Below are 54,316 nucleotides of genomic sequence, written 5' to 3' on the forward strand. Positions count from 1 at the left end.
TACCGCACGAAAGCCGCGGATGCGCTGCGGGGTCTGATCGGTTCGCAGCAAACCTAGGGATGGCTGCTACGAGCGTGCCGTCCAGATGCCGACGAGCGCGGCCAGTGACACGAGCATGAGAAACCCGTTCATCACTAGGAGCAACGTCGCTGGCAGGCGCTTGATGTCCGGTCGTGGCGGCGGGGCGCCTGCGCCCATCTCTCGCCACACCGCAGCGGCGAAGCAAAAGGCGCTGAACAAGATCAGCATGGTCCCGGTCGCCGTCGCCAGCCACGGGAACACGACGTCCTTGAGCAGCGCGCGCGCGCCGATACCGGAAGCGAGCGCCGCCAGTCCGGTACGCACCCAGGCAGCATAGGTGCGTTCGCCGGCGAGGATTGTGCGGTCCGCGGCAAGCTCTGTGCGACGGTCGGCGCTGTCCACCTGCTGGACTGCGCTGTCCTTCAGCTTGCTCGCGCTCTCCGCCAGCTTCGCATGGGCCCGATCGGCGTCGTGCGGCGCGTCCATCAGCCAGCGGTAACGGCGATGCGATGCCAGGCAGTCGAGAGATAGCCGGCGAAGTTCCAGATCGGCTCGGGCCGTTCGGGCTGCATCTGCCCGGCACCGTCAACGGCGCGCACGATCAGGACGTGGAGTCCGGGAGACAGATCGACCGTGACGTGCCACTGCGTCCAGCTCCAAGGCGCATCGGGTTTTGCAGTCAGTTCCGCCTGCAGCCAGTCGGTGCCGCCATTGACGGAGACCTCGACGCGGGTGACCGCTCGGCCGAAGGCGACCGCATAACCCGCGATTTCGCACGCGCCGGCGCTGACATGCGCGCCGTCCACCGGCGCGCAGATCGCAGCATTGAGCGGCATCTCCTCGATAGTCAGACCCCGATCCCAGTCTGCGTCCTCCTTCGCTACCGACGCCGGAAAGAGCTTGTAGTCCTTAGCCTGGATCGGCGCATCGGACGGGCGATCGCGCACCTCGATGCGCGTCAGCCACTTGGCGCTACGAACGCCCGCATAACCCGGCACGACGAGCCGCAGCGGTGCGCCATGTTCGGGGGCCAGCGCCTCGCCATTCATGGCCCAGACGATCAGCACGTCGGGCTCTAGCGCCTTGGCGATCGAGATCGAGGCACCGAACGGTGCCGTCTCACCATCGACATCCACGTTGTCGGCCCCCGTAGTGCCGACGAACGACGCGCCGTCCTGGATGCCGGCTGCGGCGAGCACGTCGCACAGTGCGACGCCGGTCCACGCCGCATTGCCAATCGCGCCCACGTCCCAGGGATCGCCCGAAGTCTTTTCCACGTCTTGAAGATGTGCCCGACGATTGCCGGCGCACTGCATGGTCGCGGTCACTGTCCGGGTCGCAAATGCCGTTTGAAGTTCGGCAACCGTGTAGGAGCGCGGGCGGTCGACTAAGCCGTCCAGCGCTATACGATGATCGTCGGCCAGTTCCGGCGTTGGTCCGTGACTGCGGATGTAGAAGTTCGCCTGCGGCGTCAGGAAGGACGTGATCAGTTTATCCGGGGGCGTTTCCGCATTGAGCGGCTCCGGACAGCGGAGGATCAGATTCTGTTCGGCGCGATCGGATGCGGTCATGCAAGCGGCCTACCATGATGAAATCAGTAGCGAAATCGATCGTTTTGCTGGGCGATGTCACCCAGACTCTTTCGATAGCCTATCCCTTTCTAGACGGCGGTGGAGCGATCACCATGCCGTCGCGCGAAAGGCGCCGAGCGCCAGACAGCCTTTCCCGTAGATCGTCGCGATGTGGCTGGACTTGCTACGACGGCTTTGTCCCAAAAGTCGTCGCTAGGTACTAGGGATGACGGAAAACCCTGTCGCCATCGCAGATGCGCGACAAACGGGTTTTTTCGGACGGCAGCCTCTCAATCGTCGCAAAACGCCGTCGCCAACCCGATTAGCGACTGCCGTGTGTTTTACGTCGGGCATCAACGCGGCACTTCGGTTATTCCTGCCGGCAGGATGAGTCCCGAAAAATAGTCAATTTAATCGTTTGCCACCGTCGCTACGGCAAAAGATTTAGGTACGTGATTTACCCGTTCTGACGGCTATGCGATATACGGCAGGATAAACATCTAGCGGGGCAGACAATGCACCTTGAATCTATACGAGTAGAAAAGTTCAAACGCATTGACGCCATTGACTTGCCGCTTGCAGACCTAAACATACTTGTTGGGTCAAATGGGAGCGGAAAATCCTCGATACTTCAAGCACTGCACCTTGCCTCCTGCCTAATGCGCCAGGCAGATCGCATACGAACGGACGGAACGGCGATGGTGAGGGTAAGTGACCTCGACTATCTTCCTTCCGACGAATATTGGCGACTTGGTCATGGCGCAGATTGGGGAAACCGCTCGAACAGCCCATCTTCCAAGGTGATCTTCAAATTTCGTGCCAATGACGGCGTAGAAGTTATAGCCCATCTAGAAATGCGTTCGGCACGAAACGCTGGTATCTCAGTGCAAGGAGAGCTTCCAGAAATAGTGAGAACTCAATTTCGCGGTGCTGAGACCTTTTTCAGTGGTTTTATTCCCGGAATATCGGGCATTCCAAACGTGGAACAGAAAAATTCCAAACGCGTCGTTTTGAAGGCTTGTTCATTCGGTGATTCGAATGTCTACCTTCGCAATGCGCTCAACCTACTATCTCTAGAAAACATTGTTCAAATTGAGACATGGCTGATGCCACTCTTAGGGCAGATTAAGCTGAGTATAAAGTTTGACGACGCGGCGGACTTTGACATTCACGCCGAAGCTGAGATAAATGGTATTACTATGCCACTGGAGCTTCTGGGCACCGGATATCTTCAGTTAATACAGATATTCTGCTACATTTTGCTATTTAAACCAAAGATTCTTCTGGTTGATGAGCCGGATATCCACCTCCACCCAAGTGTCCAAGAGCAGCTGGCGCAAATTCTGTTAGAGATTGCCCGCGCGCAAGGCATCAAAATCATTATGACTACGCATTCTCCCTTTATTGTGCGCGGCGCACCCGCAGACACGAATGTTGTATGGCTGGCAGACGGTGAGAAAAAGTCTGATGACCGTGCGTCGGTTGAGTTAGCTCTAGGCTGGGGTGCCTTTGGAAAAAAAGTCATCGTTGTGAGCGAAGATGCAAAGAATGACCTTTTAAAGAAGCTTATCCGTCAATGGCCGGAAATCGAGCGAGCGGTCACCGTTCTTCCGGGACGAGGTTACCAACACCTCTTGACCAAAGACGAGGCTCGGGAACTTAAGGCGTCTCTCGGCGATAAGTTCAAGATACTGGTGCACCGCGATCGTGACTCGCTTACGGATGACGAGGTCATTGCGCTCAAGGATTCATACGCCAGCGAAGGAATTCGTCTCTGGTTGACTGACCAATCCGACCTCGAAGCGGAATTCTGTGATCCAGGATTTCTCTCAGCGTTAACCGGGGAGCCTATACACACGTGCGAAAATTGGCTGACCGACATTTCGAACCAGAACCAAGCGCCCATTAAAGATCAGTTCGCTAAACAGCGCGCAGCGCACAACGATGAGCTGCATAAGGCGGGGGGGAGCCCCACCAATGATGATGTGTGGGCAGTATTCCAAGGGCGTACGCTCAAGGGCGCAAAAGGTAAATTTATCTTCAATCAGCTGAAAAACAAAGTTCCGGCTAATGGCTTCTCGGCCGCAGCGGTAGGCTTGCTCGCTGTTTACCCAGAACGCGCAGCCAGCCTCAAAGCTAACCTAGAGGATCTGCTTGCATAACTACCGTTCAATGGATCAATCAAGGTCGCCTTCTGTTCTGTCGTAGATTGATTTCGGCAACGTACAGAACGACACTGCTAGTCACGTCCCCAGCAATCGGAGTCCCGTGACGAGCTAAAGCTGACGCCGCCGACCGCTTTAGAATGCCGACTCTCGTAGCTTCGTAACGATGCCGGTGGGAAATTGGCCGGCGTGTACGGCTGTCCACACGGTCATTAGTTCGTGGCGATGCTCATCGATCCATGATTTGATTGTCTGATCGTAGGGCGTTGGTTTGCCGACAAGGCGCTCGCCGGTATCGATTGCGTAGGTCGCGCAGTGCCGATCGTCTTTGTAGTCGATGTGAAGGTGGGCGCGGCCGTGGTTGGCCATTGTGTCCATGCGAATGACGAGGTTCGACACTCGCATGACCATAAAATCTTGGTCGAAAACGCCTGACGCATCATCGTCGATGAGCATATCCAATGACGCGAACCGCCCCTGGAGCGTTTCCCCGACCGAAAACAAACGCTTCTTTAGCTCGTCTACGCTTTGCATGTTTAATCTACCATCCATCGGGACCGACGCGGGCTAGACACTTCGCATTAACAAAACATCTGCGGCTTTCCCGTTTCTTCGTCGTTGTGGTTCCGTTTCGGGAAAGTGCAACTGGGAACAGGCTTTGGGGAATGGCGTCACCCAAGAGGTGAAGCGCCCTTTCCTCACCTCAGACGGTGCCGATCGACGTTTCCAATCGATGACGGCATATGGTCGCCTTGGGGAAGATCGACGTCGTGCTTCACCGTTTCCACGGTGAGCAGTCCACGATGCGTTTCGACACGCTGTCCCGCTGCCAAAATCTCCGCATAGAAGCTACCGAACCCAACCCACTCGGGAGGATATTGCCTGACCTGTTCGAAGTCCTTCTTTCTCACTGGACTCGGGCCACGGTTCGCAATGCGGACCGACGATTTTGGTTGATAGGCGATCGCGCTACCGTCCGTGAAGCCAACGAGGATGTTTTTTAGGCTCATGGTAAGGCTCCCGGGGATCTTCATGTCGCGCTGAAAAAGTTGCTGCCCGACTGACAGGAAGCTAAGCGACTAAGCGACTAAGCGACTAAGCGACTAAGCGATCAAGCATTGTCGGCGACATCCGTTGATGGATGCCGCCGACTTCGACTTTTATCGCTGACGCATGGTGGGATCGAGCATGAGGTCCATCAGGATGGCCGCAACCTCAGGGCCATGTTCCTCGTAGATCGTGCCGGTACGCATGTTCGTTCCGCGATCAGTGAGCTGCGGCAATAGCCAGAATACAGAGCCGTCATGCACATCAGGCCAAGTCCAGCGCACCTTTACGCCCGTGCCCAATCGTGTCTCCGATGGCCAGATTTTATCGATTGGATATAAGGCTGTAGTGTCAATCTCGTGCGGACGGGCATCGGTGACTAAGCCAACGCCCTTGATGCGCAGTCCTGCGCCTGGCGAGAACGATTTTATAAACGCGATGTCGCCAATCCGAATGGACCGGAGCGTTGCTTCGATAAACGGAGCCTCGCCATCATGCAGCGACGCGGTTGCATTTGGAGGTGTGCTAGGCTCCCAGCCGCTGCACGCGACACCTAGCTGAAGGAAGTAGGACGTAACGTCCGTGACGCCGCCGTAGCTGGCGCCGAAACCAAATATGCTCATTCTGTGCTCCTTGGCTCATGGCCTATGAAGTGAAACACGGCTTTAAGCCGTGCCATGTATATTGGCATTCCGTAAGCCACGGACAAGTCAGGGCCGAATGTTGGCGAATCTACGCGGGGTCCCCACCCTAGCGGTTTCTCTTGCAGCTAAGCGACTAAGCGATATAAGTCGCTTATCAGCTTAGTAGGAGCGACAGCTATGCAGGTATGGGCCGTGATCGCTCAGAAGGGCGGGCAATCCAAAACTACCCTTTCGACTGGGTTCGCCGTCGAGGCAGCGCGGGAAGGGGCATCAGTCGTCATCCTTGATGCCGACGACCGGCAAGGGTCGGCACTCTATTGGTCCGAACGCCGCGACGACGACGACGTGATAGTGAAGGACAGCAGCGTCGCCGGCCTACCTCTCCACGTTTCGCGTGGACGCGCCAGCGGCAAGATTGATCTTATCATCATCGATACGCCCGCGAACTCCAAGGACATTGCCATGCTCGCGGCCGAGCAAGCAGACTTCGTCATTGTCCCCGTCGCACCGCGTGGGCTAGACGTTCATTCGGTGTTGCAGACCGTCAAGCAGGTGCAGCAGGCCGGCACCCCATTTGCGGTCATTTTGACACAGGTTCCGCATCAGGGCGGGGAAGGGCAGGAGGCCCATGCGGGCTTCGCCGCCAAGGGCGTAACGCTGTTCGACAGCCGGCTCCATTTCCGCAAGGATTTTTACAAAGCTACGCCACTCGGCCGGACGGCGGCAGAGACAGAACCGGATAGCAAGGCTGCGGCCGAACTGCGCGCAGCCTATAATGAGGCTAAGCGACTAAGCGGCTTTACGACTAAGCCAGTAAGCGAGGTAGCATAATGGCAAAGAGACCGTCTGCACTTGCTAGCATCTTCGATGACGAGCCGGACGAGGCGGCAGCGGCTTCCATCGTCGAGGCTGTCCCCGAGCCGCAACAGGCGGCCGCGCCGCGCCGATCACGGCGCGCGGCCGAGACGCCCACGCCGGTAGCGCCGGCGCGTCGCAGCAGTCATCCAGGCAAGAAGCCGGTGCTGATCCACATTCCCGAGGACATGCACCGCGCACTGCGCCAACTCAGTGTGGAGGAGGGCGGTGAGCCGCTCACCGTCGTCACCGAGCGCCTACTTCGGCAGTATCTCGTCAAGCGGGGCCACACCAGGTTCGCCCCGTGAGCAAGCGGCGTGATCCCAATCCCGAGTTTGACCTGTTCATCCCTGCGCTCGGTGACCTCCCGCTCAAGGACCAGCGGGAAGTTATGGAGCGTCCGTTCTTCTCGTTGCAGAAGCGCAAGCGCCTCAAGCCCATCGAGTATCGCAGCCCGGATGGCGAGGCGTGGGTGCGCGTGCAGGCGATTCCCGACTACGGAATGGCGACGATTTGGGATGCCGACATTCTAATATGGGCGGCATCTACCCTCAATCGCATGAAGCAGCAGGGCCTGAACGACCTGCCGCGCACGCTGACGACGACGCCTTATGACCTGTTGCGAGCTATCAAGCGCGGCACTGGCGGCAGAGATTATCAAGAGTTGCAGGCGGCGCTGCTTAGGCTCCAGACGACCTCCATCACCACCTCAATCCGCGCGACCAAGCGCCGGCAGAAGGCCGGCTTCAACTGGCTCGATAGCTGGACCTTTGACACCGACGCCGAGACCGAGCAGCCACGGGGCATGACGCTGACCCTTTCGGATTGGGTTTATGAGGGGATCGTCAACGAGAAGTCGTTGCTTACCATGCACCCTGACTATTTCCTCCTGTCCGGAGGCCTGGAGCGGGCGCTGTATCGCATCGCGCGCAAACATGCCGGCACGCAGCGCGGGGGGTGGTTGTGCCGGGTCGAGGTGCTTCGCGACAAGACAGGCAGCGATGCCCAGCCCAAAGAGTTCAATCGGATGCTTCGGCGCGTGATCGAGGCTGACCAGCTCCCTGATTATACAATGGAAGCAGCCGAAACGACCGACAAAAGCCCGGCTGTGCTGTTCAGGCTCCGCGGTGAGGCCGAAGCATTAGCATTGGCCGAGAAGATGCGCGTGGAGGAGGAGCGGCGAGCCCGCCTTGACGCCGATCGTCGGCGTACGGAAGAGGTGGACGCCCGAATGGACCGGCTGGCCGGCCGTCGCTAACTATCGGGGTTTCACCCACCGCAGCCCCCAACTATCGGGGTTTCACACACCTGCTGGCTTGCCGGGCAGAGTCGGGCAAGCTCCGGCCGGCGTAATGCAGCGTTCGCGCTGTGGATAACTGGCACGGAAGAGCCGTTCAAGCCATGCCAGAGTCGGGGTTTCACACACCTTTTCGTCGGGGGATCACCCACCGCACTATCGGGGTTTCACACACCCAATCACGGGGTTTCACCCACCGGCTATATCGGTAAGGCACTGAAAACAGGGTAGGAATTAGGGTCTTTTTGACCCTTAACCTTTTTAAGATTCCTATTTAACAGAATCACTTAATGTCACTGCGCCGTTCGACAGACCAAAAGACGAACAATGGAATCGGCCTAATGGCCGATACGCTATTTGTTTCGTGCCGCCTGCGGCGTCACAGAGGCGGCGCAAGCGCCGCTAGCTAGGCGAGAAAGAAGTTGGGGCGGGTGGACGGAATCGTTCGCTAAAGCCGCTCAGGCGTGCGGTGAGGGCAGGAGAGGAGCTTTCGGGGGCCTTGGGATGCCTATCACGGTGAATGTCCTCAGCGGGGCTCAATCACGCCGGATCGAACAGCCCGGCGAACTCGCGCTGATCGTAGTAGCGGATTTTTTCGACCGCGAGCGGGTGTTCTCCCTGGCGGAGCAACAGGAGCTGGTCGGGCCGCATCCGCATGATTTCGTCGGGGGTGGCGAGACGGCGGGCAGAGACGTGACCGCTGACGCTTTCCGAAGGGCCGGCGCGATTTTCGCTCCAGCCAGTGCCGCGTGACGTGCTGACGGTATCATATTCGATCGTGGTGTCGCCGATCGTGCGCGAGAGCATGTCGGCGGTGGCATGGTCGTTGACCCCGAACGTCTGGATCACGCCCGCGTTGGACATGAACGTGCCGGCGCGCTCGCCATAGGTGGCCTTGAGTTGATGCATGTCCTGAAGGATCGGCCAGAGCTGAAGGCCATAGCCCGCCATCAGCCCCATCGCGCGCTCGACCGGTTCGAGGCGGCCGAGCGCGGCGAACTCGTCGAGCAAGAACAGCACGGGCCGGGCAGGGCGGACGGTGGAGCGCGCCATGTCGGTGACGGCCTGGCTCACCAGCAGCCGCAGCCAGCGGGCATAGGTATCGAGCCGATCGGGCGGCAGGCATAGGAACACGGTGACGGTCGCATCCTTCAATTCCGCGAAGGTGAAATCGGATGCGGCCGTGCTGGCGACGATGCGCGGGCTATCCAAGAAATGCGTGTGACGTTGTGCCGAGGACAGCACGCCTGCGGCTTCGCGGTCGGACTTGCCGAGCTGGCGGTTGGCGGCGCGGGCGATCAGACCACCGGCGCCGGCGCTGTCCTGCATATCGGCCAGCAGCGCGGCGAAGGCGGCAGGGGCGAACGTCAGCTTGTCGCGTACGGTCGCCAGTACGCGGCGATCGGCGGGTTCGTGGACGACGGTGTGTAGGATCAGCCCGGCGATCAGCGCCTTGGCTTCCTCGTTCCAATGCGCTTCGCCCGATTGCCCCGGCGCGTCATGCACCAGCGCGTCCGCGAGGGTGTTGGCGTCTTCAGCGAGATCGAGGCTGGCGGGGTCGAGCCGATCGAGCGGATTGTAGCGGGCAGGGGACTGCCCTGACACGCCGAACGGATCGAGGCACCAGACCTTGCCCTTGGCGGCACGCGCGCGGGCGGTGACGCGGGCATTCTCGCCTTTGGGGTCGATGCAGATCACCGAGCGGTCGAGCAGCAACAGGTTGGGGATGATCGTGCCCACGCCTTTACCCGAGCGGGTGGGTGCCATCGTCAGCAGATGCGCCGCGCCGTCGTAATGCAGCAGCTTGCCCGACTTCGCCGACCGGCCGATCAGGAGATCCCCGTTCGCTTCCAGCTTTCGCACGTCGGCACGGTCGCCGAAGCGGGCGGAGCCGAGCAGATCGCTGCGCTGGTTGGCGGCACGCCGGTTGAAGCGCCAGGCCAGGAACAGGACCGCGCCGGCCAGCAGGAACGGAATGTCGGTCGCTATCTCGCCATAGCCGAAGATGCCTTTGAGCCAGGCGTTGCTCGCCATCAGCACCATGAAGGCGACGAAGACCGCGAACAGCGGGCCGATCCGTCGCCTGGGCATCAGTGCGCTTCCATCGGCGTGACCGGCAGTGACCGGTCGGCATCGGGATGATCGAGCAGCCGGAGCAGGATTTGCGAGACGAGGGGAGGGGGCACTCCCTCGTCCAGCATCATCGCGAAGAACGCGTCGTCGTTGGGCGTCGGGATCATGTCCTCGATGACTAGGTTGGCGCGCGAGTCCGCCATATCTTCGTGCCACATGGCGATTTCCGTCGGCGTGCCGCGCACGAAATCCATCGCGCGGACCTGACGACGGATCGTCTCGATATCGAAATCGCTCATGGCGCTTCGCTCCTTTCCACGATCATGGCACACTCCCGCAACGTGTCGCGCAGTCCGTTCCATGTTTCCCGGAGCCGCTGGACCTTCGTCAAGGCATCGAGAATTATAGTTTCCTGCCCCGCGACGGGGCGCATGTTGTCCAGGCGCTGCGTGTCTAGAACAAGCGCCAGGCTACGGCCGGCAGCTCGCACATAGACTCCCGACCCACGCAATGAGGTGGCAAGGATCGGCGCGGCCAAGGGCAGGTGACGCGCCCACCCGTCGAGCATGGCCTTGACGCTCGGGTTGGGCGCAGCGGAGTCCCAGCATTGATGAGAGACCCGAAGGCTCGCGGGCCGACCTTCCTTCAGTAGAAAGCCGTAGCTGGCGAACCCGCTTCGCTTCGCATCAAAATAGATCGTGCGGGAAGACTCAGGGCGGGCATCGGCACTGTTGGGATTGCGCTTGAGCACCAGGTCAGGCGTTGCCTGCCTCGCCAACTCGGCATAGCCGGTGAAGAAGTCCATGACTGCCCGGACCGGTACCGGCTCGTAAGGGCTGGCGGCGCGCTCGATTGCGGTCTCGACCAGCTCGCGATCATTGCCCGTCACGTTAGGGAGCAGGCTTTCGTAAGGTAGCACCGCATCAAACCCGGCGGCGAGCTTGGAGCCGGTCAGGTAGATGGAAGGTGCAACCAGCAGCGTCGCGACGATCGGCGCGGCTCCCGAAGCCAAATGTGCGTCGCGGCTTGCGGCGTAACGGGCCGGTTGATCGGGGGTGAAGCCTGCGTCGATTTTGTTTTCGACCAGCAGCACCGCAACGCAGGATGTTCCTGACCAGTAACGCACCACAAGATCGGCCGTCCCGCTCGCGTTTGCGTGCCGGACCTGTCGCGCTACCGTCACCCGATCGACAGCAACTCCGGCAGCGTGACGTGCGGCAGTTTCGAGGAATAGGGCCGCAGCGTTGCGGTGGGAAAGGAGCAGTCGTTCCAGCACAGCATCGAGGGAGGATTCGGTGACGGACGGCTTCATAGATCGATCCCGATTGGAGCGGGGGAGCCCTCATATGCTTCCGCATCGAACGCCCGTTTGCCGCGTCGCTTCCACAGCGTCAGCACGTCGCCGGCATCATCGCCGCGCGCGCGTCCGGCGAGATCGAGCAGCGCGCCGTACAGTGTAGCGCGATCGTCGTCGGTCAGCTCGACGAGCCCGGCTTTCTGAACCAGCCCGCCCAGCTCAATCAGGTGACGTGTTCGTTCGCGACGCTGCACGACCCAGCCCCTGCTATCCGTTCGCCGTTCCGCCGCTTCCGCCCGCAGCGTCGTCGCCCGGTTCAGCCGCAGCGCCCGATCCGTCGATTGGAGCAGCGCCAGCACCTTTGCGCCCACGCCGTTGAAAGAAGGCAGCGCCGTTCGCGCGCCATGCCTCCTTTGCGCTGGCATCCTTCGACCCGATTGCATCGAGCAGCACGCCGGCGAGGGTTTCAGCATCGAGCGCATCGGCCCCCGTGGCGGCGACGAGCTGACCGAGCTGTTCGACACGCTTTGCCTTGAGCGCGCGGGCTTTGTCACCCAGCGCCTTTAGCTCAGCATCGTAATCGCGAACCTTCCGCATAGCCTACACCCTTCCGCGTATCGGTCGGTAATATCTTAGCGTGTCCAGCATACGGGTAAAGGCAGAACGAGCAGAAAGCGGCATCAAGTCAGTCAGGAGATGCGAAGCAGATCGTGAGTGCGCGCTTATACGTCGTTGCCGACGTGCGCTAAGTAGGGCAGTGTGCGGAGCGTCATGGCGATCTATCATTTCTCCGCCAAAGTTGTGAGCCGCGCAAACGGATCGAGCGCCGTCGCGAGCGCCGCCTATCGTTCCGCATCTGAGCTGCACGACGATCGGTTGAACCGCGATCACGACTTCAGCAACAAGGCGGGCGTGATTCACTCCGAGGTGATGTTGCCGGAGGGCGCACCAGAGCGTTTAAACGATCGCACGACGCTGTGGAACGAGGTTGAGGCAGGCGAGAAGCGCAAGGACGCGCAGCTTGCCCGTGAGGTGGAGTTCTCGATTCCGCGTGAGATGAACGAGAAGCAGGGCGTCCAGCTCGCACGCGATTTCGTGAAGAAGCAGTTTGTCGATCGCGGGATGGTCGCTGATCTGAACGTGCATTGGGACAAGGCGAAGGACGGCACGCCCAAGCCGCACGCGCATGTCATGCTTGCGATGCGCGACGTGGGGCTGGAGGGGTTCGGGAAGAAGAACCGCGACTGGAACTCGACCGAGCTTTTGAAGGACTGGCGCGAGGCGTGGAGCGCTCACGTTAACGAGCGCATGGCCGAGCTGGGGATTGAGGGTCGCATCGACCACCGCAGTTACGAGGCGCAGGGGATCGGGCTGGAGCCGCAGCACAAGATCGGCCCGGCCGCATCGCGTCGTCCGGAGCAGGGGCTTGAGGCGGAGCGGATCGAGGATCACACGCGCATCGCTCGTGAGAACGGCGAGAAGATCATCGCCGATCCCAATGTCGCGCTGGACGCCCTCACGCGGCAGCAGGCCACGTTCACCGTCCGTGACCTTGCGACGTTCGCGTTCCGGCACAGCGACGGCAAGGAGCAGTTCGACCAGGTGATGGGGGCGGTGCGCGCCAGCCCTGAGCTGGTCGCATTGGGGAAGGATGGACGCGACCAGGAGCGGTTCACGTCGCGCGACATGATTGCGGTGGAGAACCGGCTTGAGCGTGCCGGCGACGATCTGGCGGGCCGGGGCGAGCATGGCGTCGCCGATCGGCATCGTGACGTCGCGATCGGCGCGGCCGAGGGGCGTGGCCTTGTCCTGTCGGGCGAGCAGCGCGACGCCTTCGATCATGTGACCGGCGACGCGGGGCTGGCGTCCGTCGTCGGCTATGCCGGCAGCGGCAAGTCGGCGATGCTTGGCGTGGCGCGCGAGGCATGGGAGGGGCAGGGTTACACGGTTCGCGGCGCGGCGTTGTCGGGCATTGCGGCCGAGAACCTTGAGGGCGGATCGGGCATCCAGTCCCGCACCATCGCTAGCCTGGAACACGCATGGGGGCAGGGCCGCGAGCAGCTAGGCCCCAAGGACGTGCTGGTAGTGGACGAGGCTGGCATGATCGGCTCGCGCCAGATGGAGCGGGTGCTGTCCCAGGCACGCGATGCTGGGGCCAAGGTCGTGATGGTCGGCGATCCTGAGCAGTTGCAGGCGATCGAGGCGGGCGCGGCGTTCCGCAGCGTCACCGAGCGGCACGGCGCGGCCGAGATCACCGAGATACGCCGGCAGCGCGAGGACTGGCAGCGCGACGCCACACGTGCGCTGGCGACCGGGCGCACCGGCGAGGCGATCCACGCCTATGACGGCAAGGGCACGGTCCACGCGGCCGACACGCGCGAGGCGGCGCGGGGCGCGCTGGTCGATGGTTGGGATCGCGCGCGCCAGACCGAGCCGGGCAAGAGCCGCATCATCCTCACCCACACCAACGCCGAGGTGCAGAGCCTCAATGGCGAGGCGCGCGACCGGTTGCGCGCGAGCGGCGACCTTGGCGATGACGTGACGGTGAAGGCCGAGCGCGGCGAGCGGCAGTTCGCGACCGGCGACCGCATCATGTTCCTTCGCAACGAGCGCGGCATGGGGGTCAAGAACGGCACGCTGGCGACGATCGAGCGGGTATCGCCCGAGGGCATGGCGGTGCGCCTCGATGACGGGCGCGGGGTCGCGTTCGACACCAAGGATTATGCCCATGTCGATCACGGCTATGCGGCGACGTTCCACAAATCCCAAGGCGTGACGGTCGATCGCGCCCATGTCCTCGCCACTCCGGGCATGGACCGCCACAGCGCCTATGTCGGCATGTCGCGGCACCGCGACGACGTGCAGCTTCACTATGGCCGCGACGACTTCACCGACCAGCGCCAGCTTGTTCGCGCTCTGTCGCGCGAACGCGGCAAGGACATGGCGGGCGATTACGCTAAGCCCGAGCAGGATCAGGCGCGGGCGTTCGCCGATCGGCGCGAGATCCGGTTCCCGGAACTCGCACGCCAGATGGTCGAGAAGGTGCGCGACAAGGCCAAGGGCATGTTTGCCGGTTTCCGGCCAAAGCCGGCTGTCGCGAAAGAGGGGGCGATTAACACTGCCCGCGATCACGGGCAGGGGGGTCCGATTAACACCGCCCGTGATCGCAGCCAGGGGGGTCCGATTAACACCACCTTGGACGTCTCTCAGGCCAAGGCGATCGAACGCTATGCACGTGCCGCGGGCGATATCGGCCGGATGCGCAACAAGGGTCTGCCCGTGCTGCCGCATCAGGAGAGCGCTTTGCAGAAGGCTGGCGAGAGGCTGGACGCGACCCGTCCCCATGCCGCGCGCGACCTTGCATCGGCGCTTGCGCGTGATCCGAAGCTTATCGAGCAGGTGTCGGGCGGCAATACAGTTGGCGCGGCACGCGCGATGGCCGACGAGAAGCGTGTGCGGCTAGACCCGGACGCGCGTGCCGAGCGGTTCGTGGAAGGCTGGCAGAAAATGCAGCAGGCGCGGGCAGGCATGGAGCGGGCCGGCGACAGTGCCGGTGCCGAGCGGTTGCGCGAGCGGATGGAGAAGGCGGCGGGCGGGCTGCACCGTGACCCGCAGCTCGAATCCGCACTGCGTCGCCATGCACCCGACCTGGCGCTGAAGCAGGAAAGCGAGCGGTCGATCGGCGATGCGCTGTCGTCGTCGCTCGATCGTGGGCGCGACCGGGATCGGGGGATGAGCCGGTGACGGTTCGTGCTTTCGGGTACGATCCGGTTTGTGGTTTCATGCAGTAAAGGGGAAGAAGTGCATGAGTGACGATCACGAACCGGACGCCGCAGCGGAGGCGTTTGAAGGTGTCCGCGGTGAGCTTGCGCTGTTGCGCCGCGCCGTCGAGCGGCTGTCCGCGGAGCGCGCCGAGGTGCCGGAGATACCCGATTACAGCGAGACGCTGGGGAAAATGGCGAAGGCGCTCAACGCGACCATGCAAAATGTCGGCGTGCTGGCGAAAACGGCCGAGGACAATGTCGCGCCGCGCTATGTCGCCGACCGGATCGTCGCGGCTGGCGGCCATGCCCGCGACGAGGATCGGCGCATGATCGCGACCGCCGGTGAGAAGATGGACAAGGCGACGACCGCTTTGCACGGTATCGGCGGTTCTGCCCGCCGTGCGGACGAGCAGCGCCGTACCTTGTGGCAGGTCGGTGCGGGAGCGTGCCTGGGCGGGGCGCTGCTATGGACGATCGTGCCGGGGATCATCGCGCGCGAGCTCCCGGGGAAGTGGCAGGTGCCCGAGTGGATGGCAGCGCGCACGCTTGACCTACCGAAATGGGAAGCCGGGCAGCGCCTCATGCGAGCTGCTGGGCCGGATGCTTTCGCCAACATCGCGGCAGCCGATCGGATCATCACCGCAAATCGCAAGGCTGTGCAAGCCTGCTACAAGATAGCTGTGAGGACTAAGAAGACGGTGCGCTGTACCATCGAGATCAGTCGGGATGACGTGGCGGCAAGAAGTGCGATCGTCAGCTCCACGGATTGAAGTGCCCAAGCGGTGCAAGCCGATCATTCCACCGGACAGCAGCGATGCGCTATGCGGAAGGGGCAAGTGCTTCGATGATCCGGCAGTCGGCGACGGTGTTGCGGCTACAGGAATCTATTAGCGCGTCGAGTTCACCAGCAAGCGCGGTGAGGTCTGCAATTTTGCGTCTAATCGCGTCGCGGTGTTGGTTGGCAACGACATCGACGGCGATGCAGGACTGATCGCGCCGATCGGCAAGCCCCATAAGCTCGCGCACCTGATCGATTGAAAAGCCAAGATCACGCGCGCGACGGATGAAGGACAGGCGGCGTAGATGCGCGCCCTCATAGGTCCGATAGTTCCCCGCCGATCGCTCAGGAGCCGGCAGCAAGCCAATCTGCTCATAGTAGCGGATCGTCTCGACTTTCGTGCCGGTCGCACCAGCCAGTTTTCCGATCGTCAGTTTCTCAGACACAGCGCTTGACCCTCTAGCGACTAGAGGGTGCATATAGGCTGTCAGATCGATTCTATCGAGGTGGCGAATATGGCCTGCACAAGCTGCGCGTCCGACAAGGCGGACACTCTCAACGACCCTAAGTGGCGGCGCGCGCTATGGATTGCGCTCGCCATCAATGGCGGCATGTTCGTTATCGAGATCGTTGCCGGCATCACGGGTGGATCGAAGGCGCTGCAAGCCGACGCGCTCGACTTTTTTGGGGATACTGCGAACTACGCAATCAGCCTTGGCGTTGCCGGAATGGCGATAGCCTGGCGCGCACGCGCTGCGATGTTGAAGGGGGCGACGCTTGCTTTGCTAGGCGTCTATGTCTTGTTCGCGGCGGGATGGGGGGCGCTCCACGAAGCAACGCCCCATGCCGAAATTATGGGCGTGGTCGGCATCGCCGCGTTGATCGCGAACCTTGTAGTCGCGGTCATGCTGTACCGCTTTCGAAGCGGTGATGCGAACATGCGGTCAGTGTGGATTTGCTCGCGTAACGACGCGATTGGCAACATCGCCGTCGTACTGGCCGCAGGCGGAGTGTTCGGCCTCAACAGCGCGTGGCCTGATCTCGCCGTCGCCACCTTGATGGCTGTGTTGGGAATATCGGGCGGTGTTCAGATCATGCGGCAGGCACGCGCCGAAATGCGTAGCGAGCCCTCACCCGCCCCCGCTACTTACCAGCAGTCGTTACATGGCAGTCGGTAAGCTGCTAAGGCGCGGGCCGATGCACCGCCTCTCCGCCCTGTTCCTCAGTTTCATGCTCGTGCTTATGCTCGGGCTTGGATCAGTCGCGCATGCGACCGAAGGCGTGACGTGCGTTGATACCACAGCGGTCAGCTCCCTCGATCATTGCGACGGCGATGCCGACCAAGTGCCGGCAGACGCCGACAAGGCTTATCCTCACCATCATGGTGGTTGCCACGGCCATCATGTCGGCGTGCCGATCGCGTCCGATTCAACCGGACCAGCCAGCAGCGTTCGTATGACTGCATCGATGTGGCGCAATGCGCCCAAGGCCCCGGTAGCGTCGGACCCAGCCCTACGTCCTCCCCAAGCCTGACCAACGCCTAATTCCGCCGGGAAAGCCCGTGCGGATGCCCAAGGTTCGTCAGGAGTCCGTTACCCATGCACCGTTTTATTGCGGCCTTATTGGCCGTGGCGTCGTGCGCGTCGATCGCACAGGCGCAGTCAGCCGATCCAACATCGACCAGTCCCCCGCTCACCCTTGAGCAGGCGCTTTCGCTTGCCGGAGCCAGCGCCCCCAGCCTTGAGGCTGCCACGGCTGGCGTCCGGGCAGCACAAGCAGGCCGCACGGTTGCCGGCTACCGCCCGAACCCGTCGATCGTCGCCGAGACCGAGAACATTGCCGGCAGCGGCCAATATCGCGGTCTTCGAAGCGCCGAGACAACGGCAGGTCTGGCACTACCGATCGAGTTGGGTGGCAAACGATCGGCACGGATCGCTGTCGCAGATGCGATTGGTAATCGAGCGAGGATAGGCACGGCGTTGGCCGAGGCTGATCTACGGCTTGCCATCACGCAGCTCTACATCGAGGCGACCGCAGCGGAACGCCGACTGGTGACCGCGCGCGAGCAGGCCGGTATCGCCCGCGAAGCATCGCGCGCAGCCGGCGTCCGCGTTCAAGCGGGGCGAGCATCACCGCTCGAACAGCAGCGCGCCGATGTATTGCGGATCAACGCGGAGACGGCTGTGGAGCGCGCAGAGCGGCTTGCCGAGGTCGCCCGAAGCAATCTTGCCCGACGGATCGGCCAACCCCTCACGGGACCGTTGGACTTGGTGTGGTTCGGCCGTGTCGAGGGCTTTGGTCCAGCGCGGCCGATCGAGACCGCCGGGACGCTGGCATTGGCGGCGACACGCGCGGACGTGACAACGGCAGAGGCACAGGTGCGGCTTGCTAGGTCGCAGCGCATTCCCGACGTGACACTCAGCGCCAGCGCACGACGGCTTGAGGCTACGAACGACGTGGCAGCGGTGTTCGGGCTGTCGATCCCGTTCCCACTGTTCAACAACGGCAAGGCGGCAGTGGCGCAGGCGCGGGCGCAGACTGATCAGGCGCAGGCGCTACGTCGCGCGGCCGAGCTGGATACCGCGCAGGATATCGCAAGCGCACAGGCGAACGTCGCGAATGCCGCGACGACCGCTCGCAACGCCAGCGGGCCGGCATTGGCGTCGGCAAGCGAAGCCGCTCGGATCGCCCGGATCGGCTACCGGGAGGGCAAGTTCGGTCAGCTCGATTTGCTCGATGCCGAACGTACCCTGTCCGAAACACGAACCGCCGCGATCGATGCGCTCGCCACCTATCACGACGCCAAGGCACGCCTCGAACGGCTCGTTGCCGCAGCGCCCTCGACCGAGGAAACCAATCAATGACGAAGACCATCATGCGGGCGCTCGCGCCTGTGACCCTGGCTGTCCTCCTTGCCGGATGCGGCGGGGGTGGCAACGGCGAGGCCGGTGAGAAAGCCGGAGCCGAGAAGACCGAAGGTGCCGAGGCCAGCGAAGCCAAGGAGGGTCCAAAGGATATCGTCACCCTGTCCGCGCAGCAGATTGCGGATGCCGGGATAGAGGTTACGCGTCCTACAGTAGGCGGCGTGGCCGGAGCGATCGAGCTATCGGCAACGATCGAGGGCGATCCTCAGGGTGTGCAGGTTGTGTCCACCTCCGTAGGCGGTCGGCTCGTTTCCCTCACCAGCAATCTCGGGCAGTCAGTCAGCCGGGGAGACCCGCTGGCTATCATCGAAAGCCGGGAAGCGGCATCACTGAAAGCGGAGGTAGAAGCCGCGCGCGCGCGTTCCGCACTCGCCCAATCAAACCTTCGCCGCGAACAGCGCCTGTTCGCTGAACGTGTTTCGCCAGAGCAGGATCTGGTCGCAGCGCGGACGGCAGCGACGGAGGCCAGCATTGCCCTTCGCCTCGCGCAGCAGCAATTGTCAGCGACGGGCAGCGGAGGCGGCGCGCTCAACCGCATCGCGGTTCGCTCGCCGATCGCCGGCCAGGTCATCGCGAGATCCGCTACACTCGGGCAGGCGGTCGCGGCCGATGCAGAGCTGTTCCGCGTCGCCAACCTGTCGAAGGTCACTGTAACCACCTCACTCGTCCCCACCGATGCCGGTCGGGTGAAACCCGGCGTGCGTGTCGAAGTGACGGCACCGGGGCGGCGTCAGGAGGGGCGCGTCACGTTCGTATCCCCCATTCTGGACGAGACGACCCGATTGGTGCCGGTGATCGCTACCCTCGACAACGCCGGCAGCACATGGCGCGTCGGCGAAACGGTCAACGTATCGATCCTCGTTCCTGCGACCGGGGACCGCACCGTCGCCGTGCCATCGGCCGCAGTGCAGATGATCGAGGACAAGTCGTTCGTGTTCGTCCGCACTGCGACAGGATTCCGGGCAATTCCCGTGACGCTTGGTCGCACCAACGGCGGGCAAGTCACCGTAACGGCAGGCCTTACCGGCTCGGAGCGCATCGCTTCCACCAACAGCTTCACGCTCAAGGCCGAACTCGGCAAGGGTGCAGGCGGGGATGAGGACTGAGCCATGATCGGTCGCATCGTCACCCTCTCCGTCGAGAAGCGCTGGCTCGTCCTGCTTCTCACCATCGCGGCTGCATTGCTCGGGATTGGCGCGCTGCGTCAGCTTCCGATCGACGCCGTACCCGACATCACCAATAACCAGGTGCAGATCAATGTCGTTGCTCCTGCCCTCTCCCCCGATCAGATCGAGAAGCAGGTTGCGTTCACGGTCGAAACCGCGCTCGCGGGCATTCCTGGCCTTGAATATACCCGCTCGCTAAGTCGCAATGGCTTTGCCCAGATCACAGCGGTTTTCGGTGAAAAGACCGATATCTACTTTGCGCGAGCGCAGGTCGCGGAACGTCTGCGAACCGCTGAGGAAGACCTTCCCGAAGGTGTGAACCCCGAGATGGGGCCGATCGCTACGGGCCTCGGCGATATCTTCATGTGGACGGTCGAATATCGCGAGCTGGACCAAGTTCACCACCGCAACGGCGAACCCGGCTTGCAGCGCGATGCCAGCTATATCACCCCCGAGGGGGATCACCTTGTCAGCGACGCCGACAAGGCGACCTATCTGCGCACCGTACAGGATTGGATCGTCACGCCGCAGCTCAAAAGCACGGCCGGGCTTGCTGGCGTCGACTCCCTTGGTGGCTACACCAAGGAATATCTCGTTATTCCGGACATACAGCGCATGGCGGCAATGCGGCTAACGCTTCAGGATCTCACCACCGCCCTTCAGCGCAGCAATACCAGCGCGGGCGCTGGCGTGGTCAACCGCAACGGAGAAGGGCTGGCGGTTCGATCGGATGGGCGTGTTCGCAACGCCGACGAGCTGGCACGTACCGTCGTTGCCACCCGCGAGAGCGTTCCGATCCTGCTTAACCAGATCGCGACCGTTCGCACCGGGCAGGCGCTACGCATGGGATCGGCGTCAGAAAACGGCCATGAAGTTGTCGTCGGCACCGCGGTTATGCGGATCGGGGAGAATAGCCGCACGGTATCGACCGGCGTTGCCGAACGGCTGACGCAGATCGGCCGCTCTTTGCCGGTCGATGTTGTCGTGAAGCCGGTCATGAACCGGACCGAGCTGGTGAACTCCACAATTTCGACGGTTGCCCGCAACCTCGCCGAAGGTGCGGTGCTGGTAATCGTCGTTCTGTTTGCGCTGCTTGGCAATTTCCGCGCGGCGCTGATCGCGGCCTGCGTCATTCCGATCACGATGCTGCTGACCAGCATCGGCATGTTGGAGGCGGGCGTTTCCGCAAATCTGATGAGCCTTGGTGCGCTCGACTTTGGTCTGATCGTAGATGGCGCGGTCATTATTGTGGAGAACGCATTACGGCGTTTGGGCGAGGCGCAGCATGGTCGTGATGACGTGCTGACCATCGAGCAACGTCTCGGGATTGTCGCGGCGTCGGCGCGCGAGATGATCCGGCCATCGGTGTACGGGCAGGCTATCATCATCCTTGTCTATGCGCCGTTGCTCACCTTCACGGGTGTCGAAGGCAAGATGTTCGAGCCGATGGCGCTCACGGTCATCATCGCTCTGGTGTTCGCCTTCATCCTATCGCTGACCTTCATACCGGCAGCGATTGCGATCTGTCTCAGCAAGCGGGTCGAGGAGAAGGAAAGCCGCGTCGTCACCTTCCTCCGGAAACGTTATGAGCCGGGACTTGATGCGGCAATGCGCCGACCCACCCTCACCATCGGCGTCGCGATCGGTGCGCTGGCACTCGCCGGGGCCGCTTTTACGACATTGGGGCAGGAGTTCTTGCCGCAGCTCGATGAGGGCAACATCCTCGTGCAGGCGGTCCGCATCCCGGGCACATCGGTCGATCAGAGCCAGGCGATGCAATTCCAGGTGGAAAAGGCACTCGCCAAGGCCCCTGAGGTCCGCTTCGCCTTCTCGCGCACCGGCACGTCCGAAATCGCATCGGACCCGATGCCGCCTAACGCGACCGACACCTTCGTCATCCTGAAGCCGAAGAAGGAGTGGCCCGACCCCGGCCTGTCCAAGGAAGAGCTGGTCGAGCGGCTGGAAAAGCGGCTCTCCACTCTGCCCGGCAACGCCTATGAGATCACTCAGCCGATCCAGATGCGGTTCAACGAGCTGATTGCAGGCGTGCGCGGCGACATCGCGATCAAGGTCTTTGGCGACGACTTTGGCGAGATGAACGCGACCGCAGATCGGATAGCCGGCATCCTTCGAAAGACGCGGGGTGCAGCAGACGTGCGGGTTGAACAAACCGAAGGCTTGCCGATGCTCGATATCCGGCCGAACCGCACTGCCATGTCCCGCGTCGGGGTGACGGCGGGTGACGTGCAGGACACGGTTGCCGCAGCCATTGGCGGCCGACAGGCTGGCGTGATCTTTGAAGGCGATCGTCGCTTCCCCGTCGTGATCCGGATGGCCGAAAGCTCACGATCCGATCTGACGGCGGTTGCTCAGGTGCCGGTGCCGACCGGCAGTGGCGGCTTCGTACCGCTATCGACAGTGGCGGATATCGCCGTGGTCGATGGTCCCAACCAGATCAGCCGCGAGAACGGCAAGCGGCGTGTCGTGGTGCAGGCCAACGTGCGCGATCGAGACGTGGCCGGTGTCGTGGCTGATGCCCGGTCAGCCATCGACGCTCAGGTGAAATTGCCGCCTGGCACGTATCTCGAATGGGGCGGTCAGTTCGAGAACCTGGCATCTGCCCGCGATAGGCTTAGCGTTGTGGTGCCGATCTGCTTCGTGGTCATCATGTTCCTGCTCTACGGCGCGCTTGGCTCCGTCAGGGATGCGTTGATCGTGTTTACCGGCGTTCCGCTGGCGCTGGTCGGAGGCATCCTTGCGCTGGTGCTAAGAGGCATGCCGTTCTCCATTTCAGCGGCAGTCGGCTTCATCGCGCTATCAGGTGTCGCGGTTCTCAACGGGCTGGTCATGGTGTCGTCCATCCATGATCTGATGCGGCAAGGCATGGGTCGTGCGGTAGCGGCGCATCAAGGCGCTCTGGCGCGGCTCCGGCCAGTTGCGATGACGGCGCTCGTTGCGTCGCTTGGCTTCGTGCCGATGGCACTTGGTCATGGTGCTGGAGCCGAGGTGCAAAAGCCGCTGGCGACCGTCGTCATTGGTGGCCTGATATCCGCAACCTTGCTCACCTTGTTCGTGCTGCCGACGCTCTACGCTCGTTTCGGACGGCGCGAGCTGCCAGCCCCATCAGGGGGACACATCGAACTGCCGCCTTTGAGTCATGACAGCGTGAGGGCTTAAGCTATGCAGGCCGTTGCCTTCACGCTCATTCCCGTCGTCGCCGTACTGATCGGCTCGCTATTCGCGGTATCGAGACGGCCAAGTGATGCCTTCGTAAGCGCCATGCAGCACTTGGCGGCAGGCGTCGTGTTCGCCGCAGCGGCAGCCGAGATCCTGCCCCAGGTGATGCACGAAGGTTCACCGATCGCGACATTCACAGGCGGCGCGCTTGGCATTCTCGTGATGCTGTCGCTCAAAGCCCTTGAGGGTCGCGCCAGTGGACCGATCGCCATGCTCGGTGCGGTCGCGGTCGACATCCTGATCGACGGGCTTGTTCTCGGGTTGGCGTTCGTCGCTGGCGGGAAGGCCGGCGTGTTGCTGACGATCGCGTTGACGTTGGAGGTGCTGTTTCTCGGACTGACCGTGACCACCGAGTTGGGCGAGACGATCAAGTCCAAGGCGCGGATCATCGCGATTACGATGGGGATCGCGTTGTTGCTGCCGATCGGTGCGGCGATAGCGACTCCCGTTGCGACGTTTCCGCCCGTCGTCATCGCCGGGTTTCTCAGTTTCGGTTTGATGGCGCTGCTCTACCTTGTGACGGAAGAGCTATTGGTGGAGGCGCACGAGAAGCCCGATACCCCGCTTATCAGCGCCATGTTTTTCATCGGCTTTTTGGGATTGCTCCTGATCGAGGAGTTTTTGGGCTGACCGCTCGACGTGGAACGTCTTGGACCAATGATGATGACGTCGAGCTTCGTCGGCGTATCGAGGCCAAGCAGACTCTGGCGGTAATCGCACGCGAGATGGGCCGAACGATGGATGCGGTTCGGGGAAGAGCCTCAACCCTACGGGTAACTCTCCGCTCGTCACAGCGACCATGGCGCGACGGCGTGCCGCGGCGGGTAGATGTAGACTAGGAAAATAGGGGCGGCTGCCCGCCCCTATCCAGCTTTTAGCCGTGCTTCATGCCGCCCTTGGCATGATCGCAGCAGTCCGCGGCCTTGGCTTTTGCGCCATCCTTGCAGCAGTCCGCACCGTCCTTGCAGCACGCCATGTCGGCGCAGCAATTGGCGACAGCGGCGAATGCGCCAGTCGACAGGGTGAGGGCGAAGGCAGCGCTGATGAGCTTGAACTTGGTCATGATATTCTCCGAAATTTACGTGTGATGGTGTTCGACGTCACACGGTTTGCGGAGGGGGCGTGGCCGGAGCGTATGCCATGCCCAAAAGGCCCGTCTGTGGAGCTGGCCAAGGCGATAGATGGGAGGACGGAACCAGCCCGATATGCTCGACGGTTTCGCCGGCAACCGCAACGCACGGTATGGCGCAGGCCGACGCAGGTGCCTTTTTGATGGGAGCGCCTGCTGATTTGCTGGCGCAGTCCATCATCGCGGACGCAGCCGGAGGCGCGGCCATCGCCATCGTCTCGCAGAGCGGGCCAAGCCGGACCAGCAACATCACTGCCAGGACGAAAAACGCCATGGAACGCAATATCTTGGAGAATGGGCGAGCCCGGCGTTTCATTGGATGCATCTAGAAGCACACTCAGTGATGCACAATGTCGGAGGAGCGGTTCGCCACACTAAGAGAACTTTACTCGCCTTTCCGGTACGTTGGCGAGGTTGCGATGCTCGAAAGGTCCGTGGCGCTATCGATCGGCACATCTGCCTCCTTTCGCTCGGAATAGCGATCAACAAGCTGCGTGGTGTGCGGGCGTAGAAGGACCGTGAAGCGCACCAGCTCCTCCATCACATCCACGATCCGATCATAGTAGGCCGAAGGCTTCATTCGGTCGCTTTCGTCGAACTCCGCAAACGCCTTCGCGACGCTCGATTGGTTTGGGATCGTCACCATTCGCATCCAACGGCCGAGGACGCGCAGGGTGTTCACGCTGTTGAACGACTGCGATCCGGCCGACACCTGCATGACGGCAAGCGTGCGGCCCTGCGTCGGGCGCATCCCACCCATCGACAGCGGCAGGTGATCGACTTGCAGCTTCATGATGCCGGTGATCTGGCCGTGGCGCTCGGGGCTGCACCACACATGCCCCTCCGACCACATCGACAGTTCGCGTAGCTCGTGGACGGCCAGGTGATCGTCCCCCGTCACCTGATCGGGCAGCGGCAACGTCGAAGGATCGAAGATTCGCGTTTCGCAGCCGAAGAATTGCAGCAGGCGAGCGGCTTCCTCAACGCACAACCGCGAAAAGGACCGCTCCCGCAAAGAGCCGTAGAGCAACAGTATGCGCGGAGGTGGATCACCAGCGCCCAGCCCAAGGGCAGGACGATCGAGCGCATAGCGCCGATCAAGGGCGGGTAGATGATCGGGGTCAGAGAGGGCGCGAAGCGGCATCAGGCGGTCCTTGGGCCAAGCAGAATGATACAGGTGCCGATCAGGCAGAGTGTCGCTCCACCAGCGTCCCAGCGGTCGGGCCTCACCCCTTCGACAGCCCACAGCCAGATCAGCGATGCACAGATGTAGACGCCGCCATAGGCTGCATAGGCCCGCCCTGCTGCATCGCTGTCCACGCGTGTCAGCAGCCAGGCGAACAGCACAAGCGATACCACGCCCGGAGCCAGCCACAGGGGCGATTTGCCCAGCCGCAACCATGCCCAAAAGGCAAAGCAGCCTGCGATTTCCGCGAGCGACGCGGCCAGATATACGAGTGCCGTCATCCCATGCTGATCCTGATCGCGAGTGCCGCGAGCGTTACCAGCAGCACCGGAATCGTTAGCGTCGCGCCGACCTTGAAGTAATAGCCCCAGCCGATCCGAATGCCCTTTTGCCCGAGGACGTGCAGCCAGAGCAGCGTCGCGAGCGAGCCAATCGGTGTGATTTTCGGGCCAAGGTCGCACCCGATCACGTTGGCGTAAATCATGGCTTCCTTGATCGCGCCCGTGGCGTGCGTCGCGTCGATCGACAGCGCACCCACCAGAACGGTCGGCATGTTGTTCATCACCGACGACAGCAGCGCGGCAATGATCCCGGTGCCGAACGCCGCACCCCAAACGCCGCCTTGCGCGGTGCGATCGAGCAGGCCGGCAAGATGGTCGGTCAGTCCGGCATTCCGCAGGCCATAGACGACCAGGTACATGCCGAGCGAGAAGATCACGACCTGCCACGGCGCGCCGGCCAGCACCTTGCGCGTCTGGATGACATGGCCGCGCGCGGCGATGACCAGCAAGAGCACGGCACCGGCAGCAGCGACGGCGCTGACCGGCACGCCGATAGGTTCGAGCAAGAAGAAGCCGGCGAGCAGCAGGGCGAGGACGACCCAGCCCGCCTTGAATGTGGCATGGTCACGGATCGCATCAGCGGGCGCGCGGAGCTGCGCCACATCGTAGCTGGCGGGTATGTCGCGCCGGAAGAACAGCAGCAGCACGACCAGCGTCGCGGCGATCGACGCCAGATCGACCGGCACCATCACCGAGGCATAATCGGCAAAGCCGATCCGGAAGAAGTCGGCCGACACGATGTTGACGAGGTTGGAGACGATCAGCGGCAGGCTTGCGGTATCGGCAATGAACCCCGCCGCCATGACGAACGCCAGCGTCGCCTTGTCCTTGTATCCCAGGGCCCTCAGCATCGCGATGACGATCGGCGTCAGGATCAGCGCGGCGCCGTCATTGGCGAACAGCGCCGACACCGCCGCCCCGAGCAGGACGATCAGCACGAACAGCCGACGACCATGCCCCCCGCCCCAGCGCGCAACGTGGAGCGCCGCCCATTCGAAGAACCCGGCTTCATCGAGCAACAGGCTGACGATGATGATCGCGACGAACGTCGCGGTCGCGTTCCAGACGATGCCCCACACCACCGGCACGTCAGAGAGCGAAACGACCCCGACGAGTAGCGCGACGGCCGCGCCGCCTAGCGCGCTCCAGCCGATGCCCAGGCCCTTGGGCTGCCAGATGACGAGCGCGATCGTGACGACGAAGATAGCGAACGCGAGCAGCATCAGGCGATGCGCTGGCCCGAAGCATCCACAACCTGTTCGCCGTCTTCCTTGGCAAACGCGCCCTGTTGGGCATCAGGCAGCAGATCGAGGACCGCTTCGGACGGTCGGCACAGCTTCACGCCGAGCGGCGAGACGACCAGCGGCCGGTTAATGAGGACCGGATGCGCCATCATCGCGTCCACCAGCGTGTCGTCTGACAGCGCATCGTCACCAAGGCCCAGCTCCGCATAGGGCGTCCCCTTCTCGCGTAGCAGATCGCGGGGCGTGATCCCGGCGCGGTCGATCAGCTCGACCAGCAACGCGCGCGAGGGTGGGGTTTTCAGATATTCGATGACGTGCGGCTCGATGCCAGCATTGCGGATCATCGCCAGCGTGTTGCGCGACGTGCCGCACTCGGGGTTGTGATAGATCACGATATCGACGGCCACGGGGCGTCCTTTCAGCAGCAGGGGGTGAGTTCGGCCAGGAGCGGCGCACACAGTTCAGGCGAGCCGGCACAGCAATCCTTGACGAGGAACAGCGTTAGCGCGCGCAGCCCGTCTAGATCGGCACGGTAAATAATCGACCGGCTATGCCGTTCCGAGCGCACGATGCCGGCGCGCGCGAGAATGCCGAGGTGCGCGGACATGGTGTTCTGCGGCACGTCGAGCTGACGGGCAATTTCACCCGCCGCCATGCCGTCCGGTTCGTGGCGAACCAGCAGGCGAAACACGTCGAGGCGTGTGCCTTGCGCGAGCGCACCAAGCGCAATGATAGCCGAATCGTTATCCATGCATCCGGCATAGCGGATATGTTAAGTTATGAAAGCTCTCACGATCTTCAAACCACTATCGATTCCGACAACGCCCTGCACCGACATGAAAGCGGCAGGCGTAAAGACCATGCCGGCCACGACATGTCGGGCATGAAAAGTAAATGGGAGGGAGGCGTCCGCGCCTCCCTCTTTTAATGGCGGGCGAACACCTTGCGTCCGGTTGGTCCGAACGCGATCACCTCATAGGGCTGTGCGTTCATGCCCGGCATTTCCATGCCAGGTGATCCCACCGGCATACCCGGCACGGCAAGCCCGTTTACGCCTTTGGGATGCTGGGCAAGCACCCGTTTCATGTCGGCAATCGGTACATGGCCCTCAAATGCCATACCGTCGACTACCGCGGTGTGACATGAACTGAGGTCGGCGGGGACACCCATCTTGCGCTGAAGCACATCGCGGTGAGCGTCATCGATGATCTGCACGTTGCGCCCGAACTGCTGACGGACCTGCTTGGCCCACTGCTCGCAACAGCCGCACCCTGGATCGCGGTGCATGGCAATGCTGTTCGCCGCTAAGGCCACAGCCGGGGTCATCATCGCTGCGGCGACGATCGCACTCCGGATCGTAAACTTCATTGCTAAACTCCTTTGGTGAAGCCCCGCCCGGGGGCGGGGTTCCTGCCAGCGGCCTTATTGGGCGCGCTTGCCATGCGACTTGAGCCAGCCCTGAAGCTCGGCGATGTCCTTTTCCTGCTTCGTAATGGTCATCTGCGCCATCCGCTTCGTGTCGGCATCCTTCGCGTCCCGAAGCGCCACGCGCGACATGGTAACGGCTCCACGATGATGTTCGATCATCTTGCGGGTCCACATCTCCGATGCGTCTCCCTGCTTCGCGGCCATCATCTTCTGATGCATGTCCATCTCGGATGCGGCGTAAGGATTGCCCGGATCATTCATCATCTTGGAATGATCCATTCCCTGCATCTGGCTATGATCCATGCCCGCCATGCTGCTCTGTGCGGCAAGCGGACTGGCGGCGAGCGCTGCGGCTAACATGCCGATCGTGGTAATGGTCTTCATAGTCGTTCTCCCGAGGTATCCCCCACCTAGAGAGAGTTACGCGGCAACGTCGTGCACCCCTTGGACTTTTCTTTGCCTGCGGCGCGGCCAGCGCATGTAGAGCAGCACCACGCCTGCCACCGCAAGGGCTAGCCCCCCAGCTGCAAATGCCATCATCCAAGGGGTGTTGAAGTTCTCATGGTTTTTCCAGTCCATGATGTGGAGGCCCCAGAAAAAATCATAGAGCCGCCACGTACCCGTTCGGACACCGACAATCCTACCGTTCTCCGGTGACACGAACACGCGCGTCGTCTCGGCGTCCTCGAACTCCACACGCCAGACCGGCAGTTTGCCACGAAACTCCGTGCTCGCTGTTCGAGCAAACATGACGGACGCAACAGGGACACCGGGGCCGCGATATGCCGCGCGTGCAACTCGTAGCGCAAAGGGCGCATCGATACGCTGCATCGGCAAACCGGTCCGGGCGTCGTGCATCCGGACCGTGCCGTTAGCCATCGTCAACTCGGCGACGGGTTGTCCGAACAAGGTCGTGTAGCGCAGTTCGCGCACCGGGCCGGGGGCAGCGCCCAACACCGATGCCGGGGAAGCAAACTCCTGAGCCGGATCGATCGTCGCCGTGTTCTCGCGTGCAACGAGGTGTTCTCCTCGTACCCGCTCGATCGGCAGGATGCTCATCAACAAGCCGCTGGAGAACCAGAGCAGTAGCTGCACCCCGATAATCAGTGCCAGCCAGCGATGAAGCTTGCTGGCACCGACATGAAGGCGGAGCCTGCCGCTCCTCAGAACCAGGTCCTCACGCCGGCAACGAAGCTAAAGCCGCCCGTGTCATCACCGCGTGCTCTCGTGAAGCGTGCCGTGTCGCCGAATTGCCTTTCCCACGACACGCCGATGTAGGGCGCAAACTCACGCGACTTTTCGTAGCGCAGCCTGAGCCCGAGTTCGAGGTCCGTAAGCCCCGATCCGATGCCGTCCTGGCGCACGTCTTGGGCTGCAAAGTTGGCTTCCACGCGAGGCTGAAGGACGAAGAATTGTGTCACTCGCTCGTCGTACCATGCCTCGGCTCGGCCAAGCACGTCGCCCTTGTCAGAAAGGAACAGTGCCCCCTCGACGTCGAACCAATAGGGCGCAAGCCCCTCGATCCCGACCGTCGCGTAGGTGCGAGAAGGGTTCGGCTTGAAGTCGTAGCGGACGCCCGCCTGAAGGTTCCAATAGGGATCGAGCGCACGGCTGTAGAGCGCCTGCACCTCGGCCGCTTCGAGCGGTTTGCCAAATGTGCCCTCGCCTTCGCTCTTCAGGGTGAGACGGTTGATGTCTCCCCCGATCCAAGCCTCGCCATCCCATCGATAGCCGTCCCCGCCTTTGCGCGCCTGATACTCGGCAAGGTTGAAGAGCACTTGGTAGTAGGTCATTCCGCCATGCTCGCGGCGCAGGTCGCGGTTGGCATCGCTCATGGCTGCCTCGCCGTAATAGCGAGACGCTGCCAGCACCGGAGATGGTGCAGGCGCGGGCGCATTGCCCGGCTTCAGGTCTGTACCGACAGGCACGGTCGCCATTCCCGGCATTGAAGACATGTCATGCTGCGTTGGCTGGCCGGGTGCCATATCCATGCCGGGCATCGCCGACATATCATGGCCGGTGTGCTCGCCTGTTGCGGTAGCCGGAGCAGGGTTCATGCCTGACATTTGGGACATGTCGTGGCCGGCGTGCGGATCGGCCGCGTTCGCACCGCTCATGTCCATGCCGGGCATCGTGTGTTCGGCATGTGGATCGGCTGCAGGCTTGGAGGGACGCTTTGCCGGGACCTTCCTAGTCGCTGCCTTCTTGGCAGGGGCCCGCTTTGTGGCCGGTCTCGATCTAGCGGTCGGTTTTTTCGCCGGCATTTTCATGCCCGGCATGCTCATGCCCGGCATCATTGAATGGTCCATCGTCTGCGCCGTGGCAGGTGCCGTGGCGACCAGCGCGCCGATCCCGGCGAGAAGCAGCGCCTTCATGCCGCCTCTCCCTTCGCCGAACGGACCTGGACGACCTGCATCATGCCCGCGTGCATGTGGTAGAGCATGTGGCAGTGGAATGCCCAATCGCCCTCGTTGGCGGTCACGTCCCAACTGACCTTGCCCCCCGGTTGGACCATGACGGTATGCTTTCTCGGGCTGTACGCGCCGTGCCCCGTCACCAATTCGAAGAAGTGGCCGTGCAAGTGGATCGGGTGGCCCATCATCGTGTCGTTGACCAGCGTGACGCGGACGCGCTCGCCAGCAAGAAATGGGATCGGTGCCTTCACCTCGGACAGCTTTTCACCGTCGAGCGCCCACATGTAGCGTTCCATGTTGCCGGTAAGGTGGATCTGCACCTCGCGCGACGGCGCGCGCAGATCGGGATTGCGATCGACCGCGACCAGATCGCGGTAATTCAGCACACGATGCCCGACATTCTCCAGACCCTGACCGGGGTCGCCGGTACGATCCATCGGCATCGGCGAGATGGTCTGGACACCCGGCCCCTTCTTCACGCCCGGCGCTTTCGAAAAGTCGCGCATGTTCATGTCCATGCCCGCCATGCCGCCCATTGCCATACCACCTGCGGCGTCGGGCGCACCTGCCATGCCTGGCATCGTAGCACCCGACTGCATCGCGCCGTGATCCATCCCGGCCATTCCGCCCGCGCCGGCACCGGCAGCACCGTGGTCCATCTGCGCGTGGTCCATCGCAGCGGCGGGCTTTTCAGCCGTGGCCATTGATCCGTGATCCATTCCAGGCATGCCACTATGGTCCATGCCCTGCATCGAACCGCCGCCCGACATATCCATGTTCATGTCCATCCCCATGTCCTTCATGGTGGCGACAGGGCGCTTGCGAAGTGGAGGGACTTCAGCGGCCATGCCTTCGCGGGGGCTTAGCGTTGCGCGCGCCATGCCGGACCTGTCCACGCTCTCACCGACCAGCGTGTAGGCGCGCTCGTCCGATGGAGTGACGATCACGTCGTAGGTCTCGGCCACGCCGATCTGGAACTCGTCGACCTCAACGGGACGGACGTTGAGGCCGTCCGCCTGGACAACGCTCAGCTTCAACCCCGGAATCCGGACGTTGAAGGTCGTCATCGCGGACGCATTGATGACACGCAGCCGCACCCGCTCGCCCGGCCTGAACAGCCCCGTCCAATTGTCCTGCGGCCCATGCCCGTTGACGAGATAGGTGTAGTTTGAACCCGTCACGTCGGCGACGTCGGTCGGGTCCATCCGCATCTTGCCCCAATCGAGGCGATCCTTGAGCGGCTGGTCCTCGCCCTTGAGCAGGCCGGCGAGCGTCTGCTGCTGCCGGTTGAAATAGCCCGACTGCTTCTTGAGCTTCATGAAGATGCGATGCGGGTGGAGCTGGCTGTGGTCGGACAGCACGATAACGTGCTCGCGATCCGACTGGATCGGGTCAACGCCCTTGGGGTCGATCACGATGGGGCCGTAGAGCCCCATCTGCTCCTGCAACCCGGAATGGCTGTGATACCAATAGGTGCCGGCCTGCACGATCGGGAACTCGTAGGTGAAGGTCGTGCGCTTATCGATGCCGGGGAAGGCAACGCCCGGCACGCCGTCCATCTGGAACGGCACGATCAGGCCGTGCCAGTGCAACGAGGTCTGCTCATCAAGACCGTTCTCGACATGCAGCCGCACGGTCTGACCTTCCCGCAGCCGGATCAGCGGTGCGGGCACAGTGCCGTTAATGCCGATGGCGTGGCTCTGCCGTCCGTCGATCATCATCATCTGGTGCGCGACCCGGAGCCGGATTTCATCACCCGATACAGTAGGCAGCGGCTTCACAATACCAGCGGAAACAGGCTGCGCCCATGCCGGCATATATGCCGACAGCGCAACACCGCCTCCTGCAAGAGTGGCACCGCGCAGCAATTGGCGGCGGTCTAGAACGCGCGACATGGTAGCTCCTTGGGATTGAGCCGCTGCCGGCCCGTCTCACCTCTTACGCGTCCCGTGCGCCTACCCCTTGGTTCTCTTTCAAATTTTCGGCGAGGCGCGCGCGAGCCCGATATAGCCTGGTTTCGACCGCCTTCTGGCTGATCCCCAATACATCGGCCGTTTCCGCCTGGCTCAAACCCTCGATCGTGCGGAGCACCAACGGTTCTTTGAGATTCATCGGCAAGGTCGCGATGGCGCGCGTCACTTTGGCAAGTTCCTGCCGATCGGCTGCTGCGTCATCGATTGCTACCTGATCGTCCGCGATCGTCTCGGCCTGTTCGTCGAGCGGTGCGGCAAAGGAGAAAAACCGACGGACCGCGCGCTTCCTTGCCCAATCCCGGCATTTGTTGACGGCGATCGTAGAAAGCCATGCTTTCATCGCCCGCTGTGTATCGTAGCGCGGCATCGCCTGATGCGCCGCGACAAACGTCTCTTGAACCAAATCGAGCGCTTCGTCGGCCTCGCCGACAAAGGCGCGCGCGAGCCGGAATATAGGCTGACGATAGCGACGCATGATTTCGGAGAATGCCGCTTGTCGGCCAGCGATGCTGAGCGTCGCCAGTTCGCCGTCGGACAGGGTGGTCCAATCGAGGCTCACCCCTGGTCGTCGGTGAGCGCCTTCACCACCGCAGCATCGAATTGGGGGGTCTGATCCGGGCGCAAAAGCTGCCGCATGGCGAAGATATGCGCCAACGTTGCCTTCTGTAACTCGCCCATCGCCGCATGACTCTGATCGACCGCGGCGGTCACCTTGGGGCCGTTGCCATGCTCGGTCTCAATGGCCTCGGCTAGCCGTGCATTGTCCGCGCGCATTTCCAATTCCAGCGCGTGGCGTTGCACCGCGAACCGGTCCTCTAGGCTTTTCAGCCGGGCCTGCTGATTGCCATCAAGCGCCAGCTTATGGTGCAGGACCTCGTGCAAGGCGGTGCCCGGTTGCTTAGGCTGGGGCAGCAACACGCGCGCAAGAAATACGCCTGCGATAGCCGCGAGGAAGGCCAGTACAACGCAGACGATAAGCCGCTTGGTCGATGTCATGGCTCACCAATCAGCAAGACCGATGGCGCCAGTGGTGATGCGCCCCCGAGCGGCGAAAGCGACACCGCAGGGCTGGCGGTCGCCGGAAGTTCCGCGCCAACCATGCCGATCGCGAGCGCTGCGACCATCACGCCCCCGACGCCCAATCCGGTCAACCGTGCGACGGGCTGCGCACCGATGCGTGCGAACACCTGCGCTTCGATCCCGTCCAGCGATGCCGGCACGGGTGCGCCCGCGAGCCTCGCCAATGTTCTGTCTAGATCGTCCATGCTGTCCACTCCGCGCCTCTACCACTTGTTACGCAGCGATGCCCATCACCCCTCGACTTCCGTCATGAGGGGCGAGCGGCCGGGCCGCGTAGAACAGGCACGAACCTGATCGGAGTATTCCCATGCGTCGCGTCTTCCTTCCTACCGCTGTCGTCCTTCTCGGCCTTGCCGGAGCCGCCCAGGCCCATCCCAAACTCGTATCCGCATCCCCGGCACCGAATGCGATGGTCGCGAAGCCCGCCAATGTCACACTGCGCTTCAGCGAGAAGCTGATGCCCAAGTTTTCCGGTGCGGATCTGATGATGACCGGGCATGGCGGCATGACGCACGCACCAATGAAAGTCGTCGGGACCGCAACTGTCGGCTCGGACGGTCGCACCCTCGTCGTCACGCCCAAGTCGCCGCTCGGCGCGGGTAGCTATAAGCTTGCCTGGCATGTGGTCTCGACCGACACACACCGCATCACCGGAAACTACGCCTTCACGGTGAAGTAAGGTGGAAGCCGACTGGCCGCTGATCGCGGTTCGCTTCGCGCTTTACGTGACGCTGAGCGGGCTGTTCGGCCTCTCGGCATTCGGCCTCTACGGGTTGAAGGTCGGTGAGCGCGGCAACGCGCTTGCCTTCCGCCCTTGGCTGTTCGGGACCGGGCTTCTCGCCCTGCTATTCTCCGGCATAGCGGTCGCGCTGCTCGCAGCCGCGATGGCAGGTGCACCTCCGTGGCCGATCGATCGGGAAGCAGTCGGAATGCTGCTCTCTGACTCCGCAACGGGCACGGCATGGAAAGTACGCATGATCGCGCTCTTGGTGGCGTCTATCGCTGCCCTAATAGCGGCGCGGCGCACGATGCCGCTTGGCTTGGTCGCCATCTTTTCCGGCGTCGCTCTCGCAACGCTCGCCTGGACGGGGCACGGGGCGATGGACGAAGGCGCGACCGGGTGGGTGCATCTGGCGGCCGATATCCTCCATCTCCTGAGCGCTGGTGCGTGGGTGGGAGCGCTGCTCGGGCTTGGGCTGCTGGTGACACGACCAGCGCGGCGCACCGATGCCGCCCACCTCGCACTGACCTATCGAGCGCTGCACGGGTTCGGTCTGACCGGCACGATTGTCGTCGGTACGATCGTCATCACCGGCCTCATCAACGCTTGGCTGTTGGTTGGCCTTGGCAATCTCCCGACCCTCGGCACGACGGTCTACGGCAGGCTCTTGATCGCCAAGCTTGTGCTGTTGGGTGGGATGCTCGGACTCGCTTCGCTTAACCGCTTCCGCTTTACACCGGCATTCGAACGATCGGTGTCAGCAGGCGATTATAAAGGCGCGCTGCGAACCTTGCGAACAAGTCTTGCAGTCGAGGCTTCGTGCGTGGTCGCGATCCTCGTGCTGGTAGGTTGGCTCGGCACGCTCGAACCCCCTGCGTCGGCCATGTAGCTATTGGTTTGAGGGCAATCGAGCTTTGCGACGTAATTTAATTAGGTGCCGTGAGTCGTTGGAAGGGGGGCTTGACCCTGACACGGTGTCAGACCCTACATGCTCTCGGGTTGAAGGAGTTTTTCTATGAACGACCCTGATTTCCACGCCCATTTGGCCGGGGGCTGCGGGTGCTCGAACAAGCAAGCTGATAAAGCTGCTGCGATCGAGCGCGAGGCGGGCGCGTCCTGCTGCTCGTCCTCCAAATCTCCGGCTGTTCCACAAGCTGCCAAGGAAGGATGCTGCTCAGGGAAAGCGGGCGGAGAACCTTCTGCCACAGTGACCGACCCGGTATGCGGCATGACCGTTGATCTGGCAAAAACAGCGCACCATGCCGAGCATGCCGGGCACGAGTATCATTTCTGTAGTGCAGGGTGTCGAACCAAGTTCGTCGCTGACCCTGATGCCTACCTTGGGGCCAAGCCAAAGCCCGAGCCGGTGGCAACCCCGGGAGCGATGTGGACGTGCCCCATGCACCCTGAGATTCGTCGGGAAGGGCCGGGAACGTGCCCCATTTGCGGCATGGCCCTCGAACCGGAAGAGCCGTCGCTCGATGACGGTCCCAATCCAGAACTAGTCGATTTCACCCGGCGTTTGTGGGTAGCAGGAGCGCTCACCGTTCCGCTGCTCATTGTTTCGATGTTCGCCGAGATGTTTGGGCTCCATGTTGTTAGCCCTACCGCTTCGCCTTGGGTCCAACTCGCACTCACTGCGCCAATTGTGCTGTGGGCGGGATGGCCGTTTTTCGAGCGGGGGTGGATGTCGCTTCGCACCCGCCATCTGAATATGTTCACGCTGATCGCGATCGGCGTCGGTGCGGCATTCCTCTACAGCCTGGTCGCAACACTCGCGCCCAGCATCTTCCCTGCGACGTTCCGGATGCACGGGGGCATGGTCCCAGTCTATTACGAAGCTGCCGGCGTCGTCGTGACACTGGTGTTGCTCGGACAGGTTCTCGAATTGCGCGCCAGAGCGGCGACTGGCCGCGCGATACGCGCCCTCATGGACCTCGCTCCCAAGACAGCGCGACGGTTGCGGTCTGACGGGTCAGAGGAAGAAGTCAGCCTTGCCGACGTGGCAACCGGAGATCGGTTGCGGGTCCGCCCCGGCGATGCGATCCCGGTCGATGGCGTGGTGGTCGAGGGTCGCTCCTCGGTCGATGAATCCATGCTCACCGGCGAGCCGGCCCCCGTCCTCAAGGAAGTCGATGCCGCAGTCACGGGGGGGACGGTGAACGGCACGGGCAGCCTCGTTATGGAAGCCGGCGCGGTCGGTTCGGACACGATGCTGGCGCGCATCGTCCGCATGGTCGCGGAAGCGCAGCGCAGCCGTGCCCCGATCCAGGCGGTCGCCGACCGGGTATCGGGCTGGTTCGTACCTTTGGTCGTGCTGATCTCGGTCGCGACCTTCGTGGTGTGGTCGCTGGTCGGTCCCGAGCCACGCATGGGTCACGCCCTTCTTAATGCGATCGCCGTGCTGGTGATCGCCTGCCCGTGCGCGCTCGGGCTCGCGACCCCTATGTCGATTATGGTTGGCACCGGCCGCGGCGCGCAGGCCGGCGTGCTCGTCAAGAATGCCGAAAGCCTACAGGCACTCGATAAGGTCGATACGCTGGTCATCGACAAGACGGGCACGCTAACGGAAGGCAAGCCGTCGCTGGTCGCGATCGAGGCAACCGGCACCGTTGGAGAGAACGACATGCTCGCGCTCGCTGCGGCTGTCGAAGGACAGTCCGAACACCCGCTAGCCCACGCGATCGTCGTCGCCGCCAAGGAACGCGGATTGCAACTCGCCACGGTCGCAGACTTCGCTTCGCAGACCGGCATGGGTGTCAGTGCCACGGTTGGCGGCCGATCGGTGGTGATCGGCAATGCCGCACAAATGAGCCGGGTCGGTGCCGATCCCCAGTCACTCGACGCTTCGGCCGATCGCCATCGGAGCGAGGGAGCCGGCGTCATCCTGATCGCGATCGACGGCGCACTCGCGGGCTTGCTCGCGGTTGCTGACCCGGTGCGCCCTTCGGCGCGCGACGCCATCGCGGCTCTTCGCAAGGAAGGTCTGCGCGTTATCATGCTGACGGGCGACAATCGCGGGACGGCCGATGCGGTTGCGCGCGCCGTGGGCGGCCTGGACGATGTACGCGCCGATCTGCGACCGGAAGATAAGGCGCGGATCATCGGCGAATTGAAAGCTGATGGTGCCAAGGTTGCAATGGCCGGCGACGGTATCAACGACGCCCCGGCGCTGGCCGCTGCCGACGTTGGGCTCGCGATGGGGACGGGAACCGACGTAGCGATAGAAAGCGCGGGCATGACGCTCACACGCGGCGATCTTTCGGCGATCGTGCGCGCGCGCAAGCTCGCCCGTGCGACGATGCGGAACATTCGGCAGAACCTGTTCTTCTCATTCCTGTTCAACGGGGTCGGCGTGCCCGTCGCGGCCGGCGTGCTCTACCCCGTTGCCGGCATCCTTCTGTCACCAATGCTGGCTGGCGCTGCGATGGCCCTCTCTTCCTTCACCGTCGTGCTCAACGCGCTGCGTCTGAACACGGTGAAACTATGAACATCGGGGCGGCGTCGGAGGCCAGCGGCGTCTCGCAACGCATGATCCGCCACTACGAGAAGATCGACCTTGTGCCCGCACCGCTCCGGCGCGGGAGCTACCGGGATTATTCGGAAGTGGACATTCATCGGCTGCGGTTCATCGCCAACGCGCGAGACCTTGGGTTTCCAATCGAGGAGATCCGCACGCTACTCGGCTTGTGGTCGGATCGGGATCGGTCGAGCGCCGAAGTTAAGGCGCTGGCGAAAGCGCGCGCTGCCGAGCTGGGCCGCAAGGCGCGCGCGTTGAAAGCTATGCAATTGGCGCTGATCGACTTGGTTGAGCGCTGTCACGGCGATGATCGCCCGGAGTGCCCAATTATCGAAAGCCTCGCTGAATAATCCGATCGAGCGCGGCGCTTAGCGTGCCGCGCTCTACCGCCTGTGGGCGTTCGCAAGCGGTTCTAGTGTTCTCCCTTCTCGTGTGAAAACGGCTTTTGGGAAAGATCTATCGTTCCCAAAAGACCATCGTTTTCGAGGAAGCTTTGTGTCAAAACCGAACGGTTCTGACGCTTGAGATAGGTCAGCGCCTTTCAAGCGCTTGCTGGTGTCAGAACCCTCATTTAAAATAGCTCGGCGAGGGGTTGCAGTCGGTGGCTCGCTTGGACCAAGCCGCTTTTCCGAAAGCGGTCGAGGTAATCTTCGGCGGTTACAGCGGGATTGCGAAACTGACGGCGCTGGCTACCGATCGCGGTCAGAGCCTTGGCCGTATCAAGATCGATGACATTGACGATGAAGTCGTCGGGATGCTTCACCTCGATACCGTGGCGGGCGGCCACTTCGACCGGAAAATCCTTGAGGTTGTAAGTGACGATCGCATCGGCTCTGCCGTGAATCGCTGCTGCAAGAACATGGACGTCCTTGGGATCAGGCAGCGTCAGGGCAGGCATCAGCGATTCATAGCTTTCCACCAGCGCCTCCCCGAAGCTGTCCATGTAGGCCCGCTGGCGTTGGAAATGGTCAGTTGGCAAATCAGGAAACCGCCGCCTCAGGCTTTCCTCCCACTCGGCCAGGATCGCCTCGCTCCAGAGCGGCCGGAACAGCCGGTTGGCGGCGAACCACAAAAGCGCACCCCGCACGATGGAGGGGTGCATGACGTTGGCATCAAGCAGGACGGTGTAGCGGCCGACCAGCATCAGGGACGATCGAGGGGTGCGTGATCATCGAAGAGGCCAGCTTCCTGATCCAGGTCCGCCATCCCCTGCAAGGCCTCATGCCGGGCCGCATCCATGCGGCTGCGGTAGGTCAGCACGTCGCGCCCGAGCAGCTTACGATGCGTGCCGACCATCCGGAACGGCAGGTCACCGCGTTCTAAGAGCTTGATGAGGTGTGGACGCGACATGTTGAGCAGATCGGCCGCCTGGCTGGTTGTAAGTTCTGCCTGTACTGGCACAACAGTGACGGCATGACCGTTGCCGATCTCAACCAGCATCTTGACGATACTGTTGAACACACCAGAAGGCAGGCTGATAACGTCCTCGCCTGCCCCTTCTACAGTCAGGTGAATAGGGCGGCTGGAATCTACCCTCGACAGTGCACGCGCGGCGTTACCGGCCGCCTCGATCTCGTGTGCAGTAGGCTCGTAGGCCTCGTCGATATTGAAGGCCACGGCGGCCATGTTTCGTCTCCCAGAGCGGAAGCCATCTAGTGATTGCGACTTGTAAACGCAATAAGTGAAACGAGTGTCAACGGGAGGACGTTCCACTGCGGTGATCGTCGAGCATGCTGAGGGGGGTTGGTGTGATCCAGTCGCCTCCCAGCTTGGGGTATGGGCCGTAGAACAGATCACCCAACGCACGCCGATAGTGCGCGTTCATCCAGCGACGGCGTCGATGCTCCGGTCCATCGTGGAGCATGTGGCAGCGCTGGCAGAGCGCTGCGAGCTGGTGAAGCGCACTGTCGCTCGGATCATGATTGAGGTGCGCACAGGCCAGGACCACCGGTGTCCACCGGCCTTGTAGCAGAATGTTCTCCGTAGGCCGTTGCACACGCCGGCCCCGGCCATTGCGCCAGCATTGCCGGTTCCGATCCCACCACCGTCCGTCGCCCAGGTGGAAGACCTTCTGCCTGTGGGGGCGTCCACAATGCTCGCAGTGTCCCCCCGCCCGCACGAAGCGTATCTGGTGCGAGAGCTGCGCCCAGTCGATCGGATACAGGAACACGTGCTCGGGGCGGATAGGCATCAGGCCCTCCCTGCCGAAACGTCAGGTTGCTCAGCCCACCGCATCATGGAGCCACCGTCGCTGCGGTCAGCGCCCGGTAGAGTGTGGCATGATGGCATTTGAGCAGCTTGGCGGCTTCGCGCACCGATGTGCCTTCGCCTATCAATCGTTCGCCGAGCGCGACCTGATCGGGGGTGAGCTTGGGCGGACGGCCGAAGCGCACCCCTCTTGCCTTGGCTGCTACCCGTCCGCTGCCGGTGCGCTGGTGGATCAGCTCGCGCTCGAACTCGGCGATGCCGGCGAACACGGTCAGCACCATGCGGCCCGCAGGCGAGGTCGTATCCGCCCAGGGCTCGGCCAGCGAACGCAGACCGGCGCCGACCTCCTTCAGTCTCTCGGCAATATCGAGCAGGTCGCGGGTCGAGCGTGCCAACCGATCAAGCCGCGTCACCACCACCGTGTCTTCGTCACGCAGTTGCTCGATCATCTTGGCAAGCTGAGGCCGGTCACGCTTTGCGCCAGAGATTTTTTCTTCGAACGTCCGCTTGCATCCGGCCTCTTTCAACGCGGCGCGTTGCAGCCGGAGATCCTGGTCATCGGTGGACACACGGGCGTAGCCAATCAACATGTCGCATAACTGTATCGAAATGTGAGTATTATGCAACAGACTTTTGCGACAACGCTAAATGAGACAAAACAGTTTTCAGGAACGCTGTCGCAAAACTTAGAACATTTGCGACAGTCGACAGTTGCTATCCTGCGGCCCTCACAGCCTCATTCTTCAAGCCTGCCTGTGCGAGCCTCCTTCTTCGACTTGTCCCATTCCTTCTTGATGAGCCGTTGGGCTGCTTTCTCGACCGTATCCGCCTTTTTGAGCCAATCGGGCTTTGGAGTATGCCGCGCACTCACTAGCTCCTCGACTGCGCGGAAGAGCGCGCGATCCAGGGCATGTTTGTCCTCAGTCCCTACGTCGCGGCAGGCCGGGTTTAGGCGGAGTACGATACCAGCGCGCGCGGCATGTACCTTTCGCCAATTCACCGGCTTGGCAGGGCTAACTGCACCACGCCGCACCTCGGCCGTTAACTCTACAACCAGCCCTCGCATTGCTTCTCGCCATACCGCGCGCTCGCTGGTGACGATCTGGACGAAGATGGCCTTGTCTGCGTTCTCCTTCCCGGCCTGCGCGCCAAAACGCGCGCCAAGGTAGGCAAGCACGCCCGCAAAGGCCGTTCCGAAGCCTTGCACCCACGTCCAGCCGCCTGATCCTGACCCCCCTGATATTCCTGTCACGTATGCTCCCTTATGCCGCGAACCTCGGGTGCAGCTTACGACCACCCAACCACGCTGCTACAGGCCACGAAGGCTATCAGTTCACAAGTGAGATTGTTATCTTGCTCACTTGTGTGCTATCCATCATGTTCACACGCGAACACGTGCAGGGGCTACATGAAGACCATATCTATCATCAGCCAGAAGGGCGGAGCGGGTAAGACCACGCTTGCCATCCACCTTGCCGGTGCCGCCACCAGTGCGGGCCTCTCCGCGCTGATCCTCGACGCGGACCCGCAAGCGACCGCTAGCCAATGGAACCACTGGCGAGGCGGCGCGGACCCTGAGGTCGTAGATTGTGCCTCCCCCACCCTCCTTCCGCGCAAGGTGCAGCAAGCAGCCGATCTAGGCGCGGACCTAGTCATTATCGATACGCCCCCACACGCGGACATCATGGCGCGCGAGGCGTGCAAGGCTGCGGACCTGATCCTTATTCCTTGTCGTCCCCAAGCGTTCGACTTGTCAGCCGTTGAAACGACGGCCGAGCTGGTGAAGGCAGCAGGCAAGCCGGCCTTCGTGCTCTTCATGGGCGGTCCTCAGCGCGCGCCAACTACTTACAGAGACGCGCGGGAGCTGATTGAGGGCAGCGAAGGCGTTGAGGGTATGGGTGTGCCGGTCGCGCCCGTCATGCTCACGATGCGCGCGATCTATCACCACAGCACGGCGCAAGGGAAAACCGCGATAGAGGCGGAGCCTGACGGTAAGGCGGCGGAGGAGATCGCCGCGCTATGGACGTGGACAAGCGAACGTGTGAACTTGCCCACAAGTAAGCAGGGCAGAAAGAAGCGAGGCTGACATGAGCAAATTTGGCGCCATGAGGCAGCAGCGTGCAGAACGCGCGAAGGTGGAGCCGAGCGTCTCGACCCCAGCCATTGAGGGCTCGGCGTCGGTGCGATCGGCGGCGCGGCAGGGCAAGAAGGCTGTCAGCGCATACTTTAGTCCGGAAGTTAGCCGAGGCTTAAATGTGCTGGCGGCCGAGAACGGAACTACCCTTCAGGCCTTGATGGGCGAGGCAATCGACCTTCTCATGCGCCAGTACGGCAAGCACCCGTTCGGGGAGCGGTGACGCGCAGCTTTGAAGAGGGGGCTGCACATAGAACGGACCCAGATGTACGCTAACGCGATCGGGTGTCAGCAAACCCCCAGATTCGGGTTTCCGTACAGCTGAACAAAGCGACAGGGTTTGTCGCACACTCTGCCATCCTGTTGGCACCACGACCCAAGGCCGGAGCGCACCCTGTCCGAAAGCATGTCAGACTGTCCGAAAACTGCGTGATGGATTCCCGTCAGGTTTCGTATCCGGTATGATCGGGCATGGGCTACATCGAACGTCAATCGCGCGATCAAATGCTGCTGCTGCCAGCCTCGGTCGATGACTATGTGGCGGCAGACAACGCGGTGCGTTTCATCGCGGCCTTCGTCGACGATCTGGATCTGGGGGAACTTGGCTTTGACCGCTTTCGGCCAAAGGCGACGGGCCGACCCGGCTACGATCCCGCGGATCTGCTGAAGCTTTACCTCTATGGCTATCTCAATAGGGTCCGCTCAAGCCGATGCCTGGCGGCGGAAGCCGGGCGCAATCTCGAAGTGATCTGGCTGCTGGGCGGCCTGCGTCCCGACTTTCGCACGATCGCGGATTTTCGGCGCGTGAACCGGCCAGCATTCAAGCCGCTGTTTCGCGCCTTCGTGCTGCTGTGCCGCAAGCTCGATCTGTTCGGGCGGGAACTGGTTGCCGTGGACGGCACGCGCCTCAAGGCGGTGAACAGCCGCAAGCGCAACTTCACGCAGCAAAAGCTGGCCGGATGGATCAAGCTGGCCGACGAGCGGATCGAAGAGTATTTGGGACGGCTTGATCGGGCCGACCGCGCGGAAATCGAGGCGCAAGGCGCGGCGCGCCGTGCGGCCACGCTCGAGGCGAAGCTCGCGCGGGTGCGAACACGGCGTGAGCTGCACCAGGCGATGCTCACCGAACTTGTCGCCAGCGGTGAGAGCCAGCTGTCACTTACCGACCCTGATGCCCGGGGGATGGCGATGCACCCCAAGGTCGGGGTGGGCTACAACGCACAGGTCGCGGTCGATGCCCGATACAAGCTGATCGTCGAGCAGAACGTCACCAATTCGGGCAGCGACCTTGGATTCCTGGCCCAGACAGCCGGTGCCGCGCGTGAGGTGCTGGGCGTCGAACGTATCGATGCAGTCGCTGACAAGGGCTACTACAAGGGCGAGGACATCGCTGCCTGCGAGGATATCGGCGTCGTGCCCTATGTCGCGCGGCCGCAGCGCGGCTCGGCGGTTGCAAGCGGCTATTTCAACAGAACCGAGTTTCGCTACGACCCGGAGGCCGACTGTTACGTCTGCCCGAGTGGTGATCGCCTTGATCCTTATACCCGCACCCGCAAGGACGAGCATATCGCCATCCGCTATACCAATATGCGGGCCTGCCAAACCTGCTCCCTAAAGCCGCAATGCACTTCGGGCTCCCGGCGAACTATTGATCGCTGGGAAAACGAGGCTGTGCTTGAACGCATGGCCGAACGACTTGTCGCGAGGCCCGATATTCTCGACAAGCGACGCGAGACGGTCGAGCACCCGTTTGGATCAATCAAACAGTGGATGAACCAGGGTGCGTTCCTCATGCGCGGGCTCGCCAACGTCAACGCCTAGTTTAGCCTGACGGCGCTCGCCTACAACCTGCGGCGAGCCATCAACATCCTCGGCATTCCCGCCCTGCTCCGCGCCGTGCAGGCCTGAAAAGGCCGGACATCCATTTCTCAAGAGAATATCGCGCTGACGATGCCCAATGTGAGGGATTTGCCCGCCGACGAGCGATCCAATCCAGAAATTCTGCCTCGAGCGCCCTCCAGGGCAGCGCGCGCCTAACGGCATGGCCATCCCGGAGTTCTCGGACGGTCTGGTGTGTTTTCCGACAGTCTCAAAACGCTGCGGCAGCCTATACCAGCGTCATGACCAAGATACCGGATACGGACAAGAGATCGCAGGTTTCACCGGAATCCTCATTTTTGCACCTGAACGACGGCGCCCGGCATCATCGGGTCGCCCGGAGCAATGACGAGGTAACGGCGCATGTCGCCTTTTGCGTCGCTGACGATCTGGCGGAGCGGTCCGAGCGTGTTGACTATCGCGCCGCCCGCCGGATTGGTCATGAACTTCGCCAGAGGCTGGATCACGCCGCTGCCATCAGCGCGGGAGGATAGCCCAAGGACATAGGGCATCTTTGGACTGAGGCCCGCAACCGCCGCCTGCAAAATCTGGACTTGGCCCTGATCGAACAGCGTCACCTGGCTGCGCCCAGTCCCGGATAGAGTCAGCTGGATCTTCATGCCGGCCTGGGCGAGCGGCACCAGGTTTGCACGGCCATCGCCTACCGGCACCGCGCCGGGAACGTAGGCCACGCCTTGGGGCCCCTGACCGATCGGAATCGTCGCGATAACGGTGTTGCTGGCGGTATCGATCGCCGCGACTGCGTCGGCGTTCTCCAGCCCGACATACATCCGCGTACCGTCGCCCGACGGCCAAAGGCCGTGCGGGAGCGCGCCGACCGGGATGTTCGCGACCTGCGCGAAGTCGGTGGTGCGGAACACCTTGACGACGTTCTCGGTGCCGACCGTCACATAGGCGAACTGGCCAGCCTTGGTGCGGGCGATGTTGACGTGGTTGGTGATCGCGCCTGTGTCGAACGTCTTGAGCACTGCGAAGGGTGGCTTGGCGTCGAACACCATGACCTTGCCGACGTCTTTCAGCGTCAACCAGACCTGCTTGCCGTCGGGCGTCGCGGCGATGTCGGGGCAGAACGGGCTCGCCTGCTTGACGCGACCGACGATCTTCTTCGAGGCGGTGTCGATCACAACGGTCTCGGGAGAAAAGCTCGAACAGACGTAACCGTATTTCCCGTTCGGCGAGAAGATCGTCATGCCGGGGCCATTAGGAACGGGGATGCGCGTAGTCGGCGCGAAGGTCTTGCCGTCGAGCACCTGGATATAATCCTCGCCGCGCACCGCGACCCAGACTTCGCGACCGTCGGGGCGGAAGAACGCTTCGTGCGGCGATCGGCCCACATAGGTCGTATGCTTCACGGCATTGGTCGCAGTGTCGATGAACGTCACCGAGTTCGAGCCGATCGAGATCGCCGCCAGCGTCTTGCGATCAGGCGAGAAGCCCATGCCGTGGACGAGCAGCTGTCCCTTGTAGAGCGGGCTGAGGTTCGCGGGGGTCTGGTCGCCGAGTTTTATCATGCCGAGCAGCGTGTTGGTCGACGGATCGATCACCGACACGGTGTTGGAGAACTGGTCCGAGGTGTAGAACCGGTCCTGCGCGCTGACGGGGACGTCGGGGGTCGCGTTCGGCACTTGCTGGGCAAACGCAGGGCCCGAGAAACACAAGGCGGCGCAGGCGGTTAGGGTGAAACGCTTCATGGACGGTCTCCGTGATGGGGGTGACCGGTCGCGGTCGGTTCGGTGTGAGGCAGCAACGCGCCGCCTTCGGATAGGATGCCCTGCATCACCGCGATTTCCTGACGCTGTTCGACGATGATTCCCTGGGCGAGCCGGCGCAGGCGTTCATCCTTGCCGAACCGCAGTTCGACTTCGGCCATGTCGATCGCACCCTGATGATGCGGGATCATCATTCTTGCGAAGTCGCGATCGGGATCGCTTGAATAACCGGTCATCATCGCGCCGTGCATCCGCGCCATCGCCGCATCCATTGCGGACGCGAAACCGTCCGTTTGCGCTAACGCACCCGTTGATACGGACACGGCTATCGCCGTTAGCAAGGCCGTGCGAGATTTCATCGTCATGCCTTTAGTATTCCCATTTATGACACGCGAGCGATGAATGCCGAGCGTGACAGCGTAAATGATCGCAGCTCAGCCATCGATCCAACGCATAAGCATGGTTGTTCTGATCATCTAAAAAGAACGGTAGACAATCTATGATCGCGTTTTCGTATTGAAACCATCGTTACCATGCGTTGGACGCAGGGGAGATATCGGTCGATCTAGCGGCATCGGACCGGCACGATCACCCGCCGGGTCCGTGATAAGGATCAAACGATGAAAGCTGCGATCGTTTTGGTTGCCGCGATGTTGGCCTCCGTAGCGCCAGTCCCGGCGATCGCTCAGGCCTATTGGGCTGCACCTGCGGCGGACGACTTTCCCTACGATATCAAGGCGGTTCAGGCACCGTGGTCGAAGGCTGATATCGACCTCAGCCATCATGACCGGATCTATGTGTCTGACCCTACATCGACGAAGATCGTTGTCATCGATCCTGCAGCGGGCAACGAACTGGGACGGATCGACCTCGCCAAAAGCGCGATAGCTGAGCCCAGCTTTTCCAGCCCCAAAGTCCAGCACCTGGCTGCAACGCGTGACGGGCGGACCCTGGCGGTATCGGCATTAGCGCAGCACAGTGTGACGCTCGTAGATCTGGCCACGAACACGGAACGAGGCCGGACCGTGTTCCAGACGTCGCCTACCGCCGTCGCGTTTACGCCCAATGGGCACGAACTCTGGGTTTCGCTCGGCGATGAACATGCCATCGCGGTCGTGGATCCTAAGACCGCGCGGGAGATCACCCGCGTACCAGCAAGTGGCGGAGCGGGCGCGACCATCCTGTCGCCAAACGGACGCTATGCCTTTGTATCGCTTACTGAAAGGCCGTCCATCCTGGTTGTCGACGTCGAGCATCGGCGCGTCGTCGGACACGTTGCCAGCAACGGTGCAGGTGAGGGAGCAATCGCGGTCTCGCCAGATGGCAAACAGATTTGGGCAACACGCCGCGAGAGCGGCACGACCACGGTTTTTGCTGCCAAACCGCCGTTTGCGGTACGCGAAGTGATAAACACTGGTCCAGCAACGGGCGCGGTCAACTTCGCCCAGCGCGCGGACGATTCCTTTGCCTATGTCAGCATTGGCGGCGATCAACCTGCAATCAAGGTCTATAGAACCGACAGCCTGGAGGCTGTGGCAACCGTCCCGCTACAAGCGGCTCCAAGTGCGGTTTGGCCGTCGGGCGATGGTACGAGAATCTATGCCAGCCTGGCCGGAACCAACAAGGTCGCTGGGATCGACACGCTGACGTACACCACCGTGTCGACAATCCCTATCAGTACGGATGCGCAAAGCCTGATCTACGTTCCTGGTGCCGTGCGATCAGGAAAAGGTCTCGCCAATCTGGTGCCATCCGGGCGCGATGCGGCGCTTGCCGTGGCGGCGCGTTGATCGGTCTTACACCGTCTGTAATTTCCCAAGGAAAGCCCTTTCTGAAATGACCAAGCCCCCCGTCAGGATCGCGATCAGCGGTGCCGCAGGACAAATTTGCTATTCGCTGCTCTTCCGGGTTGCGCAGGGTGACGTGTTCGGACCGGACCAGCCCGTTATCCTTCAACTGCTCGACGTGCCGCAGGCTATGGACGCCGTACGCGGCGTGGTCATGGAACTGGAGGATTGCGCGTTCCCGCTACTGGCAGGTGTGATCATTACTGATGATCCGATGGTGGCTTTCAAGGACATCGATGCGGCCATGCTGGTTGGGTCTCGTCCCCGCTCAAAGGGCATGGAGCGCCGTGATTTGCTCGCTGCCAACGCAGCGATCTTCAAGACGCAGGGCGCAGCATTGGACGCAGTGGCCAAACGTGACGCCAAGATCCTGGTCGTCGGCAATCCCGCCAACACAAATGCCTGGATTCTTGCGCAAAGCGCACCGGGTTTTCCTGCCGAAAACATCACGTCGATGATCCGCCTCGATCACAACCGCGCGCAGGGACAGCTTGCGGCCAAGGCGGGTGTAGGTGTCGATGCGATTACAAAGCTCGTCGTCTGGGGAAACCATTCGCCGACGATGTTTGCCGACTGGGGGAATGCCGAACTCGATGGCCAAAAGCTTGCCGACCGTATCGGAAACGAGGCCTGGTACCGCGAAACCCTGATCCCCACCGTTGCGCAGCGCGGAACCGCGATCATCGAAGCACGGGGTGCGTCCTCGGCCGCGTCGGCCGCAAATGCAGCGATCGACCATCTGCGCGACTGGGTGCACGGCGCAGGCGATAATTGGGTGTCGATGGGCGTGGTGTCAGATGGCTCCTACGGTATCCCGCAAGGACTGGTGTGCGGCGTGCCGGTGCACTGCATGAGCGGTGGGTATGCGCGTATCGAAGGCCTGACCCTCGATCCGTTCCAGCGATCGATGCTCGATCGCACGATTGCCGAACTGGTCGATGAACGTGAGGCGGTTATCGACATTCTGAAATGAACGATCGGTATATCTGATTGGAATGACTGTAATCTTTGGTTGGTGCGATTGATCTCCTTTCCCTATCATTGGGGCAAGGAGATCGGGCATGACCCTCGAACAACTCAGGATTTTCGTCGGTGTCGCAGAGCGCGAGCACATGACGCGCGCTGCCGAAGCGCTCAATGTGACGCAGTCAGCCGCAAGCGCTGCCATCGCCGCGCTAGAAGCTCGGCACGGCGTGCCGCTGTTCCACCGGGTCGGCCGCGGGATCGAACTGTCCGAAGCGGGCCGCATGTTTCTGGTCGACGCGCGCGCAGTGCTTGGCCGTGCCGCCAGCGCGGAACTTGCACTGGCCGAATATGCAGGATTGGAGCGCGGCACACTGCGGCTGGTCGCAAGCCAGACGATCGCAGGCTATTGGCTGCCCCGCCAGCTGGCGGCGTTCCATGCGCGCTACCCCGCGATCTCAATCGAACTGGCGATCGACAACACCGAGGGGGCCGCGGCGCGCGTGCTCGACGGTGCGGTCGAGCTCGGCTTCGTCGAGGGTGTGATCGACGAGCCCGCGCTCGCGCATTGGACGGTCGCGAACGACCGCATGGTGCTGGTAAGCGATCGCGCAGCCGACACGATCGACGAGGACTGGATCCGCGCCGCGCGCTGGATCGTCCGCGAACAGGGATCGGGCACGCGCTCGTCGTTCGAGGAGGTGTTGCGCCAGCGCGGCGTCGATCCGTCGGACCTCACCACCGCGCTGACCCTGCCGTCGAACGAGGCGGTACGTAGCGCGGTCGAGGCTGGCGCAGGCGTCGCGGTCCTGTCGCAGCATGTCGTCGCACCTGCAATCGCGGCCGGAACGTTGCACGATCTGCCGCTCGGTCTGCCGCGGCGTCCGTTCTACGCGCTGCGGCACAAAGAGCGCTATCGTACCCGGGCGGCCGATGCGCTGACCGATCTCATCAAGGAGACTGGCAAGTGACCGCCGATCTGAAACCCGTTCTTGATGGCCTGAAGCCGCTCAGCCGGCTCGACTCACCGCGCGAGATGATCCGGCAGTTCACGCCCAACTGGTTCGCCGCGACCATGGGCACCGGTATCCTGGCGCTGGCCTTACCGCAGGTGCCGGGCGTCGGCACGTCGCTGCACCCGGTCGGCGAGGCATTGTGGTATTTCAACATCGCGCTCTTCACGCTGTTCGCCGGGCTCTACACCGCGCGCTGGACGATGTTCGGGCACGAGGCGCGGCGGATCTTCGGGCACAACACCGTATCGATGTTCATCGGTACGATCCCGATGGGCCTCGCGACGATCATCAACGGGTTCCTGGCGTTCGGCCTGCCGCGGTTCGGCGCCGGCGTGATCCCGATCGCCGAGACATTGTGGTGGATCGACGTCGCGATGTCGCTCGCCTGCGGTGTAGCGATCCCCTACCTCATGTTTACCCGGCACGAACATTCGCTCGACGGCATGACCGCGGTGTGGCTCCTGCCAGTGGTCGCGGCCGAGGTCGCAGGCGCGAGCGGAGGCCTGCTCGCACCGCATCTGGCGGACGCCCATCATCAGTTCGTGGTGCTGGCGACCTCCTATGTCCTGTGGGCCTATTCGGTGCCGGTCGCGTTCGGCATTCTCGCGATCCTGATCCTGCGGATGGCTCTCCACAAGCTGCCGCACGAGAGCATGGCCGCCTCGAGCTGGCTCGCGCTCGGTCCGATCGGCACCGGTGCGCTCGGGATGCTGGTGCTCGGTAGCGACGCGCCCGCGATCCTCGCCGCCAACGGCCTCGGCCAGATCGGCGCGGTAGCGCAGGGGATCGGCACGATCGCCGGGCTGTTGCTCTGGGGCTTCGGCCTGTGGTGGCTGGCGCTCGCGACGCTGATCACGATCCGCTACTGGCGCGCGGGTATCCCGTTCAACCTTGGCTGGTGGGGCTACACCTTCCCGCTCGGCGTCTACACTGTCGCCACCTTCAAGCTCGGCACGACGCTCCAGCTCGGCTTTTTCGGGATCGTCGGCACCATCCTCACCATCGCGCTCGCAGCGATGTGGCTGCTGGTCGGCGCCAAGACGGTCGCAGGCGGCTGGCGCGGAAACCTGTTCGTGTCGCCCTGCATCGCCCAAGCCAATTGATGGGCCGAACTGATCGTCCTGCCGGATCGAACCGGCCCATCCGATCGACCCGTACCGGGCAGACCGTCGGACGGATCGCGCATAAGAGCATGACATCGAAGGGAGAATGCTGGTGGACAGCCTGGATATGAAACTGGCGCAGGCGACGAACCGCCGTCGCTTTCTCGCAGAGGCTGCGATCGGCAGCGGCGCGCTGATCGCCGCACCCGCGCTGGCGCAGAGCATGGTCGACCTGCATCTTCCGGGTGGCCCATCGGAACGGCCGATAACCAGTGCGTTCCCCGGCAAGGGCAGCATGATCCTCCAGCGGATCCACCCGCCGCTGCTGGAAACGCCGATGAGCGTGTTCAATGGCGACGTCTTCACACCGAACGACCAGTTCTTCGTCCGCTGGCACTGGGCCGACATTCCGACCGCGATCGATGTCGAGGCGTTCCGGATCAAGGTGCACGGCGCGGTCACGCGGCCGCTGTCGATCTCGCTCGCGCAACTGCTGAAGTTGCCACGCGTCGAGCTGGCGGCGATCAACCAATGCTCGGGCAATTCGCGTGCGCTGTTCCAGCCCCCTGTTGCCGGTGCGCAGTGGCGTCACGGGGCGATGGGCAACGCCAAATGGCTCGGCGTGCGCCTGCGCGACGTGCTCGATATCGCCGGCGTGAAGCCGGGCGCGGTCGCGGTGCGGTTCGGTGCGCTCGACCAGCCGGTGGTCGCGGGTGGACCGGATTTTGCCAAGTCGCTGTCGATCGACCACGCACGCGACGGCGAAGTGATGCTCGCCTTCGGGATGAACGGTGAACAGATGCCGCTCCTCAACGGCTTCCCGGTCCGGCTGATCGTACCCGGCTGGTATTCGACCTATTGGGTCAAGATGCTGAACGACATCGAGGTGCTTGCCGCGCCCGACGACGGTTACTGGATGGCCAAGGCGTACAAGATCCCTGACACTCCAGGCGCGAACGTGCGGCCTGGCCAGAAGGATTTCCCGGCCGTCCCGATCAACAAGATGATCCCGCGCAGTTGGGTCACGAGCCTCGACGAAGGGCAGGTGATCGCGTTTGACCGGTCAATCCCGCTGGGCGGCATCGCGATGGGCGGCGATTGCGGCGTCGCCAAGGTCGATGTGTCGACCGACAACGGCAAGAGCTGGTACAAGACGACGCTTGGCCCCGATCACGGCAAATACAGTTTCCGCCGCTGGGATGCGCAGGTGCCGCTCAGCCATGCGGGCCCGACCAGACTGATGTCGCGCTGCTGGAACACCGCCGGCATCGCGCAGCCGATGACGCCGATCTGGAACCCGGGCGGGTTCATGCGCGGCAACATCGAAACCACCAACATCGTCGTCGGCTGAGGAGCGCTCCCCCATGAAAACGCCTTCCATCGGCACGCTGTCGTTCGGGTTCGTCGGCGCGACCGTCGTTCTTCTACTCGCGATCGGTGCCCCGAACAGCCGCATCGCCCCGCCGCCTGCCGCCCCGACCGCACCACCGCCGCCAAGCGTTTCGGCGCGCGGCTTCTCGCTGGCGTCCACCTCGGTCGATCTCCCGACCGACGAAGGGCAATATCCCGCCGGCCCGCATGCCGACGTCATCAACGCCAACTGCACCTCGTGTCATTCGGCGAGCATGGCGCTGAACCAGCCGCCACTCTCCTCCGATCAGTGGACCGCGGAGGTCACCAAGATGCGCGAGGTCTACAAGGCTCCTGTTGCACAGGCTGACGTGCCGGCGATCGTCGCTTATCTGACCGCCATGAGCGCAAAGCAGCCGGGCGCCGCGAAGGGCAAGGCGCAAGACCCCGATCCGAAGGCTGCGCCCGACGTATCGGGGGGATCAGGCTAAGCCCATCACTCACGACACGCGGTTCTGCGCGCGAAGTGCTGTGCGGCGTGTACGTGTCTCGCGCAGTGTTGCATTGGGCGCGAGGCCGTTCGCGGGCACCTTGGGTATCGCAACGCGCTGCGACAGGTAGATGCCATTGTGGCCCGAGAGATAGGCCACGAAACAGGCGACGGCGATCGGCACCGCATAGCTGGCGCCAAACAGTTCAATCCCCATGAAGGTGCAGGCGAGCGGGGTATTGGCAGCCCCGGCAAAGACCGCAACAAAGCCGATCGCGGCGAACAGGCCCGTCGGTACGTCCAAGAAAGGCGCCAGCGCGTTACCGAGCGCCGCGCCGATGAAGAACAACGGCGTGACTTCACCGCCTTTGAAACCCGCACCGAGCGTGACGACAGTAAACAGCAGCTTGATCGCCCAACTCCACGGATGCGTGTCTGGTCCGAAGAAGCTGGCGATGGTAAGGCTCTCGGGCCTCGCTGCCAGGACACCCAGGCCTAGATAGTCGCGCGTGCCGAACAGGAAGACGAGCGCGATAACGACGACCCCGCCGATCACTGGACGTAGCGGACCATAGGGGACGATCCGCTTCAGACATCCCCCGACCACGTGGTTGGCTTCGGCGAAGGCCAAACCGACCAGTCCGAATATGATCCCCGCAATACCCGCCTTCGTCACGAGCAGCGCATCGACCGGTATCAACGCACCGATCGGGTAGACACCGTGATGGATACCCCAGGCGAGGCACGTCCAATCGCCGACTAGCGCTGCAACGAGGCAAGGCACTAGCGCGGAATATTCAACGCGGCCGATCGCCAGCACTTCGAGCGCGAAGACCGCGCCTGCGATCGGCGTGCCGAAGACCGCGCCGAACCCGGCTGCGATACCCGTCATCAACAGGATGCGCGTGCCGCCCGCATCGAGGCGGAGCGCGCGGCCGAAACCGCTGGCAAGGCTTCCACCCAATTGGACGGCGGTGCCCTCACGTCCGGCCGAGCCACCGAAAAGATGCGTCACCACTGTGCCGAAGAAGATGAGCGGCGCCATCCGCAGAGGCACCCCGCCGCCAGGCTCGTGGACCTGCTCGACGATCAGATTGTTGCCGCCTTCCACTGTGCGCCCGGTGACATGGTAGAGGAATCCGACAACGAACCCGCCCACCGGTAGCAGATAGAGCAGCCAAGGCGATGCAAACCGCAGTCGCGTAACGGTATCGAGACTCAGCAGGAACGCCGCACATAGCGTCCCGACGAGTGCCGCCATGGGCAGCAAGATCAGCGCCCAGCGCAGGACAGAGATCGCATGGTCGTGACGATCGCGCATGAATGCCGCGACGTTCAGCGTGCCGACGAGATTGCGAAAGGTAGCGCGCACAATTCCTCCTTGCTGCCTGAAGGCGCCAAGTAGGAATCATCAGCTCTTATCAGAGCGGTTCGGCCAAATTGCCCGGCAGAAATCCATTGCCAAAGTCGATCTATTAGACGTTTGCCCCAACCGTCAATGGGCATGTTGGTCGGGCAAATGCTCGGACCGGCCAGTCGGCAGCGTCTATCTGAGCCCGTTATATGTACCGACCCCGGGTACGCTGCATGCGGGACCGATCGGCTTTGGCCCACGTCGTTTTCGGGCTTCGTCACAAGGGGGCGATACCGCACGAAAGCCGCGGATGCGCTGCGGGGTCTGATCGGTTCGCAGCAAACCTAGGGATGGCTGCTACGAGCGTG

Annotated in this window: 56 protein-coding genes and 1 riboswitch; of the genes, 24 read left to right on the forward strand and 32 right to left on the reverse strand. The window is 62.6% G+C overall.

From position 1 onward, the window contains the following. Positions 1-66: 66 nt before the first annotated feature. Together AC0CH3_RS16645 and AC0CH3_RS16650 are read right to left on the reverse strand one after the other, a co-directional pair. Positions 67-507: a YidH family protein gene (locus AC0CH3_RS16645; RefSeq protein ID WP_051916165.1), complete on the reverse strand. Its 441-nt coding sequence runs from the start codon at positions 505-507 to the stop codon at positions 67-69. Beyond that, positions 507-1,592 carry a sulfite oxidase gene (locus AC0CH3_RS16650; protein ID WP_031392894.1) on the reverse strand — a complete coding sequence of 362 codons (1,086 nt, stop codon included), beginning with the start codon at positions 1,590-1,592 and terminating at the stop codon, positions 507-509. The genes AC0CH3_RS16645 and AC0CH3_RS16650 overlap by 1 nt, the downstream gene beginning before the upstream one ends. Before the next feature lie 515 nt (positions 1,593-2,107). Here AC0CH3_RS16650 and AC0CH3_RS16655 point away from each other — a divergent pair. Beyond that, positions 2,108-3,754 (forward strand): ATP-dependent nuclease, encoded by a 1,647-nt coding sequence (locus AC0CH3_RS16655; protein ID WP_465238086.1) that lies wholly within the window; start codon positions 2,108-2,110, stop codon positions 3,752-3,754. Positions 3,755-3,892: 138 nt separating this feature from the next. On the opposite strand, the gene AC0CH3_RS16660 is transcribed toward AC0CH3_RS16655, so the two are convergent. The 3 genes from AC0CH3_RS16660 to AC0CH3_RS16670 all read right to left on the reverse strand — a co-directional run bounded on the left by AC0CH3_RS16660 (position 3,893) and on the right by AC0CH3_RS16670 (position 5,427). Beyond that, positions 3,893-4,291 carry a DUF4160 domain-containing protein gene (locus AC0CH3_RS16660; RefSeq protein ID WP_465238087.1) on the reverse strand — a complete coding sequence of 133 codons (399 nt, stop codon included), beginning with the start codon at positions 4,289-4,291 and terminating at the stop codon, positions 3,893-3,895. Between the two features lie 164 nt (positions 4,292-4,455). Further along, entirely contained in the window at positions 4,456-4,767 is a 312-nt protein-coding gene (locus AC0CH3_RS16665) for a hypothetical protein (RefSeq protein WP_465238088.1), read from the reverse strand. 150 nt (positions 4,768-4,917) lie between these two features. Further along, on the reverse strand, positions 4,918-5,427 hold the full coding sequence (locus AC0CH3_RS16670) for a hypothetical protein (protein WP_332801600.1): 510 nt from the start codon (positions 5,425-5,427) through the stop codon (positions 4,918-4,920). 198 nt (positions 5,428-5,625) lie between these two features. Here AC0CH3_RS16670 and AC0CH3_RS16675 point away from each other — a divergent pair, with 198 nt between their 5' ends. From AC0CH3_RS16675 to AC0CH3_RS16685, 3 genes are read left to right on the forward strand one after another with little or no spacing between them, the layout of a single operon-like run. Then, on the forward strand, positions 5,626-6,279 hold the full coding sequence (locus AC0CH3_RS16675) for a ParA family protein (protein ID WP_332801601.1): 654 nt from the start codon (positions 5,626-5,628) through the stop codon (positions 6,277-6,279). Then, positions 6,279-6,611 carry a hypothetical protein gene (locus tag AC0CH3_RS16680; protein ID WP_332801602.1) on the forward strand — a complete coding sequence of 111 codons (333 nt, stop codon included), beginning with the start codon at positions 6,279-6,281 and terminating at the stop codon, positions 6,609-6,611. The genes AC0CH3_RS16675 and AC0CH3_RS16680 overlap by 1 nt, the downstream gene beginning before the upstream one ends. Beyond that, a complete protein-coding gene (locus AC0CH3_RS16685; RefSeq protein ID WP_088183874.1) occupies positions 6,608-7,561 on the forward strand; it encodes a replication initiator protein A in 954 nt (317 codons plus the stop codon). The genes AC0CH3_RS16680 and AC0CH3_RS16685 overlap by 4 nt, the downstream gene beginning before the upstream one ends. 579 nt (positions 7,562-8,140) lie before the next feature. On the opposite strand, the gene AC0CH3_RS16690 is transcribed toward AC0CH3_RS16685, so the two are convergent. From AC0CH3_RS16690 to AC0CH3_RS16710, 5 genes are read right to left on the reverse strand one after another with little or no spacing between them, the layout of a single operon-like run. Next, positions 8,141-9,691 carry a type IV secretory system conjugative DNA transfer family protein gene (locus tag AC0CH3_RS16690; protein WP_465238089.1) on the reverse strand — a complete coding sequence of 517 codons (1,551 nt, stop codon included), beginning with the start codon at positions 9,689-9,691 and terminating at the stop codon, positions 8,141-8,143. Then, complete coding sequence (locus AC0CH3_RS16695) at positions 9,691-9,972, reverse strand: hypothetical protein (RefSeq protein WP_465238090.1); 282 nt, start codon at positions 9,970-9,972, stop codon at positions 9,691-9,693. Before AC0CH3_RS16695 ends, AC0CH3_RS16690 begins: the two co-directional genes overlap by 1 nt. Then, the gene (locus AC0CH3_RS16700; protein WP_465238091.1) at positions 9,969-10,985 is read right to left on the reverse strand and encodes a hypothetical protein; all 1,017 of its coding nucleotides are present in this window, start codon (positions 10,983-10,985) and stop codon (positions 9,969-9,971) included. The genes AC0CH3_RS16695 and AC0CH3_RS16700 overlap by 4 nt, the downstream gene beginning before the upstream one ends. Continuing rightward, entirely contained in the window at positions 10,982-11,224 is a 243-nt protein-coding gene (locus AC0CH3_RS16705) for a conjugal transfer protein TraD (protein ID WP_465238092.1), read from the reverse strand. The genes AC0CH3_RS16700 and AC0CH3_RS16705 overlap by 4 nt, the downstream gene beginning before the upstream one ends. Before the next feature lie 13 nt (positions 11,225-11,237). After that, a complete protein-coding gene (locus AC0CH3_RS16710) occupies positions 11,238-11,567 on the reverse strand; it encodes a conjugal transfer protein TraD (protein ID WP_465238093.1) in 330 nt (109 codons plus the stop codon). 174 nt (positions 11,568-11,741) lie between these two features. Between AC0CH3_RS16710 and traA the strand changes: the two genes are divergently transcribed. Both traA and AC0CH3_RS16720 read left to right on the forward strand, forming a co-directional pair. After that, a complete protein-coding gene (traA, locus tag AC0CH3_RS16715) occupies positions 11,742-14,714 on the forward strand; it encodes a Ti-type conjugative transfer relaxase TraA (RefSeq protein ID WP_056677703.1) in 2,973 nt (990 codons plus the stop codon). A gap of 61 nt (positions 14,715-14,775) precedes the next feature. Further along, the gene (locus AC0CH3_RS16720; protein WP_192143182.1) at positions 14,776-15,504 is read left to right on the forward strand and encodes a DUF6118 family protein; all 729 of its coding nucleotides are present in this window, start codon (positions 14,776-14,778) and stop codon (positions 15,502-15,504) included. 49 nt (positions 15,505-15,553) lie between these two features. Here AC0CH3_RS16720 and AC0CH3_RS16725 read toward each other — a convergent pair whose 3' ends face one another. Next, on the reverse strand, positions 15,554-15,991 hold the full coding sequence (locus AC0CH3_RS16725; RefSeq protein WP_056677700.1) for a MerR family transcriptional regulator: 438 nt from the start codon (positions 15,989-15,991) through the stop codon (positions 15,554-15,556). A gap of 36 nt (positions 15,992-16,027) precedes the next feature. Here AC0CH3_RS16725 and AC0CH3_RS16730 point away from each other — a divergent pair, with 36 nt between their 5' ends. The 5 genes from AC0CH3_RS16730 to AC0CH3_RS16750 all read left to right on the forward strand — a co-directional run bounded on the left by AC0CH3_RS16730 (position 16,028) and on the right by AC0CH3_RS16750 (position 23,469). Then, entirely contained in the window at positions 16,028-16,690 is a 663-nt protein-coding gene (locus tag AC0CH3_RS16730; RefSeq protein ID WP_055843156.1) for a cation efflux transmembrane domain-containing protein, read from the forward strand. 420 nt (positions 16,691-17,110) lie between these two features. Continuing rightward, positions 17,111-18,376: a TolC family protein gene (locus AC0CH3_RS16735; RefSeq protein WP_055763290.1), complete on the forward strand. Its 1,266-nt coding sequence runs from the start codon at positions 17,111-17,113 to the stop codon at positions 18,374-18,376. Beyond that, positions 18,373-19,542: an efflux RND transporter periplasmic adaptor subunit gene (locus AC0CH3_RS16740; RefSeq protein WP_055763292.1), complete on the forward strand. Its 1,170-nt coding sequence runs from the start codon at positions 18,373-18,375 to the stop codon at positions 19,540-19,542. Before AC0CH3_RS16735 ends, AC0CH3_RS16740 begins: the two co-directional genes overlap by 4 nt. 3 nt (positions 19,543-19,545) lie before the next feature. Continuing rightward, on the forward strand, positions 19,546-22,779 hold the full coding sequence (locus AC0CH3_RS16745) for an efflux RND transporter permease subunit (protein ID WP_056677697.1): 3,234 nt from the start codon (positions 19,546-19,548) through the stop codon (positions 22,777-22,779). A 3-nt stretch (positions 22,780-22,782) separates the two neighbouring features. After that, positions 22,783-23,469, forward strand: a complete 687-nt coding sequence (locus tag AC0CH3_RS16750) for a ZIP family metal transporter (RefSeq protein WP_055763298.1) — start codon at positions 22,783-22,785, stop codon at positions 23,467-23,469. A gap of 244 nt (positions 23,470-23,713) precedes the next feature. Here AC0CH3_RS16750 and AC0CH3_RS16755 read toward each other — a convergent pair whose 3' ends face one another. The 14 genes from AC0CH3_RS16755 to AC0CH3_RS16820 all read right to left on the reverse strand — a co-directional run bounded on the left by AC0CH3_RS16755 (position 23,714) and on the right by AC0CH3_RS16820 (position 33,819). After that, positions 23,714-23,902, reverse strand: coding sequence for a hypothetical protein (locus AC0CH3_RS16755; protein ID WP_041394287.1), 189 nt, complete (start codon positions 23,900-23,902; stop codon positions 23,714-23,716). A 451-nt stretch (positions 23,903-24,353) separates the two neighbouring features. Further along, positions 24,354-25,112 carry an arsenical resistance protein ArsH gene (gene arsH / locus AC0CH3_RS16760; RefSeq protein WP_055763304.1) on the reverse strand — a complete coding sequence of 253 codons (759 nt, stop codon included), beginning with the start codon at positions 25,110-25,112 and terminating at the stop codon, positions 24,354-24,356. After that, positions 25,112-25,435, reverse strand: coding sequence for a YnfA family protein (locus AC0CH3_RS16765; RefSeq protein WP_055763308.1), 324 nt, complete (start codon positions 25,433-25,435; stop codon positions 25,112-25,114). Before AC0CH3_RS16765 ends, arsH begins: the two co-directional genes overlap by 1 nt. Further along, positions 25,432-26,718 carry an arsenic transporter gene (locus AC0CH3_RS16770; RefSeq protein WP_055763311.1) on the reverse strand — a complete coding sequence of 429 codons (1,287 nt, stop codon included), beginning with the start codon at positions 26,716-26,718 and terminating at the stop codon, positions 25,432-25,434. The genes AC0CH3_RS16765 and AC0CH3_RS16770 overlap by 4 nt, the downstream gene beginning before the upstream one ends. After that, entirely contained in the window at positions 26,718-27,146 is a 429-nt protein-coding gene (gene arsC / locus AC0CH3_RS16775; RefSeq protein ID WP_082446616.1) for an arsenate reductase (glutaredoxin), read from the reverse strand. The genes AC0CH3_RS16770 and arsC overlap by 1 nt, the downstream gene beginning before the upstream one ends. Before the next feature lie 11 nt (positions 27,147-27,157). Beyond that, entirely contained in the window at positions 27,158-27,490 is a 333-nt protein-coding gene (locus AC0CH3_RS16780) for an ArsR/SmtB family transcription factor (protein ID WP_055763316.1), read from the reverse strand. Between the two features lie 173 nt (positions 27,491-27,663). Then, positions 27,664-28,107: a DUF411 domain-containing protein gene (locus AC0CH3_RS16785; RefSeq protein ID WP_055763320.1), complete on the reverse strand. Its 444-nt coding sequence runs from the start codon at positions 28,105-28,107 to the stop codon at positions 27,664-27,666. 54 nt (positions 28,108-28,161) lie between these two features. Further along, positions 28,162-28,551 (reverse strand): DUF305 domain-containing protein, encoded by a 390-nt coding sequence (locus AC0CH3_RS16790; protein ID WP_235516307.1) that lies wholly within the window; start codon positions 28,549-28,551, stop codon positions 28,162-28,164. A gap of 36 nt (positions 28,552-28,587) precedes the next feature. Continuing rightward, a complete protein-coding gene (locus AC0CH3_RS16795) occupies positions 28,588-29,340 on the reverse strand; it encodes a PepSY domain-containing protein (RefSeq protein ID WP_055763323.1) in 753 nt (250 codons plus the stop codon). Beyond that, entirely contained in the window at positions 29,331-30,542 is a 1,212-nt protein-coding gene (locus AC0CH3_RS16800) for a copper resistance protein B (protein WP_055763326.1), read from the reverse strand. Before AC0CH3_RS16800 ends, AC0CH3_RS16795 begins: the two co-directional genes overlap by 10 nt. Beyond that, positions 30,539-32,476, reverse strand: a complete 1,938-nt coding sequence (locus AC0CH3_RS16805) for a copper resistance system multicopper oxidase (RefSeq protein WP_056405756.1) — start codon at positions 32,474-32,476, stop codon at positions 30,539-30,541. The genes AC0CH3_RS16800 and AC0CH3_RS16805 overlap by 4 nt, the downstream gene beginning before the upstream one ends. A gap of 43 nt (positions 32,477-32,519) precedes the next feature. After that, entirely contained in the window at positions 32,520-33,113 is a 594-nt protein-coding gene (locus tag AC0CH3_RS16810; protein WP_055763333.1) for an RNA polymerase sigma factor, read from the reverse strand. Beyond that, the gene (locus AC0CH3_RS16815; RefSeq protein ID WP_055763336.1) at positions 33,110-33,550 is read right to left on the reverse strand and encodes a periplasmic heavy metal sensor; all 441 of its coding nucleotides are present in this window, start codon (positions 33,548-33,550) and stop codon (positions 33,110-33,112) included. The genes AC0CH3_RS16810 and AC0CH3_RS16815 overlap by 4 nt, the downstream gene beginning before the upstream one ends. Beyond that, complete coding sequence (locus tag AC0CH3_RS16820; protein WP_055763369.1) at positions 33,547-33,819, reverse strand: hypothetical protein; 273 nt, start codon at positions 33,817-33,819, stop codon at positions 33,547-33,549. Before AC0CH3_RS16820 ends, AC0CH3_RS16815 begins: the two co-directional genes overlap by 4 nt. A 122-nt stretch (positions 33,820-33,941) precedes the next feature. Between AC0CH3_RS16820 and copC the strand changes: the two genes are divergently transcribed. From copC to AC0CH3_RS16840, 4 genes are all read left to right on the forward strand, one after another. Beyond that, positions 33,942-34,313 carry a copper homeostasis periplasmic binding protein CopC gene (gene copC, locus AC0CH3_RS16825; protein WP_055763339.1) on the forward strand — a complete coding sequence of 124 codons (372 nt, stop codon included), beginning with the start codon at positions 33,942-33,944 and terminating at the stop codon, positions 34,311-34,313. A gap of 1 nt (position 34,314) precedes the next feature. Further along, on the forward strand, positions 34,315-35,244 hold the full coding sequence (gene copD / locus AC0CH3_RS16830; RefSeq protein WP_055763342.1) for a copper homeostasis membrane protein CopD: 930 nt from the start codon (positions 34,315-34,317) through the stop codon (positions 35,242-35,244). A 126-nt stretch (positions 35,245-35,370) separates the two neighbouring features. Then, positions 35,371-37,845: a heavy metal translocating P-type ATPase gene (locus AC0CH3_RS16835; protein WP_082445487.1), complete on the forward strand. Its 2,475-nt coding sequence runs from the start codon at positions 35,371-35,373 to the stop codon at positions 37,843-37,845. Continuing rightward, the gene (locus tag AC0CH3_RS16840; protein WP_055763348.1) at positions 37,842-38,225 is read left to right on the forward strand and encodes a MerR family DNA-binding protein; all 384 of its coding nucleotides are present in this window, start codon (positions 37,842-37,844) and stop codon (positions 38,223-38,225) included. The genes AC0CH3_RS16835 and AC0CH3_RS16840 overlap by 4 nt, the downstream gene beginning before the upstream one ends. A gap of 221 nt (positions 38,226-38,446) precedes the next feature. Here the strand turns inward: AC0CH3_RS16840 and AC0CH3_RS16845 are convergent, their stop codons facing one another. The 4 genes from AC0CH3_RS16845 to AC0CH3_RS16860 all read right to left on the reverse strand — a co-directional run bounded on the left by AC0CH3_RS16845 (position 38,447) and on the right by AC0CH3_RS16860 (position 41,290). Continuing rightward, a complete protein-coding gene (locus AC0CH3_RS16845; protein WP_056677692.1) occupies positions 38,447-39,019 on the reverse strand; it encodes a PIN domain-containing protein in 573 nt (190 codons plus the stop codon). After that, a complete protein-coding gene (locus tag AC0CH3_RS16850) occupies positions 39,019-39,501 on the reverse strand; it encodes a helix-turn-helix domain-containing protein (RefSeq protein WP_056677689.1) in 483 nt (160 codons plus the stop codon). Before AC0CH3_RS16850 ends, AC0CH3_RS16845 begins: the two co-directional genes overlap by 1 nt. A 608-nt stretch (positions 39,502-40,109) precedes the next feature. After that, positions 40,110-40,673, reverse strand: coding sequence for a recombinase family protein (locus tag AC0CH3_RS16855; RefSeq protein WP_056677686.1), 564 nt, complete (start codon positions 40,671-40,673; stop codon positions 40,110-40,112). Positions 40,674-40,819: 146 nt separating this feature from the next. Continuing rightward, positions 40,820-41,290 carry a hypothetical protein gene (locus AC0CH3_RS16860; RefSeq protein WP_031392881.1) on the reverse strand — a complete coding sequence of 157 codons (471 nt, stop codon included), beginning with the start codon at positions 41,288-41,290 and terminating at the stop codon, positions 40,820-40,822. 201 nt (positions 41,291-41,491) lie between these two features. Here AC0CH3_RS16860 and parA point away from each other — a divergent pair, with 201 nt between their 5' ends. The 3 genes from parA (at position 41,492) to AC0CH3_RS16875 (ending at position 44,038) form a co-directional block, all read left to right on the forward strand. Continuing rightward, on the forward strand, positions 41,492-42,169 hold the full coding sequence (parA, locus tag AC0CH3_RS16865) for a ParA family partition ATPase (RefSeq protein WP_031392882.1): 678 nt from the start codon (positions 41,492-41,494) through the stop codon (positions 42,167-42,169). A gap of 1 nt (position 42,170) precedes the next feature. Next, positions 42,171-42,440, forward strand: coding sequence for a ribbon-helix-helix domain-containing protein (locus AC0CH3_RS16870; protein WP_031392883.1), 270 nt, complete (start codon positions 42,171-42,173; stop codon positions 42,438-42,440). Between the two features lie 248 nt (positions 42,441-42,688). Further along, positions 42,689-44,038: an IS1182 family transposase gene (locus AC0CH3_RS16875; protein WP_236701726.1), complete on the forward strand. Its 1,350-nt coding sequence runs from the start codon at positions 42,689-42,691 to the stop codon at positions 44,036-44,038. A gap of 350 nt (positions 44,039-44,388) precedes the next feature. On the opposite strand, the gene AC0CH3_RS16880 is transcribed toward AC0CH3_RS16875, so the two are convergent. Further along, a complete protein-coding gene (locus AC0CH3_RS16880) occupies positions 44,389-45,807 on the reverse strand; it encodes a YncE family protein (protein WP_056677682.1) in 1,419 nt (472 codons plus the stop codon). Then, complete coding sequence (gene copM, locus AC0CH3_RS16885) at positions 45,804-46,190, reverse strand: CopM family metallochaperone (protein ID WP_333981212.1); 387 nt, start codon at positions 46,188-46,190, stop codon at positions 45,804-45,806. Before copM ends, AC0CH3_RS16880 begins: the two co-directional genes overlap by 4 nt. A 255-nt stretch (positions 46,191-46,445) precedes the next feature. On the opposite strand from copM, the gene AC0CH3_RS16890 reads away from it, so the two are divergent. The 6 genes from AC0CH3_RS16890 to AC0CH3_RS16915 all read left to right on the forward strand — a co-directional run bounded on the left by AC0CH3_RS16890 (position 46,446) and on the right by AC0CH3_RS16915 (position 52,595). Beyond that, entirely contained in the window at positions 46,446-47,615 is a 1,170-nt protein-coding gene (locus AC0CH3_RS16890; RefSeq protein WP_055879827.1) for a YncE family protein, read from the forward strand. A gap of 46 nt (positions 47,616-47,661) precedes the next feature. Then, entirely contained in the window at positions 47,662-48,645 is a 984-nt protein-coding gene (locus AC0CH3_RS16895; protein WP_031392887.1) for a malate dehydrogenase, read from the forward strand. 88 nt (positions 48,646-48,733) lie between these two features. Then, positions 48,734-49,606: a LysR family transcriptional regulator gene (locus tag AC0CH3_RS16900; protein ID WP_031392888.1), complete on the forward strand. Its 873-nt coding sequence runs from the start codon at positions 48,734-48,736 to the stop codon at positions 49,604-49,606. Further along, the gene (locus AC0CH3_RS16905) at positions 49,603-50,754 is read left to right on the forward strand and encodes a TDT family transporter (RefSeq protein WP_031392889.1); all 1,152 of its coding nucleotides are present in this window, start codon (positions 49,603-49,605) and stop codon (positions 50,752-50,754) included. The genes AC0CH3_RS16900 and AC0CH3_RS16905 overlap by 4 nt, the downstream gene beginning before the upstream one ends. Positions 50,755-50,860: 106 nt before the next feature. Continuing rightward, positions 50,861-52,105: a molybdopterin-dependent oxidoreductase gene (locus tag AC0CH3_RS16910; RefSeq protein ID WP_200910541.1), complete on the forward strand. Its 1,245-nt coding sequence runs from the start codon at positions 50,861-50,863 to the stop codon at positions 52,103-52,105. Positions 52,106-52,118: 13 nt separating this feature from the next. Beyond that, positions 52,119-52,595, forward strand: a complete 477-nt coding sequence (locus AC0CH3_RS16915) for a hypothetical protein (protein WP_031392891.1) — start codon at positions 52,119-52,121, stop codon at positions 52,593-52,595. A gap of 9 nt (positions 52,596-52,604) precedes the next feature. On the opposite strand, the gene AC0CH3_RS16920 is transcribed toward AC0CH3_RS16915, so the two are convergent. Then, positions 52,605-53,966: a voltage-gated chloride channel family protein gene (locus AC0CH3_RS16920; RefSeq protein WP_465238094.1), complete on the reverse strand. Its 1,362-nt coding sequence runs from the start codon at positions 53,964-53,966 to the stop codon at positions 52,605-52,607. Between the two features lie 23 nt (positions 53,967-53,989). Beyond that, a riboswitch (Fluoride riboswitch) is annotated at positions 53,990-54,066 on the reverse strand. Positions 54,067-54,316: the final 250 nt, after the last annotated feature.

It is taken from the genome of Sphingomonas sp. AC449, assembly GCF_979253475.1.

Coding starts and splice junctions, on each gene's coding strand:
- AC0CH3_RS16645 (WP_051916165.1), bottom strand. CDS start 507: ATGGACGCGCCGCACGACGCCGATCGGGCCCATGCGAAGCTGGCGGAG.
- AC0CH3_RS16650 (WP_031392894.1), bottom strand. CDS start 1,592: ATGACCGCATCCGATCGCGCCGAACAGAATCTGATCCTCCGCTGTCCG.
- AC0CH3_RS16655 (WP_465238086.1), top strand. CDS start 2,108: ATGCACCTTGAATCTATACGAGTAGAAAAGTTCAAACGCATTGACGCC.
- AC0CH3_RS16660 (WP_465238087.1), bottom strand. CDS start 4,291: ATGCAAAGCGTAGACGAGCTAAAGAAGCGTTTGTTTTCGGTCGGGGAA.
- AC0CH3_RS16665 (WP_465238088.1), bottom strand. CDS start 4,767: ATGAGCCTAAAAAACATCCTCGTTGGCTTCACGGACGGTAGCGCGATC.
- AC0CH3_RS16670 (WP_332801600.1), bottom strand. CDS start 5,427: ATGAGCATATTTGGTTTCGGCGCCAGCTACGGCGGCGTCACGGACGTT.
- AC0CH3_RS16675 (WP_332801601.1), top strand. CDS start 5,626: ATGCAGGTATGGGCCGTGATCGCTCAGAAGGGCGGGCAATCCAAAACT.
- AC0CH3_RS16680 (WP_332801602.1), top strand. CDS start 6,279: ATGGCAAAGAGACCGTCTGCACTTGCTAGCATCTTCGATGACGAGCCG.
- AC0CH3_RS16690 (WP_465238089.1), bottom strand. CDS start 9,691: ATGCCCAGGCGACGGATCGGCCCGCTGTTCGCGGTCTTCGTCGCCTTC.
- AC0CH3_RS16695 (WP_465238090.1), bottom strand. CDS start 9,972: ATGAGCGATTTCGATATCGAGACGATCCGTCGTCAGGTCCGCGCGATG.
- AC0CH3_RS16700 (WP_465238091.1), bottom strand. CDS start 10,985: ATGAAGCCGTCCGTCACCGAATCCTCCCTCGATGCTGTGCTGGAACGA.
- AC0CH3_RS16710 (WP_465238093.1), bottom strand. CDS start 11,567: ATGCGGAAGGTTCGCGATTACGATGCTGAGCTAAAGGCGCTGGGTGAC.
- traA (WP_056677703.1), top strand. CDS start 11,742: ATGGCGATCTATCATTTCTCCGCCAAAGTTGTGAGCCGCGCAAACGGA.
- AC0CH3_RS16720 (WP_192143182.1), top strand. CDS start 14,776: ATGAGTGACGATCACGAACCGGACGCCGCAGCGGAGGCGTTTGAAGGT.
- AC0CH3_RS16725 (WP_056677700.1), bottom strand. CDS start 15,991: ATGCACCCTCTAGTCGCTAGAGGGTCAAGCGCTGTGTCTGAGAAACTG.
- AC0CH3_RS16730 (WP_055843156.1), top strand. CDS start 16,028: ATGGCCTGCACAAGCTGCGCGTCCGACAAGGCGGACACTCTCAACGAC.
- AC0CH3_RS16735 (WP_055763290.1), top strand. CDS start 17,111: ATGCACCGTTTTATTGCGGCCTTATTGGCCGTGGCGTCGTGCGCGTCG.
- AC0CH3_RS16740 (WP_055763292.1), top strand. CDS start 18,373: ATGACGAAGACCATCATGCGGGCGCTCGCGCCTGTGACCCTGGCTGTC.
- AC0CH3_RS16745 (WP_056677697.1), top strand. CDS start 19,546: ATGATCGGTCGCATCGTCACCCTCTCCGTCGAGAAGCGCTGGCTCGTC.
- AC0CH3_RS16750 (WP_055763298.1), top strand. CDS start 22,783: ATGCAGGCCGTTGCCTTCACGCTCATTCCCGTCGTCGCCGTACTGATC.
- AC0CH3_RS16755 (WP_041394287.1), bottom strand. CDS start 23,902: ATGACCAAGTTCAAGCTCATCAGCGCTGCCTTCGCCCTCACCCTGTCG.
- arsH (WP_055763304.1), bottom strand. CDS start 25,112: ATGCCGCTTCGCGCCCTCTCTGACCCCGATCATCTACCCGCCCTTGAT.
- AC0CH3_RS16765 (WP_055763308.1), bottom strand. CDS start 25,435: ATGACGGCACTCGTATATCTGGCCGCGTCGCTCGCGGAAATCGCAGGC.
- AC0CH3_RS16770 (WP_055763311.1), bottom strand. CDS start 26,718: ATGCTGCTCGCGTTCGCTATCTTCGTCGTCACGATCGCGCTCGTCATC.
- AC0CH3_RS16780 (WP_055763316.1), bottom strand. CDS start 27,490: ATGGATAACGATTCGGCTATCATTGCGCTTGGTGCGCTCGCGCAAGGC.
- AC0CH3_RS16785 (WP_055763320.1), bottom strand. CDS start 28,107: ATGAAGTTTACGATCCGGAGTGCGATCGTCGCCGCAGCGATGATGACC.
- AC0CH3_RS16790 (WP_235516307.1), bottom strand. CDS start 28,551: ATGAAGACCATTACCACGATCGGCATGTTAGCCGCAGCGCTCGCCGCC.
- AC0CH3_RS16800 (WP_055763326.1), bottom strand. CDS start 30,542: ATGAAGGCGCTGCTTCTCGCCGGGATCGGCGCGCTGGTCGCCACGGCA.
- AC0CH3_RS16805 (WP_056405756.1), bottom strand. CDS start 32,476: ATGTCGCGCGTTCTAGACCGCCGCCAATTGCTGCGCGGTGCCACTCTT.
- AC0CH3_RS16815 (WP_055763336.1), bottom strand. CDS start 33,550: ATGACATCGACCAAGCGGCTTATCGTCTGCGTTGTACTGGCCTTCCTC.
- AC0CH3_RS16820 (WP_055763369.1), bottom strand. CDS start 33,819: ATGGACGATCTAGACAGAACATTGGCGAGGCTCGCGGGCGCACCCGTG.
- copC (WP_055763339.1), top strand. CDS start 33,942: ATGCGTCGCGTCTTCCTTCCTACCGCTGTCGTCCTTCTCGGCCTTGCC.
- AC0CH3_RS16835 (WP_082445487.1), top strand. CDS start 35,371: ATGAACGACCCTGATTTCCACGCCCATTTGGCCGGGGGCTGCGGGTGC.
- AC0CH3_RS16840 (WP_055763348.1), top strand. CDS start 37,842: ATGAACATCGGGGCGGCGTCGGAGGCCAGCGGCGTCTCGCAACGCATG.
- AC0CH3_RS16845 (WP_056677692.1), bottom strand. CDS start 39,019: ATGCTGGTCGGCCGCTACACCGTCCTGCTTGATGCCAACGTCATGCAC.
- AC0CH3_RS16850 (WP_056677689.1), bottom strand. CDS start 39,501: ATGGCCGCCGTGGCCTTCAATATCGACGAGGCCTACGAGCCTACTGCA.
- AC0CH3_RS16855 (WP_056677686.1), bottom strand. CDS start 40,673: ATGTTGATTGGCTACGCCCGTGTGTCCACCGATGACCAGGATCTCCGG.
- parA (WP_031392882.1), top strand. CDS start 41,492: ATGAAGACCATATCTATCATCAGCCAGAAGGGCGGAGCGGGTAAGACC.
- AC0CH3_RS16870 (WP_031392883.1), top strand. CDS start 42,171: ATGAGCAAATTTGGCGCCATGAGGCAGCAGCGTGCAGAACGCGCGAAG.
- AC0CH3_RS16875 (WP_236701726.1), top strand. CDS start 42,689: ATGGGCTACATCGAACGTCAATCGCGCGATCAAATGCTGCTGCTGCCA.
- AC0CH3_RS16880 (WP_056677682.1), bottom strand. CDS start 45,807: ATGAAGCGTTTCACCCTAACCGCCTGCGCCGCCTTGTGTTTCTCGGGC.
- copM (WP_333981212.1), bottom strand. CDS start 46,190: ATGACGATGAAATCTCGCACGGCCTTGCTAACGGCGATAGCCGTGTCC.
- AC0CH3_RS16890 (WP_055879827.1), top strand. CDS start 46,446: ATGAAAGCTGCGATCGTTTTGGTTGCCGCGATGTTGGCCTCCGTAGCG.
- AC0CH3_RS16895 (WP_031392887.1), top strand. CDS start 47,662: ATGACCAAGCCCCCCGTCAGGATCGCGATCAGCGGTGCCGCAGGACAA.
- AC0CH3_RS16900 (WP_031392888.1), top strand. CDS start 48,734: ATGACCCTCGAACAACTCAGGATTTTCGTCGGTGTCGCAGAGCGCGAG.
- AC0CH3_RS16910 (WP_200910541.1), top strand. CDS start 50,861: ATGCTGGTGGACAGCCTGGATATGAAACTGGCGCAGGCGACGAACCGC.
- AC0CH3_RS16915 (WP_031392891.1), top strand. CDS start 52,119: ATGAAAACGCCTTCCATCGGCACGCTGTCGTTCGGGTTCGTCGGCGCG.